At 57.6% G+C, this 57,164-nt stretch carries 53 protein-coding genes and 1 pseudogene (1 of these 54 running past the window's edge); 43 read left to right on the top strand and 11 right to left on the bottom strand.

Features of this window, described 5'->3' with window-relative positions:
* From AC13Q5_RS16825 to AC13Q5_RS16775, 11 genes are all read left to right on the top strand, one after another.
* Window positions 1-399, top strand: partial view of an ABC transporter ATP-binding protein gene (locus tag AC13Q5_RS16825; RefSeq protein WP_488502489.1) — the end only. It extends 1,125 nt beyond the left edge of the window; 399 of the gene's 1,524 nt are visible here — the last part of the coding sequence; its start codon lies off the left edge, out of view; its stop codon occupies window positions 397-399.
* Entirely contained in the window at window positions 396-1,496 is a 1,101-nt protein-coding gene (locus AC13Q5_RS16820) for an ABC transporter permease (protein WP_075853889.1), read from the top strand. The genes AC13Q5_RS16825 and AC13Q5_RS16820 overlap by 4 nt, the downstream gene beginning before the upstream one ends.
* Entirely contained in the window at window positions 1,493-2,404 is a 912-nt protein-coding gene (locus AC13Q5_RS16815) for an ABC transporter permease (RefSeq protein WP_075853888.1), read from the top strand. The genes AC13Q5_RS16820 and AC13Q5_RS16815 overlap by 4 nt, the downstream gene beginning before the upstream one ends.
* A 132-nt stretch (window positions 2,405-2,536) precedes the next feature.
* Window positions 2,537-4,183: an ABC transporter ATP-binding protein gene (locus AC13Q5_RS16810; RefSeq protein WP_457878833.1), complete on the top strand. Its 1,647-nt coding sequence runs from the start codon at window positions 2,537-2,539 to the stop codon at window positions 4,181-4,183.
* Between the two features lie 284 nt (window positions 4,184-4,467).
* Window positions 4,468-4,950: a MarR family winged helix-turn-helix transcriptional regulator gene (locus AC13Q5_RS16805; RefSeq protein ID WP_075853886.1), complete on the top strand. Its 483-nt coding sequence runs from the start codon at window positions 4,468-4,470 to the stop codon at window positions 4,948-4,950.
* Between the two features lie 25 nt (window positions 4,951-4,975).
* On the top strand, window positions 4,976-5,680 hold the full coding sequence (locus AC13Q5_RS16800) for an SDR family NAD(P)-dependent oxidoreductase (RefSeq protein ID WP_488502488.1): 705 nt from the start codon (window positions 4,976-4,978) through the stop codon (window positions 5,678-5,680).
* A gap of 2 nt (window positions 5,681-5,682) precedes the next feature.
* Window positions 5,683-7,014: an NAD(P)/FAD-dependent oxidoreductase gene (locus tag AC13Q5_RS16795; RefSeq protein ID WP_488502487.1), complete on the top strand. Its 1,332-nt coding sequence runs from the start codon at window positions 5,683-5,685 to the stop codon at window positions 7,012-7,014.
* Between the two features lie 87 nt (window positions 7,015-7,101).
* Window positions 7,102-8,775, top strand: a complete 1,674-nt coding sequence (locus AC13Q5_RS16790) for a peptide ABC transporter substrate-binding protein (protein WP_075853884.1) — start codon at window positions 7,102-7,104, stop codon at window positions 8,773-8,775.
* A 78-nt stretch (window positions 8,776-8,853) separates the two neighbouring features.
* Complete coding sequence (locus AC13Q5_RS16785) at window positions 8,854-9,804, top strand: ABC transporter permease (RefSeq protein WP_075853883.1); 951 nt, start codon at window positions 8,854-8,856, stop codon at window positions 9,802-9,804.
* Between the two features lie 10 nt (window positions 9,805-9,814).
* Complete coding sequence (locus AC13Q5_RS16780) at window positions 9,815-10,714, top strand: ABC transporter permease (protein ID WP_457878830.1); 900 nt, start codon at window positions 9,815-9,817, stop codon at window positions 10,712-10,714.
* A 9-nt stretch (window positions 10,715-10,723) separates the two neighbouring features.
* Window positions 10,724-12,046, top strand: coding sequence for an NAD(P)/FAD-dependent oxidoreductase (locus AC13Q5_RS16775; RefSeq protein ID WP_488502486.1), 1,323 nt, complete (start codon window positions 10,724-10,726; stop codon window positions 12,044-12,046).
* A 187-nt stretch (window positions 12,047-12,233) separates the two neighbouring features.
* Here the strand turns inward: AC13Q5_RS16775 and AC13Q5_RS16770 are convergent, their stop codons facing one another.
* The 3 genes from AC13Q5_RS16770 to AC13Q5_RS16760 all read right to left on the bottom strand — a co-directional run bounded on the left by AC13Q5_RS16770 (window position 12,234) and on the right by AC13Q5_RS16760 (window position 15,852).
* Window positions 12,234-13,361 (bottom strand): NAD(P)/FAD-dependent oxidoreductase, encoded by a 1,128-nt coding sequence (locus tag AC13Q5_RS16770; RefSeq protein WP_488502485.1) that lies wholly within the window; start codon window positions 13,359-13,361, stop codon window positions 12,234-12,236.
* 69 nt (window positions 13,362-13,430) lie between these two features.
* Window positions 13,431-14,957 carry an amino acid ABC transporter permease/ATP-binding protein gene (locus AC13Q5_RS16765; protein WP_488502484.1) on the bottom strand — a complete coding sequence of 509 codons (1,527 nt, stop codon included), beginning with the start codon at window positions 14,955-14,957 and terminating at the stop codon, window positions 13,431-13,433.
* Window positions 14,958-15,024: 67 nt separating this feature from the next.
* Complete coding sequence (locus AC13Q5_RS16760) at window positions 15,025-15,852, bottom strand: ABC transporter substrate-binding protein (RefSeq protein ID WP_457878826.1); 828 nt, start codon at window positions 15,850-15,852, stop codon at window positions 15,025-15,027.
* 186 nt (window positions 15,853-16,038) lie between these two features.
* Here AC13Q5_RS16760 and AC13Q5_RS16755 point away from each other — a divergent pair, with 186 nt between their 5' ends.
* Both AC13Q5_RS16755 and AC13Q5_RS16750 read left to right on the top strand, forming a co-directional pair.
* On the top strand, window positions 16,039-17,121 hold the full coding sequence (locus tag AC13Q5_RS16755) for a LacI family DNA-binding transcriptional regulator (protein ID WP_457878825.1): 1,083 nt from the start codon (window positions 16,039-16,041) through the stop codon (window positions 17,119-17,121).
* Window positions 17,122-17,436: 315 nt separating this feature from the next.
* The gene (locus tag AC13Q5_RS16750; protein WP_488502483.1) at window positions 17,437-19,188 is read left to right on the top strand and encodes a thiamine pyrophosphate-binding protein; all 1,752 of its coding nucleotides are present in this window, start codon (window positions 17,437-17,439) and stop codon (window positions 19,186-19,188) included.
* Here the strand turns inward: AC13Q5_RS16750 and AC13Q5_RS16745 are convergent.
* A complete protein-coding gene (locus AC13Q5_RS16745) occupies window positions 19,179-20,108 on the bottom strand; it encodes a LysR substrate-binding domain-containing protein (RefSeq protein WP_075853875.1) in 930 nt (309 codons plus the stop codon). The two genes, AC13Q5_RS16750 and AC13Q5_RS16745, sit on opposite strands and share 10 nt — an antisense overlap.
* Here AC13Q5_RS16745 and AC13Q5_RS16740 point away from each other — a divergent pair.
* Genes AC13Q5_RS16740 through AC13Q5_RS16715 form a run of 6 tightly spaced genes read left to right on the top strand, consistent with a single transcriptional unit; the run spans window position 20,107 to window position 24,994 of the window.
* Complete coding sequence (locus tag AC13Q5_RS16740; RefSeq protein ID WP_244557862.1) at window positions 20,107-20,685, top strand: Lrp/AsnC family transcriptional regulator; 579 nt, start codon at window positions 20,107-20,109, stop codon at window positions 20,683-20,685. The two genes, AC13Q5_RS16745 and AC13Q5_RS16740, sit on opposite strands and share 2 nt — an antisense overlap.
* Window positions 20,686-20,713: 28 nt before the next feature.
* Window positions 20,714-21,547, top strand: coding sequence for a transporter substrate-binding domain-containing protein (locus AC13Q5_RS16735; protein WP_075853874.1), 834 nt, complete (start codon window positions 20,714-20,716; stop codon window positions 21,545-21,547).
* Between the two features lie 11 nt (window positions 21,548-21,558).
* Window positions 21,559-22,272: an aspartate/glutamate racemase family protein gene (locus AC13Q5_RS16730; protein WP_488502482.1), complete on the top strand. Its 714-nt coding sequence runs from the start codon at window positions 21,559-21,561 to the stop codon at window positions 22,270-22,272.
* On the top strand, window positions 22,272-22,928 hold the full coding sequence (locus AC13Q5_RS16725) for an amino acid ABC transporter permease (protein WP_075853872.1): 657 nt from the start codon (window positions 22,272-22,274) through the stop codon (window positions 22,926-22,928). The genes AC13Q5_RS16730 and AC13Q5_RS16725 overlap by 1 nt, the downstream gene beginning before the upstream one ends.
* Complete coding sequence (locus tag AC13Q5_RS16720) at window positions 22,925-23,719, top strand: amino acid ABC transporter ATP-binding protein (RefSeq protein WP_075853871.1); 795 nt, start codon at window positions 22,925-22,927, stop codon at window positions 23,717-23,719. The genes AC13Q5_RS16725 and AC13Q5_RS16720 overlap by 4 nt, the downstream gene beginning before the upstream one ends.
* 18 nt (window positions 23,720-23,737) lie before the next feature.
* A complete protein-coding gene (locus AC13Q5_RS16715) occupies window positions 23,738-24,994 on the top strand; it encodes an NAD(P)/FAD-dependent oxidoreductase (protein ID WP_488502481.1) in 1,257 nt (418 codons plus the stop codon).
* 68 nt (window positions 24,995-25,062) lie between these two features.
* Here the strand turns inward: AC13Q5_RS16715 and AC13Q5_RS16710 are convergent, their stop codons facing one another.
* The 4 genes from AC13Q5_RS16710 to AC13Q5_RS16695 are packed head-to-tail and all read right to left on the bottom strand — an operon-like array spanning window position 25,063 to window position 28,510.
* Window positions 25,063-26,127 (bottom strand): 4-oxalomesaconate tautomerase, encoded by a 1,065-nt coding sequence (locus AC13Q5_RS16710; RefSeq protein ID WP_488502480.1) that lies wholly within the window; start codon window positions 26,125-26,127, stop codon window positions 25,063-25,065.
* Window positions 26,120-26,791, bottom strand: coding sequence for a 4-carboxy-4-hydroxy-2-oxoadipate aldolase/oxaloacetate decarboxylase (locus AC13Q5_RS16705; RefSeq protein WP_488502479.1), 672 nt, complete (start codon window positions 26,789-26,791; stop codon window positions 26,120-26,122). Before AC13Q5_RS16705 ends, AC13Q5_RS16710 begins: the two co-directional genes overlap by 8 nt.
* Window position 26,792: 1 nt before the next feature.
* Window positions 26,793-27,755: a VOC family protein gene (locus tag AC13Q5_RS16700; protein WP_488502478.1), complete on the bottom strand. Its 963-nt coding sequence runs from the start codon at window positions 27,753-27,755 to the stop codon at window positions 26,793-26,795.
* A gap of 20 nt (window positions 27,756-27,775) precedes the next feature.
* Entirely contained in the window at window positions 27,776-28,510 is a 735-nt protein-coding gene (locus AC13Q5_RS16695) for a PIG-L deacetylase family protein (protein WP_488502477.1), read from the bottom strand.
* A 287-nt stretch (window positions 28,511-28,797) separates the two neighbouring features.
* Between AC13Q5_RS16695 and AC13Q5_RS16690 the strand changes: the two genes are divergently transcribed.
* The 11 genes from AC13Q5_RS16690 to AC13Q5_RS16640 all read left to right on the top strand — a co-directional run bounded on the left by AC13Q5_RS16690 (window position 28,798) and on the right by AC13Q5_RS16640 (window position 39,849).
* Window positions 28,798-29,652 (top strand): branched-chain amino acid ABC transporter permease, encoded by an 855-nt coding sequence (locus AC13Q5_RS16690; protein ID WP_488502476.1) that lies wholly within the window; start codon window positions 28,798-28,800, stop codon window positions 29,650-29,652.
* Complete coding sequence (locus AC13Q5_RS16685; protein WP_457881654.1) at window positions 29,652-30,701, top strand: branched-chain amino acid ABC transporter permease; 1,050 nt, start codon at window positions 29,652-29,654, stop codon at window positions 30,699-30,701. The genes AC13Q5_RS16690 and AC13Q5_RS16685 overlap by 1 nt, the downstream gene beginning before the upstream one ends.
* The gene (locus tag AC13Q5_RS16680; RefSeq protein ID WP_457881607.1) at window positions 30,698-31,453 is read left to right on the top strand and encodes an ABC transporter ATP-binding protein; all 756 of its coding nucleotides are present in this window, start codon (window positions 30,698-30,700) and stop codon (window positions 31,451-31,453) included. Before AC13Q5_RS16685 ends, AC13Q5_RS16680 begins: the two co-directional genes overlap by 4 nt.
* Window positions 31,446-32,156, top strand: coding sequence for an ABC transporter ATP-binding protein (locus AC13Q5_RS16675; RefSeq protein ID WP_488502475.1), 711 nt, complete (start codon window positions 31,446-31,448; stop codon window positions 32,154-32,156). The genes AC13Q5_RS16680 and AC13Q5_RS16675 overlap by 8 nt, the downstream gene beginning before the upstream one ends.
* Window positions 32,157-32,270: 114 nt before the next feature.
* Complete coding sequence (locus tag AC13Q5_RS16670; RefSeq protein ID WP_488502474.1) at window positions 32,271-33,440, top strand: ABC transporter substrate-binding protein; 1,170 nt, start codon at window positions 32,271-32,273, stop codon at window positions 33,438-33,440.
* A gap of 73 nt (window positions 33,441-33,513) precedes the next feature.
* Window positions 33,514-34,398: an NAD(P)-dependent oxidoreductase gene (locus AC13Q5_RS16665; protein ID WP_488502473.1), complete on the top strand. Its 885-nt coding sequence runs from the start codon at window positions 33,514-33,516 to the stop codon at window positions 34,396-34,398.
* Window positions 34,395-35,594 (top strand): LysR family transcriptional regulator, encoded by a 1,200-nt coding sequence (locus tag AC13Q5_RS16660; RefSeq protein WP_075853860.1) that lies wholly within the window; start codon window positions 34,395-34,397, stop codon window positions 35,592-35,594. Before AC13Q5_RS16665 ends, AC13Q5_RS16660 begins: the two co-directional genes overlap by 4 nt.
* A 575-nt stretch (window positions 35,595-36,169) precedes the next feature.
* Complete coding sequence (locus AC13Q5_RS16655; RefSeq protein ID WP_488502472.1) at window positions 36,170-36,778, top strand: DUF2026 family protein; 609 nt, start codon at window positions 36,170-36,172, stop codon at window positions 36,776-36,778.
* 190 nt (window positions 36,779-36,968) lie between these two features.
* Window positions 36,969-37,538, top strand: coding sequence for an NUDIX hydrolase (locus AC13Q5_RS16650; protein ID WP_488502471.1), 570 nt, complete (start codon window positions 36,969-36,971; stop codon window positions 37,536-37,538).
* A gap of 11 nt (window positions 37,539-37,549) precedes the next feature.
* Entirely contained in the window at window positions 37,550-38,020 is a 471-nt protein-coding gene (locus AC13Q5_RS16645) for a hypothetical protein (RefSeq protein ID WP_488502470.1), read from the top strand.
* 350 nt (window positions 38,021-38,370) lie between these two features.
* Window positions 38,371-39,849 carry an alpha/beta hydrolase-fold protein gene (locus AC13Q5_RS16640; RefSeq protein ID WP_488502469.1) on the top strand — a complete coding sequence of 493 codons (1,479 nt, stop codon included), beginning with the start codon at window positions 38,371-38,373 and terminating at the stop codon, window positions 39,847-39,849.
* Window positions 39,850-39,924: 75 nt separating this feature from the next.
* Here the strand turns inward: AC13Q5_RS16640 and AC13Q5_RS16635 are convergent, their stop codons facing one another.
* Window positions 39,925-41,655, bottom strand: a complete 1,731-nt coding sequence (locus AC13Q5_RS16635) for a sensor domain-containing diguanylate cyclase (protein WP_488502468.1) — start codon at window positions 41,653-41,655, stop codon at window positions 39,925-39,927.
* Between the two features lie 423 nt (window positions 41,656-42,078).
* A complete protein-coding gene (locus tag AC13Q5_RS16630) occupies window positions 42,079-42,369 on the bottom strand; it encodes an ArsR/SmtB family transcription factor (protein ID WP_488502467.1) in 291 nt (96 codons plus the stop codon).
* A 469-nt stretch (window positions 42,370-42,838) separates the two neighbouring features.
* Here AC13Q5_RS16630 and AC13Q5_RS16625 point away from each other — a divergent pair, with 469 nt between their 5' ends.
* The 5 genes and pseudogenes from AC13Q5_RS16625 to AC13Q5_RS16605 all read left to right on the top strand — a co-directional run bounded on the left by AC13Q5_RS16625 (window position 42,839) and on the right by AC13Q5_RS16605 (window position 48,833).
* Window positions 42,839-44,458, top strand: a complete 1,620-nt coding sequence (locus tag AC13Q5_RS16625; RefSeq protein ID WP_488502466.1) for a cache domain-containing protein — start codon at window positions 42,839-42,841, stop codon at window positions 44,456-44,458.
* A 93-nt stretch (window positions 44,459-44,551) separates the two neighbouring features.
* Window positions 44,552-45,226, top strand: coding sequence for a response regulator (locus tag AC13Q5_RS16620; protein WP_488502465.1), 675 nt, complete (start codon window positions 44,552-44,554; stop codon window positions 45,224-45,226).
* A gap of 107 nt (window positions 45,227-45,333) precedes the next feature.
* Window positions 45,334-45,549 (top strand): hypothetical protein, encoded by a 216-nt coding sequence (locus AC13Q5_RS16615; protein ID WP_488502464.1) that lies wholly within the window; start codon window positions 45,334-45,336, stop codon window positions 45,547-45,549.
* A 934-nt stretch (window positions 45,550-46,483) separates the two neighbouring features.
* Window positions 46,484-46,552 (top strand): annotated as a pseudogene (locus AC13Q5_RS16610) (MHYT domain-containing protein); the annotation flags it as partial.
* A 484-nt stretch (window positions 46,553-47,036) separates the two neighbouring features.
* Window positions 47,037-48,833, top strand: coding sequence for a tannase/feruloyl esterase family alpha/beta hydrolase (locus AC13Q5_RS16605; protein WP_488502463.1), 1,797 nt, complete (start codon window positions 47,037-47,039; stop codon window positions 48,831-48,833).
* Between the two features lie 752 nt (window positions 48,834-49,585).
* On the opposite strand, the gene AC13Q5_RS16600 is transcribed toward AC13Q5_RS16605, so the two are convergent.
* Window positions 49,586-50,737, bottom strand: coding sequence for a flavin-containing monooxygenase (locus tag AC13Q5_RS16600; RefSeq protein ID WP_488502462.1), 1,152 nt, complete (start codon window positions 50,735-50,737; stop codon window positions 49,586-49,588).
* Between the two features lie 254 nt (window positions 50,738-50,991).
* Between AC13Q5_RS16600 and AC13Q5_RS16595 the strand changes: the two genes are divergently transcribed.
* From AC13Q5_RS16595 to AC13Q5_RS16560, 8 genes are all read left to right on the top strand, one after another.
* Window positions 50,992-51,858: a 3'-5' exonuclease gene (locus tag AC13Q5_RS16595; RefSeq protein ID WP_488502751.1), complete on the top strand. Its 867-nt coding sequence runs from the start codon at window positions 50,992-50,994 to the stop codon at window positions 51,856-51,858.
* Between the two features lie 978 nt (window positions 51,859-52,836).
* A complete protein-coding gene (locus AC13Q5_RS16590; RefSeq protein ID WP_145637071.1) occupies window positions 52,837-53,133 on the top strand; it encodes a hypothetical protein in 297 nt (98 codons plus the stop codon).
* Window positions 53,123-53,701 carry a type II toxin-antitoxin system VapC family toxin gene (locus tag AC13Q5_RS16585; RefSeq protein WP_488502461.1) on the top strand — a complete coding sequence of 193 codons (579 nt, stop codon included), beginning with the start codon at window positions 53,123-53,125 and terminating at the stop codon, window positions 53,699-53,701. Before AC13Q5_RS16590 ends, AC13Q5_RS16585 begins: the two co-directional genes overlap by 11 nt.
* Before the next feature lie 451 nt (window positions 53,702-54,152).
* Window positions 54,153-54,464: a hypothetical protein gene (locus tag AC13Q5_RS16580; RefSeq protein ID WP_488502460.1), complete on the top strand. Its 312-nt coding sequence runs from the start codon at window positions 54,153-54,155 to the stop codon at window positions 54,462-54,464.
* Between the two features lie 484 nt (window positions 54,465-54,948).
* Window positions 54,949-55,386 (top strand): hypothetical protein, encoded by a 438-nt coding sequence (locus tag AC13Q5_RS16575; protein ID WP_488502459.1) that lies wholly within the window; start codon window positions 54,949-54,951, stop codon window positions 55,384-55,386.
* A 131-nt stretch (window positions 55,387-55,517) separates the two neighbouring features.
* Window positions 55,518-55,784 carry a hypothetical protein gene (locus tag AC13Q5_RS16570; protein ID WP_488502458.1) on the top strand — a complete coding sequence of 89 codons (267 nt, stop codon included), beginning with the start codon at window positions 55,518-55,520 and terminating at the stop codon, window positions 55,782-55,784.
* Between the two features lie 12 nt (window positions 55,785-55,796).
* Window positions 55,797-56,255 (top strand): tetratricopeptide repeat protein, encoded by a 459-nt coding sequence (locus tag AC13Q5_RS16565; RefSeq protein ID WP_488502457.1) that lies wholly within the window; start codon window positions 55,797-55,799, stop codon window positions 56,253-56,255.
* A 92-nt stretch (window positions 56,256-56,347) separates the two neighbouring features.
* Entirely contained in the window at window positions 56,348-56,845 is a 498-nt protein-coding gene (locus AC13Q5_RS16560; protein WP_488502456.1) for a hypothetical protein, read from the top strand.
* Window positions 56,846-57,164: the final 319 nt, after the last annotated feature.

Here is a 57,164-nt window from a genome sequence, read left to right as displayed (position 1 = left end):
ACCGACTTCGCAAACGAGTGCATCCGGGACTATGACGTGCGCACGCGCGGTCCGGAGGCGGAAGCCGGGTCGCTTTCCGGCGGCAACCTGCAGAAGTTCATCGTCGGCCGCGAAATCATGCTCGCCCCGAAACTTCTGTTTCTTGCGCAACCAACCTGGGGCGTCGATGTCGGCGCGGCCTCTGCTATTCGCAAGCGGCTGATCGAGCTGCGCAATCAAGGCACGGCAATTCTCGTCATATCGGAAGAGCTTGAGGAATTGTTCGAGCTCAGCGACATCATCCAGGTCCTTTACCACGGCACGCTGAGCCCGCCGCTTGTCACCCGCGATACCCAACCCGAAGAGATCGGTCGATACATGATCGGCGCACAGCCCCAACGCGAGAAGGCATTCGCATGAGCAGTTCCTTCTCTGCCGCCCTGCCCACCTTCGCTCGCCGGGAACGGGCCTCGTTCACCGCGAAGTTGCTCGCACCGCCGATCGCTCTCATTGTCACCATCGTCCTCAATCTCGGCCTTTATATCGCCATGGGCCGGGACCCGGCCGCGGTGATCTATGCCATGCTGATCGAGCCGTTCTTCTCCTGGGCCTCATTCTCGGAAGTGTTACTGAAGACTGGCCCTCTGCTTCTGATCGCACAGGGTCTGGCAATCGGCTTTCGCGCGAAGGTCTTCAATATCGGCGCCGAAGGCCAATTCATTCTTGGCGCAGTCTTTGCCTCCGCCATACCCATCTGGATGCCACAGGCAACGGGCCAATGGATGTGGCCCACAATGCTGCTGCTCGGCACTCTCGGCGGCGCTCTATGGGCGTCTCTCACTGCCTTCTGGCGCGTCAGGCTCAACGCCAATGAAATTCTCGTCTCCCTGATGCTGAGCTTCGTTGCCGCGCAATTGCTCAACTATCTTCTCCTCGGCCCATGGAAAGATCCGAACGGCTTCAATTTCCCGCAGTCGGTCATGTTCCAATACGATGCCATGGTACCGATCCTGTTTGAGGGAACCCGCGTCAATGTCTCGCTGATCCTCGCTGCCGGTCTGTCGATCGCGGCGTGGATCTTCATGCAGAAGAGCTTCGCAGGATATAAATTGCAGGTTGGCGGGCTGGCTCCCCGGGCGGCGAGCTATGCCGGTTTCAAAGAGAGCTGGGCAATCTGGCTTTCGCTGATCATTGGCGGAGCGGCAGCCGGTCTTGCGGGTGCTGCCGAGGTTGCCGGCCCGCTTGGCCAGCTGCAGCGTTCGATCTCGACCGGGTATGGCTACGCGGCAATCATCGTTGCCTATCTTGGCGGTCTCAATCCCATCGGTATCGTCGTTTCCTCGATCATCATGGCGGCGCTCTATATCGGTGGCGATAACGCCATGGTCTCCGCCAATTTGCCGATCGCAGCCGTCCGCGTGTTCCAAGGCAGCCTGCTCCTCATCTATCTCATTGCCGTCGCCTTTGTGCGCTATCGCATCGTCTGGCGCCCCATACCCGCCCGGAGCGCATCATGAGCGCCGTCGAGTTCATTCTTGCCGGCATGCTGGCAGCCGCAACACCGTTTCTGCTGGCAGCCTTGGGCGAGCTTGTTGCCGAGCGAGCGGGCGTCTTGAACCTTGGCGTGGAAGGTTTGATGGCGGTTGGCGCCGTCATCGCGTTCATTGTCGTTTATCATGGTGGCGGCCATTTCCTTGCCTTCCTCGCGGCGGGTCTCGGAAGTGCGCTCCTCGCCATGATCTTTGCCGGTATCATTCTGGGCTTCAACGCAAACCAGGTTGCAGCCGGTCTTGCCCTCGGCATTCTCGGCCAAGGCCTCTCCGCCCTGTTCGGCAAGAGTTATGAGAGCCTGACTGTCACCACCTTGCCCAAGATCGCAATTCCCGGGCTTTCACAAATTCCAGTCGTCGGAGGTCTTTTCAGTCAGGATATCGCCGTCTGGATTTCGCTTGTCGCCACAATCGGCATATGGGCGCTGTTTGCCTACAGCAAAGTCGGTCTTATCCTTCGCGCCGTCGGTGAAAATCCGAAGGCCGCGCATGCCATCGGCTATCCGATTGTCCTAATCCGCTTCGCCGCAGTTACTTTTGGCGGCATGATGGCCGGCTTTGCCGGCGCGTATGCCTCGACGATCTATACACCCCTCTGGGCGGACGGCATGATCGCCGGGCGGGGCTGGATTGCCATCGCCCTCGTTGTCTTTGGAACCTGGCTGACATCGAGGATTTTCCTGGGCGCGTGCCTATTCGGCGCGGTGTCGCTGATGGGTCTTGCCGCGCAGGCGAGCGGGCTCGCAATTTCCTCGCAATTGCTTGCATGCCTGCCCTATCTCGTGACGATCATTGTCCTTGGCATCATCTCCGTAGATCGCCGGCTCTTGAAGCTCAATGGCGTCGCCTCACTCGGCGAACCGTTTGAGCGATAGCAAAAGTCCATCGATTAAGAATTTCCTTCGCTTGCCTTAATGGCGGCAATACCGGCATTCTTCTTGCTTCTGACAATTCATGAGCTCTCACTGAGAGGGCGTGTTCGCTGGTTCAGAGCAAGGAGGCCTTCCATGACCCCATCCGATACCCCAAATATAGCCCTGCCTAGCGATCCGGTACTGTCGGTACGCGGCCTGACAGTCAGCCTTCCCAAGAATATGGAACGCGTGCATGCGGTGCAGGATATCACCTTCGACCTGATGCAAGGCGAAATCCTTTGCATCATCGGTGAATCCGGCTCGGGGAAATCGGTGACTGCGAATGCGATCATGGGCCTGCTGCCATCAATCATAAAAGTAACGGCAGGCACGATCTGCTTCAAGGGCGCGGACCTCATAAGCGCCGACGATGCCACTCTCAGAAACCTCCGGGGACGGGCCGTTTCGATCATTTTCCAGGATCCGCTCTCGGCGCTCAATCCACTGATGACGATCGGCGATCAGATCATCGAGGTTCTCGATGCGCACAAGGTAGGCACGCCGGAAAGCCGGCGGCAGAAGGTAAAGGAGCTGCTCAGCGAAGTCGGCCTGCCCGATCCGGATCTTCTCCAGCATCAATATCCCTTCCGCCTATCGGGCGGGCAGCGGCAGCGCGTGATGATCGCCATGGCGCTGGCGCTCGATCCGGACGTACTGATCGCCGATGAACCAACCACGGCATTGGACGTGACGACGCAGGCCCAGATCCTCGAATTGATCCGCAAGATACAGGCGCGCAAGAAGATGAGCGTCATGTTCATCACCCATGATTTCGGGGTAGTTGCCGAGATTGCCGACAGAGTGATCGTTATGGAAAAGGGTCACCTCGTCGAACAGGGACCGGCAGCGCAGGTGCTGAATGCACCGGTTCATCCCTACACGCAGCGTCTCATCGCTGCCGTCCCCCGTATGACGACGGTCAGCCGCGAAACCATTGCCGAAGCGCCCGTGGTGCTAGAAGTCGATAAGCTCAACAAGACCTATCGATCGGGAAGCGGCTTCCTGTCGAAATCGCGGACGGTACAGGCGGTCAACGGCGTCAGCTTTTCGATCCGCAAGGGGCGCACCTTGGGGGTGGTCGGCGAATCCGGCTCCGGCAAATCCTCGCTCGGCCGCGTCCTGCTGAAGCTTTTGAGCTCGGACAGCGGTCGGATTCTTTTCGATGGCCGCGATATCGCCCCGCTGTCAGACGACGAGTTCCGGCCACTTCGTCCCTATATGCAGATGATCTTTCAAGACCCATTCGCCTCGCTGAACCCGCGGCATACGATCGGCCGCATTCTCACCGTCGGACCGATGGCGCACGGCCTGCCGATGCATGAAGCCAAGACGAAAGCACTGCGCCTTCTCAAGCGCGTCGGCCTCGACGAAGGCGCTTTCGACCGCTTTCCGCATGAGTTCTCCGGTGGCCAGCGCCAGCGCATCGGCATCGCCCGCGCCTTGATGTTCGATCCTGTCCTGCTAGTGGCTGACGAGGCAGTTTCCGCTCTCGACGTCTCGATCCAGGCGCAAATCCTCAAGCTTCTTGCGGAAATCCAGCAGGATACCAAGGTCGCCATGATCTTCATTACCCACGATCTTCGCGTCGCCAGTCAGATTTGCGACGAAGTCGCCGTCATGTACAAGGGCGAGATCGTCGAATGCGGTCCGCCTTCGCAGATCTTCCGCGCGCCGGCGCATGCCTATACTCAACGCCTGCTGGCCGCCATCCCCGGCAGCGACTGGGAAGCCGTCGGCTGAAGCGTCCGCCGAACGAGACACAGGCCGCGCCAGATGCGGCCGCTTCTGCCCAATTACCACCATTCGTGCACGTCCCTGCGGCGATTAATGCCTGAGAAACAGGCAGCCGTGCATGCTGATTAATTTTTATCTGATCGGGCGAAAAAATAGTTGCATTTATCCACTATCCGTCCTTTCATGAGCATTAAAGTTCCAGCGACGATCCGCCGCAGACGATCATGAACCTGCCACCGTACGAAGGGTGGCCGGAACGGTGTTTTGTTGCCTTTCAAGGGTTCCGAGCCATGCCGCCGACCAAGGCCCCGCCAACGTCCGTGAAGGATATCGATATCGACGTCCTGGAGGATACGCTGAGCTTTTATATCCGCAGCATCAATCTCGCCGTCTCGCGCGATCTGGATGAAAAGCTCGAAGGCCTGGACGTGGCGCGGGGAACGGGAAAAATCACCACCCTGTTCCTGGTCGACGACAATCCGGGAATCCGGCCTTCCACCATTGCCCAACTTATCCTGAAAGACCGCTCGGCGACCGGCAGGCTGATCGAGCAGATGGAGGCACATGATCTCCTTACGCGCGAGACGTCGGTGGACGACAGCCGCGCACAGGAACTCTACATCACGGAAAAAGGTCACGAACTGGCAAAACGCGTGCGTGCCATCGTCACCAAACAATCACGCGAATTCTTTTCCGACATCACCGACGAAGAACACAGGCTGCTGATCGACATATTGCGCAGGACCTACCGGCGCATCGTCGCGCAATCGTGAGCCGGCGAACCATGGGAGAGCGGGCATGAGTATCAGTGAGGAACGGGTCGCAATGATATCCGGTGCCAGCCGGGGGATCGGTGCCGCACTCGCCAAGGAACTTGCCGCCAAGGGATGGCGGCTCTCGCTCGGTATGCGCCGCCCTGAAATGCCTGACTGGGCGGACGCAACGCGCGTTGGCGTCTTTGCCTATGACGCCGCCGATACGGACGCATCGGATCGCTGGGCGGAAGAAACGCTTCGCACGTTCGGGCGCATCGACGCGGTCGTTGCCAATGCCGGCATCATGATCGCAAAGACCGTGATCGAGGCTGACGATGCCGACATGGACGAACTGCTTGACATCAACGTCAAGGCCCCGCGCCGGCTGGCGAAATCGGCCTGGAATGCGCTGTCGGTGAGCGGCCGTGGCCGGATCGTCATTATCGCCTCGCTCTCGGGCAAGCGGGTCAAGTCCGCCAAATCCGGGCTCTATGCCGTCTCCAAATTCGCGGCCGTCGCGCTTGCACATGCCCTTCGCCATACCGGATTCGACCTGGGTATTCGCGCAACCGCCATCTGCCCCGGTTTCGTCGCCACCGACATGGCCCGCAGCGTCACCACCAGGACCGATGACGACATGACCGACCCGCGCGATCTCGCCCGCATCATTTCCATGCTGATCGACCTGCCGAACGAGGCAAGCGTTGCCGAATTCGCCATCAATTGCCAGTTAGAGGAGTCTTTCTGACCATGCCCGGCCCCTATGTGGTCCCCGTTCAAGGGGATGCGGAACTGCCCAAGGAAGTCGACGTCGTCGTCATCGGCGGTGGCATCATCGGCACCTCGACGACGCTGGAACTGGCCGAACGTGGTCTGCGGGTCGCGCTTTGCGAGAAAGGGGGCATCGGCCAGGAGCAATCGAGCCGCAACTGGGGCTGGGTGCGCATTTCCAGGCGCGATCCGCGCGAAGTGCCTCTCATGGCGGAGGCCCTGCGCATCTGGAGCACGCTCGACAAGCGTACCGGCCGCGACACCGGTTACAAGCGCGCCGGCATCATTTTCACCTGCGCAGACGACAAGCAATATGCCGATCACGAGCGCTGGAACCGCAATCTGGAAGGCTACCAGCTGGAAAGCCGCATGATCAGCGGCGCCGAATTCAAGAACCTCTTTCCCGGTGCGCAGATGGACCTCAAGGGAGCGCTCTTTACCGCCGCCGATGGTCGCGCCGAGCCGCAGCGGGCCGCCCCAGCCATTGCCGAGGCCGCTCGCGACAAGGGAGCTTCCATTCTGACCGAATGCGCCGTGCGCGGCATCGAGACAGCCGGCGGCCGCATTTCCGGCGTCATCACCGAGCGAGGTCCCATCGCCTGCAAGGCCGTCGTGCTTGCCGGCGGCGCCTGGTCCAGCCTGTTTGCCGGCATGTTCGGGCTCGATCTGCCGCAGTTGAAGGTGATGAATTCCGTGTTGCGCACCAAGCCTCTGGAAGGTGGCCCGGAGCAAGCCATCTGGGCGAGCGGCTTTGCCCTGCGCAAGCGCCAGGATGGCGGCTACACGATCGCTTCGGGCCACGAAAACATCGTGGACATCGTGCCGAGCTCCTTCCGATACGCCGGCAAGTTCCTGCCGGCGTTGAAAAAGGAGTGGCGTTCGCTGAACTTCCGTGTCTCCGGCCGGTTCTTCGACGAAGCGCGCATTCCCAATCGCTGGGCGATGGACGAGGCAAGTCCCTTCGAATATTGCCGCGTCCTCGATCCGAAACCCTCCACCAAGCTTTCCAACGCGGCGCTCGCCAATCTCAAGAAAGCCTTTCCGGTTTTCGAGAAGGCCGAGATCGCCCAGCGCTGGGCGGGCTATATCGACGTGACGCCGGATGCCGTGCCGGTGATCGATGCGATCGACAGCATTCCCGGCTTCCATATCGCCACCGGCTTTTCCGGCCACGGCTTCGGCATAGGGCCGGCGGCCGGGCGGCTGATGGCCGACATCGTCACCGGCAAGCCGCCGGTGGTCGATCGCAAGAACTTCCGCTTTTCCCGCTTCCACGACGGTTCGAAGATCGAACTCATCAGTGGTTTCTGACCTGTCCGAACCAGGAAGACAGTAAAACGACGAAAGAGACGAAAGAGCAGAGCAGCCGAAATCCTACCAACAAAAAGGGGAACGATCATGTCCGATGCAAATGACACCATCCTCCTGAAACCAACCCGACGCCAGGCATTGACCATGATGGCGCTCGGTGCCTCCGGGCTGATCATGCCCAACATTCTCGGTCGCAGCGAAGCTTTCGCGGCACCACCCGCCAAGCCGACCGGCCAGCTTGTCATCGGCTTTTCGCAGGAGCCGACCGTCTTCAATCCGCACCTGATCCACATCGAAGTTGACGAAGGCATCCATTTCAGCGTCTTCGATCCGCTCTTTACCGTGACCCCGGATGGCAAGTTTGCCCCCGCACTTGCAACCGAAGTCCCGACGGTCGAGAACGGCGGCATCTCGGCCGATGGTCTTAACTGGAAGATCAAGCTGCGCGACGGCGTAAAGTGGCATGACGGCACGCCGTTCACCGCCGAGGACGTCAAGTTCACCCTCGAACTCATGGTTGACCCAAACTTCCGCAGCTGGCGCAAGACCGGCCATGAACTGGTGCGTGACCTCACGGTTGTCTCGCCGACGGAAATCACGTGGCGGATGGAAAAGCCGTTTGCGCCCTACCCGTCCATCCTCGCCATGACCTTCATCGTGCCGAAGCATATCCTCGGCGCGGAGAAGGACAAGAACACCGCCCCCTTCAACAACGCCCCCATCGGCACCGGCCCGTTCAAATGGGTCGAGCGTGTCCCCGGCGACCACATCACGCTTGCGGCCAATACCGACTATTTCGGGGAAGGGCCTTATCTTGAAACCGTTGTCTACAAATATATCCCCGACCTGACGGTTCTATATACCCAGTTCAAGACCGGCGATATCGACGTCGTTGGGCTGCAATGGATCACGCCGGATCACTATGACGAAGCCAAGGGGCTGGATGGCAAGGTCGTTGCCGTCGTTCCGGCCGCGACCGTCGAATCCGTCGGATTCAACATGGAGAGGCCACAGTTCAAGGACCCGGCGGTGCGCGAGGCGCTCTACTACGCGATCGACAAGCAGACGATCATCGATGCGCTCTATTACGGCCTGCCGACGCCGACCGAGAGCTACATTCCGCAGCAGTCCTTCTATTACAATCCCGACTTGCCGAAGCAGGAGTTCAGCACGGACAAGGCTAAGAAAATCCTCGACGACGCCGGTTGGAAGCCCGGTGCCGACGGCATTCGCGCGAAGGACGGGGTCAGGCTTTCCTTCACCAACTCGACCACCGCGGGCAATCATATCCGCGAGCAGGTGCAGCAGTTCATGCAGCAGACCTTCAAGGATATCGGCGTGGAGCTAACCATCTCCAACCTGCCGCCGGCGGTCATGTGGGGCGACTATTGGACAATGTCGAAGTTCGATTCCGTCGTCGTCGGCATCAACTTCCAGACCGGCTCCGATCCCGACACCTCGGATTATTTCCGCTCCACGGCGATCACCGCCAAGGGCGGAGCCGGCCAGAACTCTTGGCAATATGCCAATCCGGAGGTCGACAAGCTCCTGGCGGAAGGTGGCCAGATCTTCGTGCCGGAGGAGCGCAAGAAGGTCTACCAGAAAATCCAGGAGATCATGCGCCACGACCTGCCCTTCCTGCCGCTGTTCCAGTATGCGACCGTGCGCGGCCATAAGGTGGGGGTCGAAAACGTCACCCCCAACATCAACGTGCGCATCGACAGCTGGAATGTGGCTACCTGGTATTGGGCCAAGGCATAGGCTGCTTGTTCCAGCCCTTCGACCAAGGCGTCGAAGGGCTGGTCACTTCCCATTCCGCAACCATCGGAGACGAATGCCATGTTGCGCTATCTCCTGAGCCGCCTGTGGCAGAGCCTGGTGCTGCTGCTCCTCGTATCGATGATCGGCTTTGCTGTCCTGACCCTCGCTCCCGGCGGTCCGCTGTCGCAATATACGCTGACGCCAGGCATGACCAAGGAAGCACTCGACAGGATCGCGGCCCAGATGGGCCTCGACCGGCCGCTGCCAATCCAATATCTCGACTGGCTGAGACACCTGCTGATGGGCGACTGGGGTCGCTCCTATCGTGACAACCAGCCAGTGCTGTCGATCATTTTCAGCCATCTCTTCGCCACGCTGCTGCTGATGGGCACATCGATGGTGATCTCGATCGCGATCGGCACCTGGATCGGCATCAAGGGAGCCACCCGCCGCTATTCGATCTTTGATTACAGCGCCACCGTCGGCGCCATGGTGGCGCTGTCGATACCGACCTTCTGGTTCGGTCTCGTCGCCATCTATATCTTCTCGCTGAAGCTGAAATGGCTGCCGGCCGGCAACATGTACACGGTCGGCAATGGCTCGCTCGGTGACTATGCGATCCATCTGATCATGCCGAGCCTCGTGCTTGCGCTTGTCAACATCGCGGTCTGGAGCCGCTACATGCGCACCGCCACGCTCGAGGTCATCAACCAGGATTTCGTGCGCACCGCCAAGGCCAAGGGCCTCTCGCCCAGGCGCGTCCTGATGCGCCATGTCGTCGGCAATGCGCTATTGCCGATGATCACGCTTGCCGGCTTGCAATTGCCGACCATCCTCGGCGGCGCTCTGGTGGCGGAAACCGTCTTCACCTGGCCGGGCATGGGGCGGCTTTTCCTCGACAGCCTCGGCTACAGCGACTACCCCGTCGTCATGGGCCTGCTGATGTTCTCGGCAATCTTCGTGCTGATCGGCAATCTGCTTGCGGATCTGCTCGTCGCCTTCGTCGATCCGCGCGTCCGGCTTGGTTAGGAGAAACGCCATGTCTTCCTCCTCCCCCGCAACCCTTTCGCAATCAGTATTCTCACATTCGCGCTGGTGGCAAAATCGCACCTTGCGCCGTTTCGTCCGCCACAGGCTCGCACTCCTCGGCGTGGCCATGATCACGCTCATTGTCCTTGCCTGTCTGCTCGGGCCGTCACTGCTTCCCTATGACGAGCTCTATATCGACCTGCGCGCCCGTTTCGCGCCGCCCTTTACGGCCGGCTACCATATTTTCGGCACCGACCCGCTCGGACGCGACGTTGCCGTGCGCCTGTTCATGGCGGGCCGGATTTCGCTGCTCGTCGGCTTCTTCGCGATGGTGCTCAGCACCTTGATCGGCACGGTGATCGGCGTTGTCGCCGGCTATTATGGCGGGCGCATCGGGATATTGCTGATGCGCTTCGTCGATGCCTTTCTGTCCTTTCCCAGCATCTTCCTGCTGCTGACGCTGGCCGCCTTCATCAAGCCGAGCCCTTTCATGATCACCGTCATCATCGCGGTAACGAGCTGGATGGAGACCGCTCGCATCGTCGAGGCGGAGGTGCGATCGCTGCGCGAACGCGATTTCGTGCTCGCCGCGCGCATGCTCGGCCTCACCAACAGATGGATCATGTTTCGCGAATTGCTGCCGAACGCCATCGGCCCGATCATCGTCGCCGCCACGCTGACGGTGGCCCGCGCCATCCTGCTTGAAGCCTATGTCAGCTTCCTCGGCTACGGCATCCAGCCACCACTCCCGAGCTGGGGCAATATGCTGAACGGCGCCCAACAATATCTCGCCAGCGCACCATGGCTGGCCATCGTCCCGGGCGTCGCCATCACGCTCGCCGTCACCAGCTTCAACTTCATCGGCGACGGCCTGCGCGATGCGCTCGATGCCCGCAGCGATCTGCACTGAGGATGTGGGATGACGAAATTCTCGCCGTTCAAAACAACCCTGTGGTATGCCACTGCCGCCCCTGCACCCGCGACCGCGGAGCTGCAGGGCACGATCAAAGCCGATGTCTGCATCGTTGGCGGCGGCTATACGGGACTGACCACCGCTCTCGAGCTTGCGAAGAGCGGCACAAGCGTCGTGCTGCTCGAAAAAGAGGAAGTCGGCTTCGGCGGCTCTGGCCGCAATGCCGGGCACTGCACCCCAACCTTCACCCATTACAGTCTGCCGGAGCTGCGCTCCATGCTGGGCCAGCCCTGGGCGGAACGGTTGATCGCCCGGCAGACGCGTGCCAACGACCGGGTCTCCAGCATGATCCGGCAGTACCAGATCCAATGCGAATGGCAGCAGAACGGCTATGTCATGGGCGCGCTCTACCCCGGCCTGATGAAGACGATCGAGGAGAAGGTTCGCACCTACAACGCCGTCGGCGCCAAAACCCGGGCCATCGGCAGGGACGAGGTTGCCGCGATCACCGGCAGCCCGCGCTTCCACGGCGGCTGGCTGCATGAGGAGGCGGGGCATCTCAATCCCCTTGGCTATTCCCGGGGCCTTGCGCGCGCAGTCCTCCAGGAAGGCGGCGTCATTCACACCAACTCGCCGGTGATCGGATGCGAGCGCGAAGCGGGTGGCTGGGCGATCAGCACGCCGAAGGGGAAGGTCATCGCCGACAAGGTGATCTTCGCGACAGGCGCCTATACCGTCGGTGGCTGGCCGAAACTGGACCAGACCTTCAAGATCCAGAGAGTCTTCGTCGCCGCTACCCAGCCGCTTTCCGACGACGAGCGACTGTCGGTGCTGCCGCGCAACACCACCATCCATGATGGGCGTGGCGATATCTATGTCTACAAATACAATGCCGAAGGTCGGATCGTCGCCTCCATGTTCCCGATGGGACGGCGCGGCCGCGACATGGATTATACGCGACAGGTCATGAGCGACCGGCTCAAATGGCTGCATCCGCAGATCAAACAGGAGATCCGCTGGGAATATTTCTGGTTTGGCGAGCTGGACATGCAATACCGCACCATTCCCCGCCTCTACGACCTGGCACCGGGCGTCGTGGCGCTGACTGGCCTGTCCGGCCGCGGCGTGCCGACGGGCAGCATGCTCGGCGGCATCCTGTCGGAATGGGCCAGCGGCGTACCGGAAAAGGATCTGTCGCTGAAGCTGGAGCCGCTTTCGGCGGCCCCTTTCTATATGAATTACGGTCCGAAGCTTACGCTGCGCTATTATCGTATTTCGGATTGGATAAAGACGAAGCTGGCCCGCGCCCCCCTGCCGCCGCATGCCTGACCACCACCCACATCCTCGGTATTGGGAGAAGGCAGGGGGTCGATGCCCTGGCGAGATTGCAACATATTCGATCATGTCGATCTGCCGCCCGGCCTGAACGTCGGCAAGCTGCAACGGCTTAGCCGTGAAGATCGATTGTTCGCCTTCACGGACACCCTTGGACGTGTCGGTTGCCTTTCCGATCAAACTATCTGGCGAAGCGTTCCGGTCGGAAGGCGGCCAGAAGCGGATGACGCTTGCCAGTAGCGATCTCGTCGGCGAGCAGTTCGCCGGCGATCAGGCCAAGAGTGGCGCCACTATGGCTGAATGCAACGAAATAGCCCGGGATCGTCTGCAATTCGCCGAAAACCGGCTCGCCGTCGCCAGGGATGGGCTTGGGACCGACGCCATAGTCGCCGATTTCGAGCTTCGGATTTCCTTCCAGCACCTTCGAGGCTTCCTGCAGCAACCCTTCGAGTGTCGAAGGCTTGATTTCGTAGCTACCATCGGCCTTTACGATGACCTCTTCTTCCGACCAGGCTGAATCCAGCGCAAAGGCGCCCTCAGGGGTCGGGCGGATGGCAACGCGCGGCGTATTCAGCACGGCCTTCAGCGGATGCTTGATTGGTTTCGTCCGAACGAGAAGCGCGATCGGCGTATCGTCGCCGATGTGCGGGCCGGCTTCCGCAACGATTGCCGGCACCTCGCCACCTGCCGCCAGCAAGACAGCATCGGCCGCCCAACGGGTGCCACTCGCAGTCGTGACGCCACGGGCGCGGCCATCCTCTACCTTGACAGCCGCCCGGCCGGCATCGGTGACGATTTCGCCGCCCAAAGACCGGAACTCCTCGGCAAGGATGCCGATCAGGGATGGCAGATCGACCCAGCCTTCGCCCGGATTGAAGATAGCACCCTGCCGCGTCACAGAACGAGGGTCGACGCCCGGCGTCGCTTTCGCAATCTGACCCGGCGTCAGCAATTGCGCGTGATAGCCAAGATCACGCTCGTAATCGAAGACGGCGGCGATGTCGTTATCGGCTTCGTCGGCATCCCACGTCAGGCCACCGTCAAAACGCAGCCATGCCGCATCAGGATATCTGGCGGAAAGTGTGCGATAGCGGTCGATGCCGGCCAGACGCAACCGATGATAGGCATCGGAGCGGCGCCTCGCAGAATTGAGCCAGGCGAGCGAGCGGCCCGATGCGCCATTTGCCAGCGGGCCGTCGTTGATCAACGTTGTCTGAACGCCAAGCCGCGCCAGATGAACGGCACAGGAAACCCCGAAGATACCGCCGCCGACAACAACGACTTTCGCAGGACGAGTGGGAGCATGCATGTTGGAAAACCTTGTCAGTAGGGAACGTTGCGATCGAAGGGCCGTCTTAATTCTCGCCGGCCCTGTTTATCAAAGCACCTCGGCGAGGAAGCGTTTCAGCCGCTCGCTTTGTGGATTGTCGAAGATCTGTTGCGGTGGGCCGGCTTCAACGATGCGGCCTTCATCCATGAAGACGACCTGGTCGGCAACCTTGCGGGCAAACCCCATCTCGTGGGTAACGACCGCCATGGTCATGCCCTGGCGCCCGAGACTGGCCATCAGGTCGAGAACCCCCTTCACCAGCTCCGGATCGAGTGCGCTCGTGACCTCATCGAAGAGGACGACTTCCGGATCCATGGCAAGAGCGCGGGCGATGGCGACGCGCTGCTGCTGGCCGCCGGAAAGACCGGCGGGGCGGTGATCCTTGCGCCCGGCAAGCCCCACTTCCGCAAGGCGGGTCTCGGCAATCCGCCGCGCCTCGCCCTTCGGCATCCCCTTGATCTTCGTCAGCGACAGCATGACGTTTTCAAGCGCCGTGTGGTCCGGAAAAAGATTGAAATGCTGGAACACCATGCCGACGCGGCGACGCAGACTTTCCGGTTTCATGGACAGGATGCTTTCGCCATCGAGCTCGATGGCGCCGCGCTTCGGCTCCACCAGCCGGTTCAGACACCGCAGCAGCGTCGATTTGCCCGAGCCGGATGGCCCGATGACGCAGGTCACCGTGCCTCTCGCTATATCGAGATCGATGCCCTTCAGTACTTCGAGATCACCATAGGACATGCTGAGATCGCGGATACTGACGGTGCCACCCTTGAAGCGTGGCGCAGTATCCCGCGGCGTCTGCGCGCCTGAAGCCGCTTCCAATTCGCCGACCTCGGCAAGACCGCTCGTAGCGCCGGAACCGCGACCCTGACGCCCAAGACGCAGACGCGCGTCGATATAGTTGACGAGATGCGTCAGCGGCACGGTGATCACCAGATAGAAGACACCGGCCAACAGCAAAGGCGAGAGATTGCCTGTAACCACTGCTTGATCCTGGCCGACGCGGAAGATCTCACGCTCGGAGGCCAGCAGCCCCAGAAAATAGACAAGGCTCGAATCCTTGACGTTGCCGATGAACTGGTTGACGAGCGCCGGCAGGACGCGCCGTACCCCTTGCGGGATGACGATCAGCCGCATCCCCTGCCCGTAACTCATGCTAAGCGCGCGGCAGGCTTCCATCTGACCTCTCTCGACGCTTTGAATGCCCGATCGAAAGATCTCGCCGATATAGGCGCCTGCGATCAGGCTGAGCGCGATGATCCCGAGCGGAAAGGGCGACGGACCAAAGATCTCGCGGCCGATGCGGGCAAAGCCCTGGCCGATGATGAGAATCGTCACGATCGCCGGCAGGCCGCGAAAGATATCGGTATAGATGCGCGCCGGCAGACGCAGCCAACGTGACTGCGAGATGCCCATGACGGCCAATACCATGCCGATGACGACGCCGAGCACGGTGGAGGCTGCCGCCAGGATGAGTGTGTTCTTCAGTCCGACCGTAATCATGCTCGGCAGGACTTCGGCCATCGCATCCCAATCCAGGAAGCTGCGACGGAGGTTTTCAAGCCAATCCATTCAATTCCCCATGAAATTCACCAGGCAGCGAAATACCGCCGCCCGGCAACCGGACGGCGGCGCGGCCTTACTTCTTGGGAAGATATTGGTCAGGCATCGGCGAGCCGGGGAACCACTTCTCATAGAGCGTCTTCCAGGTGCCGTCCTGCATGGCTTCGTGCAGTGCCTTGTTGAGCGCCAGGCGGAAGGCGTCGTTGCCCTTGTGGATGACGAAGCCTGCAGGCGCGTCGAAGGACGGAATATTCACCGCGATCTTCAGCGCGGGATAGCGCTCGCCATATTGTTTGGCTGCCTCATAATCGAGGAAATGTGCGTCGATGGTGCCGTTGTTCAGCGCCGCCACGGCAGAATTGTTGTCCGGAAATTTGACGAGATCGGTGCCGGCGAAGTTCTTCGTGGCATAGATCTCCTGCAGGGTGCCCTGCACGACACCGAGGCGCTTGCCCTTGAGGCCGCTTGCATCCTTGATCGAAGCATCCGATGTCAGAACCGACAGGTAGCCGGCGAGATAGCCGTCGGAGAAATCGACCGTCTTCTTGCGTGCGTCGGTCGTTCCGATTGCGGCTACGGCGACGTCGAAGCGCTGGTTGGCGACCGACGGCAGCAGGGCCGAAAACTCCTGACCGGTGAACGTCACCTTGTCCTTGGGGAAACCCATGCGGGAAACAACATTCAGGAAGAGTTCGATATCGAAGCCGGTGAATTGACCATCGGCCGTCGTGAAGGTGTAGGGCTTGGAATCTCCCATCGTGCCGACGCTGATGACGCTCGGATCGATCAGATTGTAGGGATTGTCGGCCGCGACCGCCGGGCCGACGCTTGCCGCGACGAGATAGGCCAGCGCGCCGGCGCGCAACGGCGCGGCGATGGCCGAGAAAATGCTGAATAATTTCATGTTCGTTCTCCGCTCTGAAGGATGCTCTTATCGGCATTCGTGCATGCGCGTCCGATTTCCCCGACCACATATCGGCAAGAGATTATCTGGACAAGAGACCGGTATCATGCAAAAAGAGACCGGTCTCAATGCTATTTGTTAACTTCAGATTGACCGTCCGTCAACAACTCTTGTAATCGTCATCGAATGGAAGAGCCCCTCACCTCGAAACGCTCCGTTACAGTCGCCGATGTTGCCAGGGCAGCCAATGTCTCGAAGGCCACGGCTGCCCGCGTGCTCGGCGGCTATGGCGTCGTCAGCGACAAGGTTCGCGAGCAGGTGCTTGCCGCTGCTGCGGCACTCGAATACCGGCCGAACGAACTCGCCCGCAGCATGACAACGGGCAAATCCGGCATCATCGGCGTCGTGGTCGGCGATATCGAAAACGCCTTTTTCAGCCTTGCCGTCAGAGGGATCAGCGACGTCGCGCGCATGGCCGGTTTCAACGTCATCATCGCCAATTCGGGCGAGGAACTCGATGCGGAAAAGTCAGCGGTCGACCTGCTGATCGGAAAGCGCGTCGATGGACTGATCGTGACGCCGGCGCGCTGCGACCGGATGGAGCATCTTCAGGACATACGCCGCGTCGGCGTGCCTCTCGTTCTCTTTGACCGGAACATTCCAGCACTCGGCGTCGACGCTGTGACCGGCGATGACCTCGACGCCGCCATGATTGCAACCCGCCATCTTCTCGACACGGGGCACAGGCGGATTGCCTATATATCGGCCATGGATACCGAAAGCGAATTCCTCGATGACAGCCGCAGCATTTCCAATTCTGCGGTTCGAGAGCGCGTTGAGGGCGTGCTGAAGGAACAGGCTGATGCTGGCATTGCGAAAGCACGCTATTACGTGCGGCTCGGCGCAACCGATCAGCCAAAGACAGATGGTGTCGTCAAGAGCCTGCTGCAGGATGCGGCCCCTCCGACCGCCCTCATCGCGTCGGACAGTCTCGTCGGGCTTAGGATCTTCAAGACCTTGCAGACACTGGGATTGTCCATACCGCGCGATATATCGATGATCTCCTTCCTGGATGCGGACTGGACGACCGTCACGACACCGCCGATTACCGTCGTCGACCAGCCTGTCTACGAGATGGGCAAGAAGGCGGCCGAGCGTCTGATCTCGCGGCTGAACGGCAAGGATTTGCCTGTCGAGCGAACTGTCATCAAAACAGGGCTGATCAAGCGCGGATCGGTCGCCTCACCATCTCGCAGCAACGATCAATAACGCTTCGCATCGTAAGCCGCGGGGCGGATGTCCTCGATCACGCACAGGCTGAGCGGGACGCGGAAATAGAACCAAACAGGATGGGAACATAGGATTGCCGCAGCCGCAATCTCACTATTGCGGATGTTTTCATAGCACTTCCCTTGCCTAACAGCTTCATGATTGCAACGCGCTTGGCTCACTATGCCCCATGCAAACTCAGGGATCGGGCCGGCAGATCGACGGCTAGCGCCACTTCAAGCCGCCGATTTGCCGGTCCCCGGCAAACCTCCGCTCCATTATCCTGATCATCGCAGCGAGACACGGGAGAAACGAATGCGCGGTGCGGACATTCTGGTAGATATGCTCATTGGATACGGGGTTGATACGATCTTTGGTGTCCCCGGGGATACCAACGTGCCGCTCTATGAAGCGCTCCAGCACCGGGAAGGCGAAATACGGCATGTGATGGCCCGCGATGAGCGCTCTGCCGGCTTCATGGCGGACGCTTACGGGCGGTTTACCAACAAGCCTGGCGTGTTCGAATGCCCGTCGGGCGCAGGCGCGATGTATTCGTTGCCGCCGGTCGCGGAATCGAACGGATCGTCGGTGCCGGTAATCCTCCTGACCATCGACATTCCATTGCCGGGCGAAGGACGCGGCGTCCTGACGGAATTGGACTGCGCGAAACTGTTCGAACCAGTCACGAAGCTGTCCGTGCAGGTGAAGACACCGGAGAAACTGCCCGAAATCATCCGCCGCGCCTTTCGTGTCGCCTGCTCCGGCAAACCCGGCGCCGTGCATCTGCAGATTCCCGAGGACATGCTGCTGGCCGAGGTAGACCTGACGCGGATATCCCTGCATGTCGAGGAGGAATGCCGAACGTTCCCGGCCTATCCGACGCTGCCGCCGCGCGCGAAACTCGAAGAGCTGCTGGAGCTCCTTTCCAGGGCCGAGCGGCCGCTGATCGTGGCAGGGGGTGGGGTCAACCGCGGCCGCGCGGGCGACGAGATCACGCGGCTTGCCGAGAAATTCAACGTGCCGATGTGCACGACGATGACCGGCCAGGGCGCAATCGACGACGACCATCGTCTCGCAATCGGCGTCATCGGCGACAACGGATATCATCCCCATGCGAACTGGGCGCTTGAACATTCCGATTTCACGCTGTTCGTGGGCTCGCGCATTGGCTCGGTCGTCACCATCGGCTGGACCTTCCCGCGGATCACCCTCAACAGGCGGCTGGCCCAAATCGACATCTCGCCCGAGATCATGGCAAACAACTATGAGAATCTGCTGTCCATTCAGGGAGATGCCCTGCTGGTCCTCAAGGAGTTGCTGCAGTTGAGAGCGGCCATCGAGCCCTCCCGGCACGAAACCTGGGTCAGAGAACTCAACCGGCGCCGGCAAATCTTTTGGGAGCATGCGGAGGAGGCGCTTTCTGACGAACGCGTTCCACTGCGACCCGAGCGCGCCGTGCGCGCTTTCAATCAGGCCCTGCAATCTTCCGGCAGACCTGCACTTATCTACTCCGACGCCGGAACGCCGACCCCCTACATGACGCGCTTCCTCAAAATCAATGACCGCGAGACCCGCTTTGCCATACCACGTGCCTTTGGTGGCCTCGGTTCGGCGCTTCCCGCCACAGTCGGAGCCTGGCGAGCCGATCCGTCCAAGAGGCCGATCGGTCTTTTCGGTGACGGATCGTTCGGCATGACGGTCGGCGAACTGGAAACGCTGGTGCGCTTGCAAGTGCCGGCGATCCTTCTCCTCTTCAACAATGGGACGTTCGGCTGGATCAAGGGCCTCCACCGGCTCAAGGGCCACAATCAGTGCTTTGGCGTGGATTTTCTGGCACCCCGCGGTCAGGCAATCGCGGAGGCATATGGTCTCAAGGCGTGGACAGCCAAAACGGCTTCGGAACTCGATGGCGCGCTCGCAGCCGCCTTTGCCTACGGCGACGGGCCGTGCTTCATCGACGTGCATGTCGAATCCATCGCAGACCGGGTACCTCCGGTCTATTCCTGGCTGTTGAAACGGGGAGAAGACCCTCTCGAACTGCAGCCGGTAGAGAAGGCCTATTTTTGATCTAAAGGAAACGCCGGGGGCAAGAATTGCCGCCGGCGGGTGAATTCGGTGGCGAACCAATCGCGGAAGATTCGCACATTGGCCGAGTTCATCCGTGCCTGCGGGAAACAGAGATAAAAACCCTCGCCCGACGTCTGAAGCCTGTTTAGAGCGGGCTTCAGAATCCCCGCGGCCAGTTCGGTGCGCACATGGAGCTCGGGAACGACTGCCAGCCCCATGCCGCCGATGGCGCATTCGAGGATCATATCGAAGTTCGGCAAGCGCGGACCGTAGATACGGCTCTTGTAGTGCACGCCCGCCCCTCGCAGCCAATGCAGCCACAGGCTCGGGCGACTGGAATTCTGAATCAGCGGATATTCCAGCAGAGCCTCGTCGCTTGGCAAGCCTTGCAACGGCACCAGTTTCGGCGCGCCAACCACGATCAACTCCTCGTCAAAGAGCAACTGGCTGCGCGCGCCGCTCCAATTGCCTGTACCGCGCACAAACGCAAGATCCAGCTCGGATGCCGCGAAATCGAGGTCGTGGCGGCAGGGATACACCTCGAACCATGTTTGAGGATGCGCGGTTGCAAAGGCAGTCAGCATCGCCGCGCCCCAGCGCCGCATCAATGTCGGCGGAAAGCCGATCTTCAGCATGCTCTGCGCCTTTCGACCGCGGACGGCATCGATGGAGACATCTTCCAGCTTGTCGAGGAGGCGCGAAATCTCATCATAATAACGCGCGCCCTCCTCCGTCAGGATCAGTTTCGGGCCGGCTCGCTCGAACAGGGTAAGGCCAAGAAAATCCTCAAGGTTTTTTATCTGCCGGCTGATGCCGCTTTGCGTGATCCCCATGTCCTCGGCAGCCTTGGTAAAGCTCAGGTGACGCACGGATGCATCGAATGCATGCAGGGCGCTCAAGGATGGGAGAAAACGACGCATGACGAAGCTCCTGTTGATCAACATGAATAAAAGTCATGAAGAACCCATTTTTCAATGCTTTTCTTTGGGAAAGTTTGGCCCCAGTCTTCCCGCAAAAGAAAGTGGGAACGACATGGACTACGGCGACAGCATTGATCGCAATCTGCTCAGCATGCTGGAGGAAAACGCACGCATGACAGCCAGTGAATTGGCTCGACGTGTCGGCCTCGCGCGCTCAAGTGTCCAGGAGCGTATCGAGCGGCTGGAACGTCGCGGCGTCATCCTTGGCTATCGCGCGATCGTGGGTCGCCGCGAGATCGATCAAAGCGTTTCAGCCTATATCTTCATCACCACCGCCTTGCGCGCTACGCAAAGGCTGTTTGCACTATTGCGCGGCTATCCCGAGATCTCGACCGCCGATGCAATCAGCGGCCCGGCCAACATTCTCTGCCGTGTGAACGTCAATTTTTTGGAAGATCTGGAAGCACTCATCGAAGAGCTTGCCCGGATCGAAGAAATCGAAAGCGTGACCTATTCGGTCGTGCTTTCCAACAAAATCAATCGCGAAAACGCATTGATCGCCCGCAAGGCGCAATAGGGAACGAACAATCAACTGGGATACGACCATGAACAGACGCGACTTCGGAAAGGCAATGCTGCTCGCAGGCGCCGCCGCACTCCTTCCCCCTTCCGCACTTCTTGCAGCGACCGAAGGTCCAACACTCGAAGCGATCCGGGCACGCGGCGCGCTGCGGATCGGCGTGTTTGCAGGCACCGAGCCTTATTATCACAAGAACCTCGCAACCGGAGACTGGGAAGGTTTCTGCGTCGCGATGGGACACGATCTCGCGCAATATATCGGCGTCAAGCTGGAATTGGTCGAGACGACCTGGGGCAACTCCGTGATCGATCTGCAAAGCAATAAGATCGACATCATGTTCGGGCTCAGCAACAGTCCGGAGCGCGCCAAGGTCGTCGACTTCACCAAGGCGCTGATGGACAATACCTTCACGCTCGTCGCCCGAAAGGATCTGGGAGTGACGAAGTGGGAAGAGATGAACAAGCCGGAGATGCGGGTGGCCGTCGATCTCGGCTCGACGCAGGACAACTTCGCCCGCAAGAACCTGCCGAACTGCACACTGGTCGCGCTCAAATCTGCCGATGAGACCATTCTGGCGCTTCAGTCGGGCCGTGCGGATGCCATCATCCAGGTCGCGCTCCTTGCCGTCGTGACGACGAAACACCTTTCACCAAACGTCAAGCTCATCATTCCGGACCCTCACGGAAGCCAGCCGACCACGATCGGCGTGCGGCGCGATCCGAATGGCGAATTCCGCGACTATGTCGATGCCTGGCTCGCGGAACGCCGCGGGCAAGGCAAGGTCTCAAGCTGGATTGTCGATAGCCTCGCGCTCGTCGGCGTCGACAAGGCCGCACTGCCTGCAAACCTGACCTTCTGACAGGCTCGACCATGTCCGTCACTTCAGGTGCCTTGGGCATCATCATGCTGGATACGACGTTCAAACGCCCGCCTGGCGATGTCGGCCATGCTGGGTCATGGCGCTTTCCCGTCAAGTTCCGCCAGGTGCGTGGTGCTTCCGTTTCCCTCGTCGTCCGTGCGGGCGGCGAGGGTCTCGTCGACGATTTCATCGCCGCCGGACGGGAGCTGATCTCGGAGGGCTGCAGCGCGATTATCACGTCTTGCGGCTTCATGGCGCGACACCAGCGAAAACTGGCCGAGGCGCTGGGTGTTCCGGTCGCCGCCTCCAGCCTCATGCAGTTGCCCATGGTCGAAATGGCGCTCGGAGCAGGTCTGCGTCCCGGTGTGATAACCTATGATGCTGCCAGCCTCGGTCCGCAAGTGTTCGAAGCCTGCGGGGCCGATCCATCCGTGCCCGTGCGTGGCGTGCCCGCCGGCGGGGCATTTCACGCGCTCATCGAAGGCTCTGCCGCATATGATCATAAAGCCTTGGAGGCCGAAGTGATCGATGCTGCCCGAAAGCTTGTTGCTGAGCATCCGTTCGTTGGCGCCATCGTGCTGGAATGCACCAACATGCCACCCTTTGCGCGGGCGATTTCGGCTGCCCTCGATCTCCCCGTCTTCGACATCCTGACACTTGGCGAGTGGCTTTTCACCTCAACCTCTCCCCGGACCTTCCACCGGGCCGAACAAAGCGCGCTGTGATGCAATATCAATGGGACTTCTCCAGCCTTTGGCAGTACCGCGGCCTGTTTCTTCAAGGCTTGGGCTATACGGTCGGCTTCACCGTTCTGACCATCGTCTCCGGAATCGTCGTCGGCACGGTCTTTGCTCTTGCCCGACTTTCGGGTTTGAAAATCGTCACCGTTCCGATCATGACGATCGTGGAACTGTTCCGCTGTACGCCTGTCCTCGTGCAGCTGGTCTGGTGTTACTATGCCCTGCCCATGTTGGTCGGAATCCAGATCTCGCCAGCGATGGCCGCCTTCATCACGCTGACCATGTACGGCGCCGCGTTCTATGCCGAGATCATTCGGGGCGGCATCATCTCGATCGATGCCGGGCAATGGGATGCCGGCCGTGCGATCGGCATGCGTCGGGGCCAGTTGATGGCAAAGATCATCTTGCCGCAGGCGTTGCGCCGCATGGTGCCGCCGCTGGTCAACCAGTCTGTCCTGCAGCTCAAGAACACCTCGCTTCTCTCCGTGCTCGCCGTGCCCGACCTGCTCTACCAAGGTCAGCTCGTGACCTCGGCCACCTATCGGCCGCTCGAAACCTACACTTTGATTGCATTCGTCTATCTGGCGGTCCTGTTCCCCATGACACGCCTGGCGCACTGGCTGGAGGGTCGCAAGGCATGAACAGCAAATTGGAGAGAACGGGCGACAAGGAACCGATGATCGAGGTCGTAGGCCTGAAGAAATCCTTCGGTCCTCTCGACGTCTTGAAGGACATCAACCTTTCCGTCCCACGCGGTCATGTGGTGGCGATGATCGGGCCAAGCGGTTCGGGAAAATCGACCCTGTTGCGCAGCCTCAATTTGCTGTCATTGCCGGATGCCGGCTGCATCACCATCGGCGGAAGGCGGATGGATTTTTCCGCAGGCCGGGTCACCATGCGCGACCGGGATCTGGCGGCCTTCCGTGCCAATACAGGGATGGTGTTTCAGAACTTCAATCTGTTCCCGCATATGAGCGTCATCGACAATGTGATGGTCGGTCCGGTGAGCGTGTTGAAACAGGACAGGAATTCCGCGCGGAGCGTCGCGATGGAGCTTCTCGCCAAGGTCGGCCTGGTCGCGAAAGCCGATGCCCGTCCGGAGCAACTGTCGGGTGGACAGAAGCAGCGCGTGGCAATCGCCCGGGCGCTCGCCATGAAACCGGAAGTCATGCTGTTCGATGAGGCCACCTCTGCCCTCGATCCGGCACTGGTCGGTGAGGTTCTGGCCGTCATCCGTCAACTCGCCGAGCAAGGCATGACGATGATCCTCGTCACCCATGAGATGGCCTTTGCCCGCGATGTCGCCGATACGGTCATCTTTATGCAGGACGGCTTCGTCGTCGAGTCCGGCGATGCGCGCCAAGTCATCAACGAACCTCGCGAGCCAAGAACGCGGGAATTCCTCAGCCATTTCCATGGCGGACTTTCCTGAGAGCAGGACGAAACGGCAATGACAGGCAAGGTAATCGTGGTCGGCGCGGGCATTATCGGTGCCACCGCAGCATTGAGGTTGGCGGAAGCCGGCTGGGATGTCGCGCTTTGCGATGGCAACACGCCGGGTAGCGAAGCCGGCGCAAGCTATGGCAATGGCGGCTGGATCAGCCCGGCCTCGATCATACCGATGAGCATGCCCGGTCTGTGGCGGAAGGTTCCCGGCTTCCTTCTCGATCGGAACGGGCCGCTGACGATCGATTGGAGGTCACTACCGCAGCTGACACCCTGGCTCCTGCGGTTTTTGTGGGCCGGCGCCAGCAAGACCCGCGTGCGCCGGACGGCGAAATTGCTGAGCTTCCTGCTGCACGATGGCCCTGAGCGACATCTGGAACTCGCCCGAAAGACCGGGCAGGAGCAGCTCGTTCTTCAAAAAGGGCTGCTCTACGCCTATCCCGACCGGGCTTCCTTCGAGGCCGAAGCACTAAGCTGGGAGCTGCGCCGAGAAAACGGCGTTGCATATGTGGAGTGGGACGAAACCGAAATCCGACAGAGGCTCCCGGCTCTGGGCCCCCCCTATAGGTTCGCCATCCATGTGGTCAACGGCGCCCATTGCCGCGACACAGGACGCTATGTCGCCGGCATTGTGGAAGCTGCGCGACGCAAGGGCGTACAATTCCACCAGTCCGCCGTGACAGCCATCCTGGACGGTGTGACGCCTCAAGCGGTACTTGAGGGTGGCGAGACGCTATCTGCTGACCGCATCGTCGTGGCTGCAGGCATACACTCCAACCGCCTGCTTCGCCCGCTCGGCGTGCGCATTCCGATGCAGAGCGAACGGGGTTACCATGTGACTGTAACATCGGGGCAAACACCCTTCGAAATTCCCGTGATGCCGAGCACTGGCCGGATGGCCAACACGCCGACCAACATGGGTCTGCGCCTTTCGGGCCAGGTCGAGCTTGCAACCGTGAACAAACCCCCGAATTGGGAGCGCGCGCAGGTGCTGCAACGGCATGCTCTGGCGAGCTACCCCTATCTGTCCACCGACAAGACACCGAGCCTTCGTCTCTGGATGGGACATCGCCCATCTACACCCGACGGACTCCCGGTGATCGGCCCGCTATCGCGCCATTCCAGCCTGATCGCCGCGTTCGGCCACGGGCATGTCGGTATCGCGGCAGCTCCCAAAACCGCGGATCTGGTACTCGATGCGCTGGAACGTCGTATCAGTGACAACGCATGCCCCTTTCTACCCAACCGTTTTGGGCAATGACCGGTCGCGTGCCCGACGCAAATCCCGAATGAACGTTCCCGATAGGAGCCGAACCGGTGAGGTCGCAATCAGGGGATGGGAGCTGGGAAGACCCTGCCATCGAACAGCTTTCGGGCGGTTCGGATGGTGCCTGCCCCTTGGATCTTCCCATCGCCGTCGAGGTCGAGAAAGACTTCCATGTCTCCGCTCGGATGTTCGATCCTGTAGCGCCCGTCGCGCGGAGCAACCGAAAGCCCTTGCGCGGGAGAGCCTGCCAGTCGCGTAGTGGTCGCCACCGTTACCGCTGCGAGGACGCCGACAGAAGCGTGCACGCGATGGGGAATGAAACTGCGGGTACTGATCGCGCCTCCGTGCTTCGGTACCGAGATCAGCGTCATTTTCGGGACCGAAGCCGTAGTGACATCACCAAGATTCATCATCGGCCCGGCTTGCAGCCGAATGGACTCTATCCGTTGCTTGATCGCGTCGTTACCTTCGAGCTCTTCACGCGACTCCTCGCCCGTCAAACCGAAATCCGACGCTCGCATGATGACGCACGGCATGCCGTTATCGATCAGCGTCGCCTCGATACCGTCGATCATATCAACCGCGTTGCCGGTCGGCAGCAACGCTCCGCACATCGATCCTTCGGTGTTCGTAAACAGGATCGGAATTGCGGCATGACGTCCCGGTACGCCGGCGATGCTTGTCTCGCCGGCATAGCTCACCTTTCCGTCCGGTGTCGCGATCCTGGCGACCGCCACCTCGCCTGAATTGACCATGTGGATCCTCACGGACGTGACATCGCCCACAACGGATACCAGTCCGCGCTCGATAGCGGCAGGGCCGACGCCGGCCAGGATGTTTCCACACCCCTGGGCGTCGCTGACGAGCGCTTTGTCGACGAAAACCTGCAGGAACAGATAGTCGACGTCGGCGTCATCGCGGGTCGGGGGCGAGAGCACCGCAACCTTCGACGTCAACGGATCAGCCCCTCCTATTCCATCGATCTGCCGTGGATCGGGTGATCCCATGATCGCAAGGAGCAGCCGATCGCGCTCCTGTTGATCGCCGGGAAGGTCTCCAGCCAGGAAATAAGCTCCCTTCGATGTGCCACCGCGCATCCAAAGGCAGGGGACGCCGTCCTCATACATATTTGAGGCCCCTCTCCGCCAGCTTGGCTCGCATATCGTAGATGTCTAGGCCAAGCTCGCCTGCGGCAAGGCGCTTGCGCTTCATGTCCTCGTTTGCGATCCGCTTTTCGGCGGCCGCGGCAACCTGCTCGGCCTCCGCGCGCTTGACAACACAGACGCCGTCGTCGTCCGCCACGATGATATCCCCGGCGTCGACATGCGCGCCTGCGCAGACGATCGGGATATTGACCGAGCCAAGCGTCTCCTTCACCGTTCCCTGAGCGGAAACGGCCTTCGACCAGACAGGAAACTTCATTGCCGTGAGATCGCGGATGTCGCGGACACCTGCATCAATGATCAACCCGCAGCATCCGCGAGCGAGCGCCGAAGTTGCCAGCAGATCCCCGAAATAGCCGTTGTCGCAAGGCGAGGTCGGCGCAAGAACGAGCACGTCGCCTTCCCTGATCTGCTCGATCGCAACATGGATCATCCAGTTGTCGCCGGGAGGAGCCGAAATCGTCACCGCCGATCCCGCGATCTGGGCACCCGGATAGATCGGCCGCATGTGGCTTGCGAGCATTCCCCTGCGGCCCTGGGCCTCATGGACGGTGGCGACACCTGCCGAAGCAAGCCGATCGATGATCGACGCGTCCACACGTTCGATGTTCTGTACGACGACACCCATGTCAGTCTCCCTTCGTTCCCGCCGGTGGCGTGCCGTGGGTGTGAAATGTCTCGATGGTCTTCAATCCCCAGGCTTGTCCCTTCCTGCGCTCGGCCTCGGTCCAGACCACCGGTTCCCAATCCGGCGCAAGGATGAGGCGCGCGCCCGCATTGGCGAGCTCGACGCGGTTACCGGCCGGCTCCCAGACGTATAGAAAGAACGTTCCCTGGATGGCGTGCTTGTGGGGGCCGGTTTCGATGTGAACGCCGTTTTCCAGGAATATGTCGGCAGCACGCAGAATGTCTTCGCGGCTGTCCGTCGCGTAGGTGACATGGTGCAGGCGCGCGTCTCCGCGGCCATGCTCCTCCGTGCACGCAAGGTCGTAGCCCTTGTTGTTGATCGTGAACCAGCAGCCGCCGATCCGCCCGTTGTCGAGCTCGATCATTTCGGTGACGCGAGATCCCAGGCAGGTCTGCATGAACCGCCTGAACTCCGAAACATCCGAAGCCAAAAGGTTCAGGTGATCGAGCCGCCTCGGATGGCAGCCCAGCCCATGGTAGCGCGACGCGACGTTCTTCAGGGCTGGCCTTTCGGCGTCGGACGGGCGGAAGCGGACCGTATCATAGTATATCTCGAACACATGCCCGAAAGGATCTTCGAACCGGAAGGAACGACCATGGCCCGGATCGCCGTCGGTCCAGCCAAGCACCTTATAGCCGCTCGCCTCGATCGCCTTGACCCTCCGCTCGAGCGCCTCGGGAGACGATGCCCGATAGGCGATGTGCCCGACGCCGGTCGTGTGGTGGCGCGTGAGCTTCAGCGTGTGGAATTCATAGTCATCCCACGCCCTGAGATAGGCGGATTTTTCATCCTGGCCGGAAAGCGTCAGACCGTAGACCCGCAGAAAGAAGTCGAGACTTTCATCGAATTTGTTCGTGTACATCTCGACGTGCGCCAGATGCGCGATGTCGAAGCATGGTTCCATCTCCGTCCTCCCCGAGCCGATCAAAGCTCGTCGACCGTTCGCGGAAAGACCGACTGGAAGCCTTCCGCATACTTCGCAGCCCGTCCACCGGACTGGCCGCCAGAATTTCGCTGGAAGTGGTTGGCCCGATTCTGGGCAACCCGGGTATAAAACTCCCAGAGATGCTCCTGACCTTCCATGCACTCGATCGCCGCACGCTTCTTTTCCCAGACCGGGGTGATATCAAGGAAGACATCCGGCTTCCATCCCATCTGCTCCGTCTGATGCGGTTCGAAGAGATAAAGCTGCGGTGCGCCAAGAACCTTCTGGCCGGGATTATGGCCCCATGCCTGGGCGATCATCCGCGTCTCGAGGGCAACCTGCGTCGCGTACATATGATCGGTGTTGTAAGGATCATATTGCGAATGACTGAGCATGAAGGACGGCTGCACGTCTCTGACCACATCGACCAGACGATACTTGTCATCGTCTGTCAGCCGTAACGGATAGTCCCCCAGATCGAAGCTGATGAGATTGTGCACGCCAAGCGCGCTTGCGGCGTTCTCGGCCTCGGATCGGCGAGTGGCCTTCACCCGATCGAGCGTCATGCCCGGCTCTTTCCAGAGCTTTGCCGATTCACCGCGCTCACCGAAGGAAAGGCAGACAACCGTCACCTCGTAGCCTTTCTGCGCATGCAGCGCGATTGCGCCCCCGCACCGCCAGACGAAATCCGCCGCATGCGCGCTGATCACCAGCGCAGTCTTCTTTTCCGACATGTGATGTCTCCTTACTGATCGACCGGGATTTCATGCCTGAAGGGGCTGTTTGCCAATTTGGAATTGCGATCGAAGCAATAAGTTTTCGCTATAGGAGAATTGGCCGTGAGCTCGGAAGGCTCATTGCTATAGCTTTTTCTTATATCTTGAAGACCATTTTGAAATAGGAATTCCGCCCTCTTGCCGACACCTTAGGAATGGAAACGGGCCTGGACGATCTCATCCGGGCCATCAACAAGACGTGCGCTCTGCCATATCGATTAGGGCGGCTGACACGGGGAGGAGAGATGCTGACCCTTCTGTTCGATGGGCTTGCCTATGGAATGCTATTGTTCATCCTTTCGTGCGGGCTGGCAGTCACGCTTGGTCTGATGAACTTCATCAACCTGGCGCACGGTGCCTTTGCAATGGCGGGCGGCTACGTCACTGTCGTCCTGACCAATCGCTGGGGCGTGCCGTTCCTGCTGACGCTACCGATCGCCTTCATATTGACGGCCGTCATCGGGCTTGTCCTTGAGCGGACGCTCTATGTCAGGCTCTTCGACAAGACTCATCTCGACCAGGTCCTCTTTTCCATCGGAATCGTCTTCATCGCAGTCGCCGGTATGGATTATCTGATGGGCTCCCAGCAGCAGATCCTCGACCTTCCGGATTTCTTGAAGGGGCGCGTGACGATATTGGGCGTCGGTATCGGCGTCTATCGCGCATTCCTGATCGCCACTTGCGGCGTGCTAGCCGCGTGCCTGCAGCTCGTCCTGAGCCATACGCGTTTCGGAAGCCGGCTACGGGCGTCCGTCGATGACCGGCGGGTGGCCCGTGGCATCGGTATTCGCGTTAATACGATCTTCGCCGCAACTTTTGCCGTTGGATCAGGTCTGGCAGGGCTCGGCGGCGCGCTGGGTGCGGAAATCCTTGGCCTGGATCCGACCTTCCCTCTGAAATTCATGGTTTATTTCCTGATCGTCGTTTCGGTCGGCGGAACGTCCAGCATGACGGGACCGCTGGTCGCCTCGATCCTGCTCGGCGTGGCCGACGTTCTCGGCAAATATTATGTCCCATCGCTTGGCGGCTTCATCATCTACATCGTTCTCGTGGCCGTGCTCGTCGTCCGCCCGCAGGGACTCTTCACGAGGGCCGGATGATGTCGCATTCCGCCAATACTCAAGATCCGCTCACCAGTTCGGTCAAGGAAAGTCTTCGGCGGCAAACCCGCTGGCGCGCGCTTGAAATCGCGTTTTGGATCGCGGCGGTCGCGGCTTGGTTTCTTCTGCCGGGCAAGCATCTCATCCTCACCGAGATCGCCATCTTCGCCCTGTTTGCACTGTCGATCGACCTGATAATCGGATTTGCCGGGATCGTGACGCTGGGCCAGGCCGCGATGTACGGTGTCGGCGCCTACGCCAGCGGCTTGTTCTCGATCTACGTGACCGGAGAGCCTCTAACCGGCCTCCTGGTGGCAGCCTTTGCCGGGGCCGCCGTCGCGCTGTCGACCAGCTTCCTGCTTCTACGCGGTGCGGATCTTACGCGACTGATGGTGACGCTCGGTGTCGCGGCAGTCCTGCTCGAAATCGCCAATCAGGCCACCTGGCTGACGGGTGGCGCGGACGGTCTGCAGGGCATCACCATTCAGCCGCTCTTCGGCACGATCGATTTCGATCTCTATGGGCATGTTGGGTACGCATACAGCCTTTCGGTTCTCTTCGTCCTTTTCGTTCTTGCCCGTTACATCGTCGCGTCTCCCTTCGGTAATTCGCTGAAGGCCATCCGCGATAATCCGCTCCGAGCGTCGGCCGTCGGCATCCCGGTCAAGGGCCGCCTCGTCGCAATCTACACGCTGGCCGGAGCCTATGCCGCCGTAGCCGGAGCACTCTTCAGCCAAACGCAGCAGTTCGTTTCGCTTGATGCGCTTTCCTTCCAGAAATCCGCCGATGGTTTGATGGTCCTTGTCATCGGCGGTACGGGATACCTCTATGGCGGCCTGATCGGAGCTCTGGTCTACGAACTGATCCAGGACGCGCTCTCTTCAGTCACACCGCAATATTGGCAGTTCTGGCTCGGCATACTGCTCGTCGCCTTCGTCATGACCGGGCGGGATCGGCCAAGACAGATCGTCGAACGGCTCACCGCAAAAGTGCTCGCCATGCGCAAAACGCCAACACCGGCCAAGGCCGCGGAGGGAGGCAAGTCATGACCACTCCTGCCCTTGAGACCCGGGATCTCAATAAGACATTCGGCGCACTGAACGCTACGACGAACGTCAACTTCCGGCTTGAACCTGGCGCCCGCCATGCTCTGATCGGACCGAACGGTGCCGGCAAGACGACCTTCATCAATCTCCTGACCGGCGTTTTGCAACCGTCCCGCGGCGACGTCATTCTCCACGGGGAGAGCATCATTGGCCTGAAACGCGAGCGCCGCGTTCGGAAAGGCCTCGTACGCACGTTCCAGATCAATCAGCTCTTTGCCGGGCTGACGGTCATAGAAAGCCTCGCGCTCGTCATCAGCGAACGCAGCGGGCGCGGATGGAACTGGCTGCGGCCGACACATGCCGTTGCCGGCATCGAGCGGGAAATCGCAGCTCTGCTGAAAGACTTCGGCCTCGATGGCGTCGGAGACGAAAAATGTCTCGCCCTTCCCTATGGCAAGCAGCGCCTTCTCGAAATTGCGCTGGCAATCGCCTGCCGCCCGCGCGTCCTGTTGCTCGACGAACCGGCCGCCGGCGTTCCCGAGGCCGATCGAAAAGAAGTGATGCAACACATATCGAGGCTGTCATCGGACGTATCGATCCTTCTGATCGAACACGACATGGATCTGGTGTTCAATTTCGCCAATAGAATCTCCGTTCTCGTCGCCGGCGCATTGTTTGCGGAAGGTAGCGTCGATCAGATCGCGAGGGATCAGCGCGTCAAGGAAGTCTATCTTGGAGGGGCAGCACATGGCTGAGCTCCTGCGGATCGAATCCCTTTCTGCCGGATATGGCAAGGCGACCGTCCTTCACGGCGTCAGCCTATCGGTCGAACCTGGAACAGCCGTCGCACTTTTGGGGCGCAATGGCGTCGGCAAGACGACGACCCTCAACACGATCGTCGGCTTGACCCGATATCGATCAGGGTCGATTCGGCTGCAGGGTACGGCTATTCAAGGCATGCCGCCCGAACGGCGTGTCGAGGCCGGCATCGGTTGGGTTCCGCAGGAACGTGGAATTTTCCGGTCGCTGACGGTCGAGGAAAACATAACGGCGGTTGCCCGACCCGGCCGGTGGACGCTGTCAGCAGTCTACGATCTCTTCCCGCGGCTCAAGGAACGGCGATCGAATCTCGGAAACCAGCTTTCCGGTGGAGAGCAGCAGATGTTGTCGATTGGCCGTGCGCTCGTGCTTAATCCAATCCTCCTGCTTCTCGACGAACCGACGGAAGGACTGGCGCCGATCATCGTCGAGGAACTTCTCGCGGCCATCCGCAGAATTGTTCGCGGCGAGGGACTTGCGGCAATCATCGTCGAACAACACGCACAGCAACTGCTCGCGATTACCGACAAGGCAATCATCCTCGACCGGGGAAGCGTCGCCTATTCCGGCGACAGCAGCCGCCTGGCAGAGGATCGCCAGACACTGGGCAAGTTCCTTGGCGTGGGCACAACCGAATGAAGAAGCGCCACACCGACCGCAAGCCGAAATCAGAACGCAAGTGAGACGAAAAGACAGGATGGGCTGCGGGGAGAGATCTTTCCGCATGTCGAACAAAGAAAGAAGGAGGAGAGAATGAATACCAAGAAGATGATTACCGGCATCATGGCCGCTCTTGCGATCATGGCCGCGACGACCACCGCGCCCAGGGCGGAAGACACAGTCAAGGTCGGCGTCGTCATCCCAATGACCGGCGGCTTCCAGTCAAATGGCCGCCAGATCAACGCAGCGCTCAAGACCTATGTTGCGACCCATGGAGAGACCGCTGGCGGCAAGAAGGTCGAATTTATTGTCAAGGACGATGGCAGCTCCGCAGACAACGCCCTGCGCATCTCGCAGGAACTCGTCACGAGCGACAAGGTTTCGATCCTGACCGGGTTTGGCAACACGCCAACCGCCCTTTCGGTTGCGCAGATTTCCAAGCGCGCCAAGATCCCGCAGATCATCATGGTTGCAGCGACGTCCTCGATTATGAAGGCGTCGCCCTACATGCTGCGCACATCCTGGACCATTCCGCAGGTCGCAAGCGTCATCGGCAAATGGGCGCCCGAAAACGGCACGAAGAAGTTCGTCAGCATCGTCTCGGATTACGGTCCGGGCGCAGACGCAGAAGAATGGTTCTCCAAAACGCTCGAAGCCAATGGCGGTTCCGTGATCTCGAAGCTGAAGGTCCCGCTCGCAAACCCGGATTTCGCGCCGTTCCTTCAGCGCGCGGCCGACGAAAAGCCGGAAGGCCTGTTCGTCTTCGTCCCAACCGGCGCGGGCGCAGCATTCATGAAGCAGTTCGTCGAACGCGGACTGGACAAATCCGGCATCAAGGTCGTCGCGATGGCCGACGTCACCGACGACGATCTCCTCAACGATATGGGCGCGCCGGCCCTTGGCGTCATCACCGGCGGTCCCTACTCGACGAACCACGCATCGCCGGAAAACCAGGCCTTCGTCGACACCTTCAAGAAGAACAACAACGGCATGCGCCCGAACATGGTCGCCGCAGCGGCGTGGGACGCGCTCGATCTCATCTATAAGACGCTCGACAAGACGAAGGGTGACGCGACGGGCGATACCTTTGTGAAAGCTGCCGAGGGAATGCAGCTTCAAAGTCCGCGCGGCCCGATTTCGATCGACCCGCAGACGCGCGACATCGTGCAGAATATCTACATGCGCAAGGTCGAGAAGGTCGGCGACGAATTCTACAACACGGAATTCCAAACGATCGAAAACGTGAAAGATCCAGCACACTAGTTCTTGCCGGGGGCGGCGCATTGTTTCCGCCCCCTTCAAAAACCATGCCACAGTGAAGGGTGGAGAGTGTTTGATGACGATAGGTCTGATCGGTTTTGGCGAAGCGGCACAGGCTTTCGTCTCGGGATGGCGTTCGGAGATCCTGGGCGTGGAAGGGCACGGCGCCATTTCGACCTTCGACTTGAAAGTCGAAGACCCCGCTCTTCGAACGGGACTGCGTGAGACATGCGATAGCCTTGGTGTCCACTGCGCCGGCACTCCGGGCGAGGCGCTTGCAGCCAAAAGGATTGTGTTCAGTCTCGTGACGGCGGACAATGCTCTGCAAGCAGCCGAGCGTGCGGCAAGCTTTCTGGCCTCTGGCGTCCTGTATCTCGACTGCAACTCCTGCTCGCCGAAGACGAAGGCGATGGCTGCCGGAATCGTCGAAGCAGCTGGAGCCATCTATGTCGACGTTGCGGTCATGTCTCCCGTGCACCCTGCCCGCCACCGCACGCCGCTCCTGGTATCGGGCGCGGCAGCCGAGCAGGCGCAGGCCGCGCTGGCGGAATTGCATATGAATGCAAAGCTTGCCGGCGGCAATGTCGGAGAGGCTTCGTCTGTCAAGATGCTTCGCTCTGTCATGATCAAGGGTTTCGAGGCCTTGACGGCGGAATGCTTTCTGGCGGCTCGAAGGGCCGGCGTGGAAAAAGCGGTGCTTGCCTCTCTTCAATCCTCCGATCCGGGGATAGACTGGAACATGCGGGCCGCCTACAACCTTGAAAGAATGATGGTTCACGGAAAGCGGCGGGCTTCGGAGATGGTCGAAGTCGCTGCCACCCTGAGGGAATTGGGACTGCCAGACCGCATGGCCGTTGCGACCGCGGACTGGCAGCGCCAGATCGGTGAACTCGTCATTCGACCCGAGGCAAGTACCCTCGAAGCAAGAGCCGACATGATCTTGGAGTCCTACCCGGATTGAACGACGAGACACCTTCAACAGCGCAAATCCAGCACAATCTTCGGCATCTGCGGGTCTTCCTCGCCGTCATAGACACCAAATCCGTGACCAAGGCCGCCGCAACCAGCCATCTTTCGCAGCCGGCGGTGACGCAGGCGCTGACAAAAATCGAGCGTGAGCTGCGGACGACATTATTCACCAGGACGCCTCAAGGCCTTTTTGCAAATAGTCGGGGCGATCTTCTGGCGGAGCGGGTGAAACGGGCGTTCGGCTACCTTGACCCGGCATTGAACGAGCTCAGTCCACGCCTAAAGCTGGTTGCGACCACCTCGCAGCTTCGTGCGTTAATCGCCGTGCGCGAGTGCGAGAACTTCACCCTTGCAGCAAAGAAACTGGGTGTCGCGCAACCGACCGTCCACAGAGCCGTCACTCAGCTCGAGGAAGAAGCGGGGCGAGCGCTTTTCGAGCGGACTTCCTATGGCATCGTAGCCACGCGGATGGCCAATTCGGTCGCGCAGGCGGCACGTCTTGCATTGGCGGAGCTGGCCCAGGCCGAGGTGGACCTTGCCGAGGCAAATCAGGAGGAGGCCGGGACCGTCGTCATCGGCGCGATGCCTCTTTCGCGATCCTTCGTGCTCCCCAGAGCCATTGCCGAATTCAGAAAGCTTCGTCCGCGGACACCGGTCCATGTCCTGGAGGGACCCTATGCCGATCTGCTTGCCGGGCTTCGGCGCGGCGAAATCGACTTCCTCATCGGGGCACTGAGAGAACCGGCTCCGATCGGTGACATCGAGCAGCGGTTCCTATTCACCGACACGATCGTCGTCGTCGCCGGCACCGGGCATCCGCTTGTTGGACAAGCAAAGCCTACTCCTGAAGAACTCGCATCCTATCCCTGGGTCGTCGGGCAGAAGGGAACGCCGATCCGAAAGCATTTCGACGCGCTGTTCGAGGGTTTGGCAAAACGACCGGCTGCGATCGTCGAATCAAGCTCGCTGATCTTGATGCGAGAACTTCTAAGCAGGACCAATCATCTGGGATGCATCTCCTTTCTGCAGGCCCAGGCAGAGCTAACCCGCGGCCTTCTCAAGGCCTTGCCGCTCCATCTGGAGCATACGGCAAGACCCATCGGCTTAACGTTGCGAAGGACCTGGCTGCCGACCGCTCCGCAACGTTTGTTTCTGGATCTTGTCACGCAGACCGATACCGTCCCCTAAGGACATTTATTGACATAGAGCAAACACCAAGCGGCTCTTGATCTCGGGCTCAAGGTGCTCCAGCTGGCCGGTGATCCGGTTTCGACTTAACGCGCATGATTTTCCGAGCGGATATAAACCTGTAATGCTTTCTGGATTTTCCAATATTTAATTTATTATTTTGAATAGCTTAGTTATATTCCCGAATGAGGCTCATCAGATATTTTCATCCAGGATACCACCAAGACGCCACCCAAATTCGGCTATATCGAATGCAAATCGGGTGAAAACTCGACTAAATGAAAAGGCACGGAAACTACTGTGAACCTTCCGATATGGAAAATCGCCCCTGTCGGCATATTTATCGCACGGTTAGATCGATCACTGGTTGATTAAATCGCCCCCAACTACCTGCAAGCGTGTCATCCGCATATAATATGACGGCGCTGTTTGCTTGAAGCTACGAAACCCTGCTTCCAAAGCGCGACCGGCGTGAGCTTGGTCGAGTTTGTGGCATCGAACGGCCGCATATGGAGTTTACATAGCCGCCGCCCTGACTTACGGGATGGCGCAGCACGGGTTGAGGGTGAAGGATCATGTTGATCACGCAAAGCGACTACAATCGGATTTACCGGGTCATCAACAGCCTGCTAGTCAACGAAAACGCCAATCCGGCCACGGCTTCGATGTATTTTAGTACTTTCGGGGCATTCATCCTCGAACATCATTTCAAGCTCAAGGCAAAGCCGAAGAGCGGTCTGGCCGCTTACAATTTTGAAGGAAAGCACATCCTCTTCGCAGACCAGCGCGAGGATGGTTATGTTTCTGGTGCTGGTGAGAACTTTCACTGCTGGGTCGAGGCTGATGAGTGGGCAATCGATTTCATGGCCCCGGCGTTCTCCGAGAGTATGCCGGGTTTGGTGATACCACCGAAAATGTTTCAGCGCCCGCTCTCATCAATGCGCCCGTCCATCAATGATTTAAGCCAATCCGGTGATTTCTTCTATCGTTCCGAACCTGATGCAACGAGCCGCCGTTTCGCGGATTGGCGCAAGCATCCGATGATTGGAGACCTTGCCAGCGTCGCCGCGAGCTGGTTCCGGAAATCCCCCAAAAAGATGCAGGCGACGATCACCGTGCGGCACCCGGATGGGAAATCCAACATCGTTCCACTCATCGGTTACTCCCTCGTCGGTGCGTGGTAAGCTTCGCAGGAGCGCATCCGCACATGATGGAATATCCTTGCGACCCCCTTGAATTTTCTTGTGCACCGTGACGGCATGATCCCGCACCGCTTCGCTCACTTATTGCGACAACGATGGAGTTGACGCCAGGATTGGGCTCGCTACTTGGTCAGCAATTGCTGAATACTGAATAGATGACGGACTTCAGCTTATGAAAAACAGTATTGACGTTCTTGACGAGTTCGGATTGCGGACCGGTGAGGTTCTGTCTCGGTCTGAGATCCATCGGCTCGGAAAATTGCACAGGGTTGTGCACTTATACCTTTTTGATGCAAAAGGTCGTCTGCTTCTTCAGCGCCGATCACCAGCGGTCGACCACTTTCCCGGCGCACTGACAATTTCCGTGCTGGGTCATGTTGATGCGGGAGAGACCAGTATGGACACCGCAGAAAGAGAATTGGAAGAAGAGCTTGGCCTTTCACGTGACAGAGTGTCGACCCGCTTCTTATTCTCGTATCGACGCGACGCGGTATTGGGCGACGACTACATTGATCGACAGTTGAATGATGTCTATGCCGCCTGGGGAGATTTCACGCTCTCGGATGTGGCGATCGACAACATGGAAGTGGTTGACGTGAGCCTGGTCGAGTTTCCGGCATTTATCGCGATGGCATCGGACCTAAACAGCGCTCTTGCGGATGTCTATCGGGATGAAGCTAGGGATCTCGCATATTTCTTGTCAAAACAGTTTGGGGCGGCCAACCAATTGACGACGATTTAGGATATTCAGAGATGGTAACCGAACGCCGCCGCCAGTCCCCATGGCAATTGCTTTTGCTGCCTTTGCGGCTCATCATTGCCATCCTCGTCATCATCAGCGAAATCGCCCGACCGGTCTATCGACCGCTCGTGAACTGGTTCGCCTCGCTTCCGATCGTAAAACACTTCAGCGAATTTGTCGGAGCATTGCCACGAGGCATTATACTCGTTCTTTTCGTCGTGCCGCTCGCGATTGCTGAGCCCCTGAAGATTTACGCATTGGTCGTCATTGCCAAGGGCCATGTGATCTCGGGCCTCATCATAATCGCATTGGCGTATCTGATTAGCTTTCTTTTGGTTGAGCGCCTTTTCCACGCAGGTCGCGACAAGCTGCTAACCTACGCTTGGCTCCGATGGATTGTGGACCGCGTCCAGATCGTTCGAAGCTGGGTCGCAGAGATCAAGGAAGGCATCGTCATGACGATGCGTGGTTGGCTAAGATAGCATCCCGGACCCGAAAGTCCTTTATGCATGCGCCCACGTCGCTTTCGGCGTTGCTGATATTGATCACGCGACGGCATTCTGCGATGCGGCACCCGCGCCTCTTGGATGGGGCCGCGCATGGAATGTTTGGCTTGATACACCTCACCTGCGAGCCAACTAAGAATTCTCAAGCTTGGATTTTGCTTGCTACTAATTGCGGTGTTGATCACCCCTGTAATCGTCTTACTGAAGACACATCATTGAGCATGTTGAGAACAAGACTTGGTTTTTCGCCACGGTCATGCTGAAGCCGTCCGTAAAGTGAGTTACGCTGTCCGAATAATCCCAACACTCGATTGGAGAAGAAGCACATGGTCGACGTCTCGAGACGAAGCTTCGTGGTGGGCTTGCCAGCCTTGTTGGGCGCGATCTCTGCGGTCGGTTTAGGAGGCCAAGAAGTCCTCGCTGCAGATGACGGAAACGGATTTATGGCAGCGTCCTCCACCATGCCGGGTGGCCCTGGTAACCAGAAACGGAAAAGGCCTGGTCTTCAGAACATTTATGCCCTTTGTGAAGTCACTGGCGGCGGCGAGAAGGTTTACGGAATTGCCATTGAGTATGATGTCGACATCGACCCTGAGAGCCTAGCGCTCGATACATACACGACAAGCGTCTTCCCTGCCGCCAAAGGCTTCTTCCCCGGGATGCCCCAGGAGCCTAACAAGAACGCAACCACAGCGGCCGCCAAAAAGCGGCCCGTCGCAGCCATCTATACCAATCCCGAGCCTGCGCTTCGCTCCGACCGTAACAGCGTCGCGGGCGCTTATGTCATTACCGAATTCCAACACGATCCTGATCTCAGTCTTCCCACAACCGATAGTGACAAAGTAACTCTGACGCAGGACAAAAACGTCAGAACGGCAGGCGGCGCGACGTATAAGGCGAGCAAAACCGTGTGGACCAACGCTGCCCATCATGGAAATAATGTCATCATCCGCGGTATCGACGCCTGGGAGCAGAATCACTGGTGGTGGGATGATGCGCGTTCCACTTGGCTCGAATACAGCATCTACCTGCCGAAATCCTTCCTCAAAGAAGGCGGGGAGAACAAAGCCTATCCTCTCCTCCTTGCAATTACGCATTCGGGAACCAGCTATGACGGCACTTGTGCCCAAACATTGACCGAACAGTGTATTGCCAGCATCTGGGGTATGCCGGAAGAGCAGGACAGGCACGAATGCGTGATCATCACCCCGCGCTATGAACGCACCACGATGAACGACTATTGGGAACACACCAACGACGTTGAAAATACCTATCGGCTGGTTGCGTCACTGCTCGACAACACATGGAATTATGGCAACCCGAATTTGCCTGACCGGGCAGACAAGGTCCTGAAGATCGATCCCAAGAGGGTCTATTGCACCGGTTGGTCGATGGGAGCCATGACGTCTCTCTGGCTGATGGCAAAACATCCAGAGACCTTCGCCGGCGGTCTTATTATTGCCGGACAGCAGCGACCTAGCGATGTTGTTACGCTCGCCAAGCAGAACGTCCTGATCATCACGGGGTCAGACGACAACAAAGCCACACCGTGGAATGAAAAATGCGTTCCGGTTTGGGAGGGAGCAGGCGCCAAAGTGACCCGCCCTACAGAACGTCTCGACCCTGGCCTAATTTTTCCGGTCGACAACCAGCAAAAGCTGACCGATCAGGTCAATGGCTATCTCACCAAAGGCGGCAATATCACATTCCTGACCTTTGAGGGCGTCGATCACATGGGGTCTGCGCGAAAGTTCTTCTACATCAAAGCCGCACGGGATTGGTTGTTCAAGCAAGTGAAGGTCTGAGTCCGTGCGAAATGGATCCCGATTATCACAATTGCCGTCATCAGGAATTAGCAGAACCTAGGGAAGCCTGAGACCCTATGCGGAGGCGAAGCGAATGACATGCCGATTTCGCCCCGTAATTTTCGCTTCATAAAGTATCCCGTCGCTCATCTTGAGGAGTTGTTGCGGCGAAAAACCATCACTCGAATTGAAGACCATGCAGCCACAACTGATGCTCAAGAAGCCCGAGGGCGAATCCTCGTGAGGGATAGCCATTTCAGCCACAGACGTGATGAGGCGATCAAGGAGGGGCTTGGGGTTATTCATGGCTGTCAGGATGAACGCGAACTCCTCTCCGCCGTAACGGGCAACAAAATCAGATTGCCTGAGGGCGGACTGCAGCGCCGAGGCAACTTTACGGAGAGCCATATCTCCTTCGATATGGCCGTAGCGGTCGTTGTACGCTTTGAAATGATCGACGTCGACCATGCCGACGCAGAGCGCTTCCCCTCTTTCGCTGGCGTAGCGAGACAGACGCTCGAGTTCGCCGTCCAAATGCCGCCTGTTGGCGATTCCGGTCAACGGATCTTCAAGACTCTGACGAGCAAATGCCGTCCGTTCTTCCTGAAGTGCACGGTTTGCCTCGTGCAAGGCGAGTTCAGCCTGCCGAGTATCCGTTATATCGATCACAAAACCAACCGCACGGGTTGCGATACCCAATGTTTCTTGTAGGCATGCAGCAGACCGGATCCAGCGAATGTCGCCATTAGGATGCACAACCCTGAAGACCATGGCGTAATCACGATTTGCCGCAACGAGTTCGGTGGCAGTTTGTGCGACCTCTGTCACCCGATCCACATCGTCTGGGTGGACAAATGTCCGAAACTCGGCAATCGACCGGATAGGACAGGCGGGATCGCGGCCCATCATCCGATGCCAGGTTTCATCACAACGGAGTTCGTCACTCTGGATATCATAATCCCAGATACCGAGGCCACCGACACGGGCCGCCATCGCCAGCCGCTCCTGGCTCTCCTGGAGTGTTGCCAAAGCCTCGCGCTCTACCGTGACTTCGCGTGATACACATAAGATAGCCATCGGCTCTCCTTTATCATTCATCACTGGGGTCAGCATATTATCCCAATATCGCGGTTTCTCGCCCGCAACGATGCTCCGACCAGGAAAGCGCGCCAATACTCCGGTCTTGGCAGCGGCAAGAGCCCGGTTCCCGGCTTCCCATACGTCCTCAGGCAAGAGCGGAATCCATGGCATTCCAAAGGGTGAATCCTCGGCTACGCCCAAGGCCTGACATCCAGCCCTGTTCATATGGATCAAGATGCCATCGAGGCCGATCAACTTGATACAATCCACGCTAACATTGAGCATTCGGGTTTGGATCGACTCGCGTCGCTGGAGGTCGATTTCGCTCAGCTTGAGTTTGTGAATGTCCGTGCCCACGCACAACCAGCCATAATGGCCAGACAGAGCCTTGTTCATAGGCGTGATGCTAAGCAGAAACCATCGTACCATTCCAGTATTATCCTGAAGACGACATTCGAAATCAGTACGTGTCCCCGTCATGACTGCAAATTGGGCTTGCGACTGAACAGCGGAGAGATCCTCTAAACAGACTAAATCTAGCCAAGACTGAGGATCGGCGTTGAAATCCGATAGGCCTGCATATTCGCGCCAGGCGGCATTCAAACAACTAATGTTGCCCACGGCATCCAAAACACATGCGGGGGTTTGCAGGATTTCCAGAAGGGCCACATGGCCGAAACCTGTATCAGTTTCTTGTCTATCAGCGCTGCTTGTGTTCTCTCTCATGCCGCATCCCCTGTCAGAACCCATGCACAATGTCTCTTATGGCGCCTCCGCTGATGCCACGATCATGTGCGATCCAACGATAGCTACGGCCCTCGGGGATTGGCAGCATAGGCTCTGGCCGCAATCCACCTGACTTCGGGCGCTCACCGGTTTGGTGGCTAGACCTCCTGGCACGGACCTTGATGGTAGCAAGGCTGGATTGGACACGATCGCTAGCAAGCTTGGAAAGCGCTCACCCCCAATAGGGCTCGCGAGTGTCGCTGCTAGCATACGCCCACGCGACGAGGATAAAGCTAATTCCATGCCATTCGCTGCGATCACCGGGATATTTCACCTTTCCAAGTCGTGCCTAGGATCGAAACAACTGCAAACATGCTACACGTCTCATATGTTGTTGCGACGGCAATCCACCTTGCGCGTTAATCAAAGCTCCTGCGGTAAAGGCCAGATCTCGGAAAATACCTTCATCAATCGACGGATCTGCGGAATATCACACCGATAAAAGACGAATTGAGATTCGCGGCGTACACTGACAATGTCATGAACGCGCAACTGATAGAGATGTTGTGATAATGAAGACTGGCTGATCCCAAGCCGTGTCGCCAGATCATTAACAGATATCTCCTCATGGAGCAAAATTTCTATTATTTTCAATCGCTTAGGATTCGCGAAAGCTGACATGAACTGGGCAAGATCTTCGTAGTCTGATTCCATATAAGAGAGGCAGCCATCCATTTTCTGCTGATGCTCACGTCATTGTGGGAATGCGAAATAGCCTATATTTCTTCGCTCGAGGCTTGCAATCATTAAGGGAATTTATCTTCCATCGCACTCGAACTGAGCGAAGCACTCTTCAGATATTTTTCCATTTGCGACATGCAGCCGTCGCAATCTGCCCAGGTCCGCGTTTCAAGATGGTTTCTCCGCAGCAGTAGTTCTCGATAGCATCTCACCATAGAAGTGGCCATCAGGTCTAAACCTGATGCAAGTCATCATCAGTCGGTGATAATCTCGCCCATCGACAAGCATTTAAGCGATCGGAAATAAATTTCCTCTTGTCCTAAAGACAGTCAATTCATAGAATCTTTCTAATATATTGGTGCGGAGATGATTTCTGAAACCTGACGCTCATGCGATTATATGGCCAAAGATTTGCAGGCGTCTTCGTCGATGGGCGCCAACATTGATTTTGGCGTTGTGCATTATTACACTTCTTGGCGTTGAACTTTGGCGAAGCTATTATGCTGCTCGGCGGGATGCCGAAAGAACCGTCTCGAATTTGGTGCACGTCCTTTCTGAACAGACAGCTAGGACTATCCAATCAATCGATCTCAATGTGCAGGACATCGTCAAGGAGCTTACGGACAGCCCCTCGCTGCAGGACAACGACGCCGATTTCCGCGCCGAACTGCACAAGAGATTAAGTACCCTACCCTATCTGCGCGCAATCTTTGTCATAGGGTCCGACGGATACATCACCCACGACACCGATTTTCCCACAACACCTCACGTCAGTTTGGCCGACCGACCGTATTTCAAAGCACACATTCAAGATCAATCATCGGTATTGCATATTGGTCCACCTCTAAAAAGTCGTTCGGTCAATCGGTGGTTTATAAGCCTCACTCGAAGGATCGAGAGCAAGGACGGACATTTTGCGGGTGTCGTCGTGGCTGCTATGGAGCCTCTCTACTTCGAGGATTTCTATCGCAGGTTATGGGTTGGCGACGGCGCGATTACGCTTCTCATGAGTGATGGAACATTACTCGCTCGCTCGCCCAAAAATGACGAAATCATGGGGAAATCGTTTGCAAGCATAGAACCGTTCACAAGCCTTCTCTCCTCCAAAGATCGTGGTGTCTTCTGGTCAAAGAGCCCAGTCGATGCTGTGAAGCGCGTAGTTGGCTATCAAAAGTTGGACGGGCTACCGATCGTCATGCTTGCGACGCTCAACGAAAATGATGTCATGAGACCCTGGCGCTCGCACGCTGTGACCGGGCTAATCGGCGCGGTGATACTTTTGGTGTTGCTGGCTGCTTTGGAGGGGCTGGCATGGCAATATCGCCGGCGCGAAGAGTTGGCAAGGCAACGGCTGGAACGAACGCAGCGGCTGGAATCGATCGGCCGTTTTGCCGGTGGCGTTGCTCATGACTTCGGAAATCTTTTGATGGTTATTCGGTCCTCCATGCTTTTGCTCCGGCCGGAAATTCGTAATAAGGCTGAAGTTTTAGCCATCTTGAACGAGATCGATTTGTCGTTGGCCCACGGGCGAGAACTGGTCACTCAACTGCTCTCTTATGCCCGCAACAAAGAGATCCAAGCTCAGCCGGCGGACCTAAACTTACTCATCGCGGATATTACCCCGATCCTAAAGCAGGCAGCAGGCCCGAAAGTTACAATCATCACGATATTCTCGCCCACCAAGGCGATTTGCGTTATCGACAGTGCGCAATTTCGAGGCGCGATCGTGAATCTGGTCCTGAACGCCCGGGATGCGATGCCCTCAGGCGGTGTCGTTTCAATCAGCGTCCGATTGGTTCATGAGAAAAAAGGAAACAACGTCCTGCATTGGGCGGAGGTCTGCGTTAGCGACGAAGGAACCGGCATGAGCGAAAATGTGCGCAAGCAGGCATTTGATCCGTTTTTCACAACGAAAGAACCTGGTGTTGGCAATGGGCTCGGGCTTAGTCAGGTAGTGGATTTCATTGAAAGAAGTGCCGGCCAGGTCGAGCTGCTCCGCAATGAAGGCGGAGGAACAATCGTGAGGTTGCGCATCCCATTGAAGGAAACGGATGTTAACTAGGGAAACGAGCTCCTTCCTCTCCAGGAATCTTAAGATCCCGCAAGTCGACAAACACCCTCAATGAATTCCATAGGGATGGAGACGGTAACCTAAATGAAGTGGCAGCGAAGATCGGAAGACAGTGAGCGGAATAGGCCTAAGATAGTCGTTGCAGATGATCACCCAATCGTCCGAGCCGGGGTACGGGCAATCCTCAGCCAGCGCCCAGACTGGCAGATTTGTGCGGAGGCCGAGGACGGAGAGGCTGCCATTCAACTCTCTCTCGAATATGTGGCTGACATTATCATCCTCGACCATTCTCTTCCGCTGGTAAATGGACTTGAGGCGACCAGACGACTGTGCCGAAAGATGCCGAAGCTCGGCGTGCTGATATATACAATGCACGAAGATTACGGGCTTATACGGGACATTTTAGCAGCGGGTGCGCGCGGCTACATCCTCAAGACCGATGACGATTCCAATCTTCTGGCCGGCATCGAGTCGCTGATAAATGGAAAAACCTATATTTCACGACAGGTAGAAGAGATCATTGCCGATACAAGCATTGATGGTGAGAGCTTCGGGAACCTTCTCTCCCTTACGCCGCGAGAGAGAGAAGTTGTTCGACTCGTTGCCGAGGGGAAGTCCAATAAAACCATTGCCGAGCTTTGGAATGTAAGCATTAAAACCGTTGACTCACATAGAACGGCGTCGATGAGAAAGCTTAAATTGCGTACAGCGGTAGATCTCGTACGATATGCGATACGAAACAAACTCATCGATCTGTGAACACCTACATAGAGTTCCAAACTTAGACGGAAGCTTGTTCAAAATATACAAAATCAGAGGGAAATTTTCTCAACTTTTCTCTTGGAAGCCCTGGAAGGAACAGACGTTTGAAAGCGACCATAAACCCTCCTCCATCGGAAGAAACATCGCACGCAAAGTATCTGACCGCCTGTTCTCTAGCACTTGAACCGTCCATCGAGAGCCTGATTATTGCAGCGCTCGACGCCGGTTGGAAACGCGAATTTGTTCTTCTGGCGGTCATGATGATCATTATGGACTATGAGAAAGGCACGTTGTCGTTTTCCAGATTTTTGCACTCCTGAACCTTGAAGGTCTATGGTGTATCGCCTTTGCAAACGACTGGCCGCTTAGCCAACCGCCGATCTTCAACATCCCGATTCACCGCAAAATCCTGTCGAAACTTGTACGACTTGCAATTGCACACCTAAGTCGCCACCCGCCAGAAAAGCGCGACTTAAAATAAATTAACGCGTATAATCAATTACTTATATCTTTTGTCTGGGCTCGCGTACTTTAAACTCAAGTCACTTCATAGCCCGGATCGTTCGTGCCAGTTCCGGATGAAACGCTGCCTTATATTTTCCCGAGACATTGTGAGCCAAAGCAATGTGCGTGATTTGATAGAACATCGCATTAAAAGCCAGCTGCAGCCACGGCATCTCAGGTATGTGCCTAATGGCCTCGTCTTGACGCTCGTGCTAACCGAGAGAGTTGAACTAGGTAATCATATAGCATCAACCCTTGCAGCAGTTACCTCTACTCAAGACAGTCGACGAAATATGTAGTACATGATATATAATTTCATATCATCGCAGAAATAATTGCATTATGTTCTATCTATCCAATATATACGTTATCTCTCCGGTTCGGAAAATAGCGTCATGATCGTATTTTTATGATAATTTCTACTCAACACGATATTTACCTCGCGAATCTTATGTAGCTAGTTATCACGCTTGCATCAGTTACTGTAGTCAATTTAACGCATAATATGGTGCGTATTGATGGTCATGTTGCATAATCTGGATTTGGGTTACCGCGATGATGGCAGGCATCGGTATATGGGAAATCAACTCCATCATGATTATTGCCTTTCCTCCATCTTCGCCAACAAACATCCACATCTATCTGATGGCCTTCTCAGTCATTACAGCAATCCTAATCACGCTTCTTTGTTTATTTATCATACGATCAATATCTACAATTTCTCGCCGGTATGGCAGCATTATTGTCTGAGTTAGTATTGCGTTCATGCATTACATTGACATGGTAGCATTCGAGATCCCTGGCCACACAATTGGATAATAAGCCGGTTATTACCCCTGTTACTTGGAAGCATTGATTACCCGAGACGCCACCACTTTAATCCTAGACCGCGTTGATGAAGCAGGTGGGCACTGGACAACGTTACAGACATTTACTTCGTTGAAGAGAGCATTCAAACAACGATGATAGTGTGCTGTTCTCAGCCTCATTCAAGGCCTCGATTCACGGATCTTAGTTGAGGGTATCAAAACCTCGAAGAAATGCCTCGCCCTTGATTTCGGGCCGTTCACGGAAGGTCAGGGATATTTATTTGGCGAAGCACAGCGAATGAAAGAACCTTCGCGGTTGTAGAATGTTATGGCGAATTCTGGATCCATGAATAACCGATCGCAATAAATATCCATTGCCTTACCTCCCGAAGCCGACTTTGAATCAATCCAACAACCAATTGTCGGATTTCAAAGTCAACGTCAGGGCCGGTAGCACAAGGGTCGAATACATTTTCCGTAATCAGGGAGTATTCATGGTTCGCAATCTGGATAAACACCTTAAATTTTTCACGCACGCGCTTGCCGTGCTGGCCATCAGTCTCAATTCCGTGCCTCCGGCAAACGCCGGACCCCAGCAAATCCCGCCAATTTACGCGCAACTGGCAGTGGTCAAGCCTGTCATTAATTGCGCCGCAATAGCCAATGCCGATCTCTCTGGCGAGGTCGGCGCAGCCGTGACCGTGAAGGCTGGCGTGATCGACACGCCAAAGGGGCAGTTCTGTCAGATCAAAGGCACGATCACTCCTTCGATAGGCTTCGAGGTTGATCTACCTGTCGCCACATGGACGCAGCGTTATCTTCAGGCCGGGTGTGGGGGTCTTTGCGGCAGCATCAATGCTAGCATTGGCAATGCTGGCACGTGTCGCCCGGCACTCAGCGGCGAATTTGCCGTCGCTGCCACGGACATGGGCCATACGGGCAAGATGGGCAGTCCAGATGAGAGAGCTTTCGTCGCTGATCCGCAAAAGCGGATCGACTTCTCCTATCGGGCAAACCACGTCACTGCACTTGCCGCCAAGGCACTCATCCGTACCTACTATGGCGTTCCGCCAAGATACTCCTATTTCTCAGGAGGTTCTGACGGAGGACGCGAGGCTTTGATGGAGGCTCAGCGTTATCCCGACGATTTCGACGGCGTCTCAGCTGGCGCGCCAGCCATGCTGTTCCAGATTCAGAATTCCTTCTTTCACGCCTGGAGCGTTGCCGCCAATCTCCGTCCTGATGGTAGCCCCATTCTGCTCGCCGGCAAGCTGTCCGTGCTGCATGCGGCCGTCCTCGCCCATTGTGATCTTCTGGATGGTATCAAGGATGGCCTGCTTAGCGATCCGCGTGTCTGCCATGTCCAACAGAGCTGGGTGGCCTGCAAGGCGGGGACAACCGATACCTCGACTTGCCTGACCGCTGAAGAGTGGGCTGTTGCTGCGAAGCAGTATGAAGGCCCAACCGATAACGTCGGCCGTCATTTCCTGCCTGGAGGACTGGAGCCTGGCTCCGAGCTGATGTGGACATCCTTCATCCCCGCCAGAGCGGGCGACAAGATCATGTCGGCCGGGCTGTTTCAGTCCATGATTCCGGTCGTCAACCTCGACCCGACTGCTATCGAATCTCAACTCACGACCTTTCCCTTCACCGTCGAAGAGTTCGCGCGGCTGCGAGACTTGCACTCCTTGAACGACGCGACAAATCCGGATCTGCGCGCGTTCGCGGCTCGCGGCGGCAAACTCATCCTATGGCACGGCTGGGCCGATTTCTCGATCGCTCCCATGATTTCGGTCGCCTACTACCGTTCCGTTCAGGCCAGGATGGGTGCGATGGCGACAGATAAATTCCTGCGCCTCTTCATGCTCCCGGGAGTAGGCCATTGCGGCGGTGGTGACGGCTTCGCTCAAGTCGACACATTGAGGCCGCTCATGACCTGGGTCGAGGCGGGTCAAAAACCCAAAGCCTTGATCGCTGAGCAGATTGCGGAAAAACCGATGGACAACCCGCAGGGCGGCAGCGATGGCCGCGGCGGTGGTATGCACGAATTGGCTAACCGGCCACCGCTCGCTCTGACCAATCAGCCGGCGCTCGCTAGCCGCCCGATCTATCCCATTCCGATGATCGCCCACTACGGCGGTCATGACGATCCAAAACAGGCGTCGAGCTATGTGCCGGCGCGTAGTCCCGTCACGAAAGCCGTAGACTGGTATGGCGCGTCCATGCTCAGCCCCGGCTTCCAAAGAGGCTATCAGGTAAAGGACGGCAAGCTCGCCGTCCTCGCGCCTTGAGGACCCCAGACATGAACAGATGCTATCGCAGCGTTAACGTGTGTCCATGCTACCCGTCAGCGCTCCGCGGTTCAGTTCAATACAGCCAAGCCCTCGATATCTACGAAGGCACGCATACTGGCTTCTACCGCAGGTGCAGTCTTTAACGACGTCGACTTTCATCGCCAAGCTCTAGAAGCTCGCGAGGATGGCAAGCTATCGCGGAAATCTTAAAATCGGATATGTCATATATGCGAGTCGCAGATGGCAGGATTTATGAGAAAGCCGATCTCTGAACTTCTGATCCGGGGGACGGTATGCAAGTTACTGAGAGCCGAACGTTCGAGAGGCTAAGGATCGAGCCGCCGGGTTGGTGTTAGTGGATATGAACTTCTGGAACTGCCTTTTCGACAACTGCCCCTTATCCAAGCCAAGATTAAGAGGCCTAAGAACAGAAGTCAGCAATGACTTACCTCTTCAGCGGTCGCAGGCAGAGCAGCACCGAGGGTGACTGCAGCCGTGCAGACCATAATTATCTTTCGCATTTGCGCATCCTCCTTAATTTCCCTGATGACCAACTGCCAAAGTGGAATAATATTCCAGCCGGCTAGCGCGAGCGCCGAGCATTGGACAAAGGCTCGTTCATATCCTGATAGGCTTTGCCGTCATCTTCTGGAGGCTATCAAGGAGCCATCGTCAAGCATTTAAGCTGAGTTTTGGAGCGTCCTGACCGAGAGCGTTGAGCCGCGCCGACATATGTGTTTTGCACCAGCTCAACTCCGTCCAGGCGGAATGACTTTTGAGCGGGCCGTCGCCGCGATCGAGTTTGCGATTTGCAACGCCTCGATGCCAATCTGGCGAAGCAGGCCGGTGGTAGCGGGATTGAAGCCGCAGAAGTATAGATTGTCCTTTCCCGGTTGAAGCTCGTTCCTGTCCGGCTTCCCGGCATTCGAAAACCGGTCCGTCAAATCCGGCAGAAGCGTCTCAAGGGACGGCCTATAGCCTGTCGCGAGCACAATCCCATCAAATTCTGCCGATCGGTCATCAGCGAAAAGCACGTCCGCGCCGTCCGACTTTTCGATGCCGGGGAACATCTTGATCCGACCATCTCTGATCTTCGCGATGGTACCAATGTCGATCAAGGGAGTCCGGCCTTGTTCTATCATCGTGGCCAGAGGACCTTGCTGAGAGTGCTTGATCCCCAGTTGCTCGATATCGCGGTAGCGCCAATGCAGAAACGGCGCGTTAATTGCATCGACCATTCTGTACGGAAATCGTTGTTGAACGATGGCGATCGTCGCGCTTGGCACACCGAATATCTCCCTCGGTACGATATTGACCGGACCGCGGGCCGACATGGCAACATCAAGACCCGCTTCAGCACATTCCAGTGCAATCTCTCCCGCCGAATTTCCAAAGCCGACTACCAAGATTCGACGTGCGTCGAGGGCGGAAGCGTTACGGTATTCGGAAGAGTGAATAATGGTCCCTGGAAAGTTATTCTGACCGGCCCAATACGGTCTGAAGGGAGTCCTTGAGAGACCGGTTGCGATTACGACAGCTCTCGCTTCGAACACATCGCCGTCGGCGGTCTCGACAATCCAGTCTGTCTCTTTGGCTACGCACGCGACGGTCTTGTCGGTGAGAATTCGAAGGTCGTTTGCCCGCGTATAGCTTTCGAGGTAGTCGATGACCTGCAGTCGCGACGGATATCTCGGAAAAGCGGCGGGCATCGGCCTTCCCGGAAGCGCTGAGTGGCTTTTGTCGGTATGGAGGTGAAGACGATCGTAGTGCCTCCGCCACGAGGCGCCGAGCCTGTCCGTCGCTTCAAGGATAATGGAACGGCAGCCTCTTACACGGAGCGCCGCGGCGCAAGCCAATCCGGCCGGGCCTGCGCCGATGATGACTGTCTCCTCGTCAGCCATGTGCGATTCCTCAAGTAAGCTCCTGCCTTCAACGCTTGAGGCTACACCATCAGGAGGCCCCACGCATACCCACCGGCATACATGCCTCAACGCTTGGCTCAATCGTGAGCCTTCGCGCATGCCAGTAGGTCAAACATGGACTACCGCTGCATCCACTGCGATATCGGTGGGTGGCCGTCCGAAGGATCGGTCATGGGGTTTTCACGTGAGAGCCCCCTCGTTAAAGCTCCCGTATCCGATTGGTTGGATCTGTAATAACGTCCCAACTCGACATGTTCTCCGGAAATCCGCAGGCGCCAAGCCGATGGCAAAATTCGCGTGCGCGGCTCCAGGAGCCCGAGGCGGCGCAAAACGAAGCTGAGATGGTCCGTATCCTGGACGCAACCGGACGCTATCAGATCCTGCGAAAGCTCGAGCCGCGTAAGGTCGTCGCCACTGCAAGGCGGAGTTATCCGCTGCGAGATGTCATCCTCGACACAGAGCAGCAGCCGAGCGTACCGATCCCGCAAGACATCATCAGACTGACGGGCATCACGGATGTGATGGTCCGCGGAAAGCTGATCGACATGCCCGTAGTGCGGGCTCTGGTTGAGCCGGCGGACCTGATCATCGCGCACAATGCCGGTTTCGATCGTCCCTTCTGTGGGGCCTTGTCCCCGATCTTCGCTCGGAAGGCCTGGGCCTGCTCGAACTCCGGGATCGATTGGGGGATGCGCTGCTACGAGGGCACCAAGCTCGGGTACCCCATCAATCAGAGCGGATATTTTCATGTCGGGCACCGCGCTGTTGATGATTGCTTCGCGCTGCTAGAGGTGCTGGCTCGTTCCAGGGAAGATAGTCATCGATCGCCCTTTGCCGAACTGTATAACGCGAGCAGGCGGTCGCGGGTGCACATTTTCGCGGAAAATGCGCCTTTCGATCTCAAGGGCCTGCTGAAGGCAAGGGGCTATCGCTGGTCCGACGGCAGCGACGGCCGTCCGAAATCGTGGTGGATCGAAGTCGCCAAGGAAACGATGGAAGAGGAACTGCGGTTCCTGCGGAGCGATATCTACCGGTGGAAAGAAGCGGATCCGCCGGTGCAGCGGCTGGCGGCATTCGACCGGTTCAGGGGCCGAAGGTAGTTTCAATACCGATTTACCCCTGCCCATAGCTCAGGTGATATCGAGAGTGAGGTTGCGGCCGCGGAGTCGAACCGCCTATATCGGCTTTCCTTGACCGACGAGCGCACCGGCGCTCTTAGCCGCATTTCCTTTCCACATTCGCTCGTGGGATCTGAAATCTACTACCAGCGCGACAGTTTTCCAGTTGCCAAATAGGACTAAAGTGTGTGCACCTTCCGCACTAACCATTCCTCCTTACGCGTTCAATCTCGACCGGAACATTCGATCTCGTATGCACTTGATCAGTAGAGAGGTAGCCGGGAGAGCGCAAATCGAAGCTCTTTAAGGCCACCAGGAATTCCTGAGCTTTGCCAGACGCATACTGAACATACCGGTCGCGTACCCCAGGGGTCGCAGCAACCATCGCGTCTCACCTTCCGCCGAACCGAAGCGAGATATCATAGCCGAACCGCGTACGCTGCCATACAATCACTTAAAGCTTTTGAACCAATTCGAACCCACGTTCCACCAAGCCATTTTAGCTAAGTGTCGGCTAATCATTTGGTATCATAGAAGAATTTAGTCGCGCATAGTCACAAAGCCTCCAGAGATCGGCAATCATGCCCCACTCATTAGAATCTTTTATTCGCGTTCGAACTTTGAGTGTAAATCGGCGTGCTCATGCCGACCACTTATCCTGCAACCGTTAAGCCCGCGGCAACGTGGCATCGCCTGTCCGGCGGTTTGGCGCTGACAATGCTGCGGAGCGTTCTTACCCCTAGCTCCCCAAGTTGACGCCCTGCGGCGGTGCGCCATGAGCTTCAGCCCGTGGCGAGATGGCGAATGCAAAGCTCCATCTGCATGCAAGCAATCCATTCCCCTAATCTTTCGGTTGGGCGGCGATCGATAGTTATCGGAGAACCTCAACTCACCGGGCTCCATTGAATCTTGCATTACCGTTCAACGCAATCTACATTATGTTCAACACAGGAGATTGTAATGGGTGCTCAAATACGAACTGCAGCTGAAAGCGAAGCAAAAGTGGCGTTGGCCCGCAATAAACTCGTACTCGAACAAGCAAAGGCTGTCGGCCTTCTCGGCACGGCGAAGAATACCCGTTTGTCGGGACGTGTACCGTCCGAATTGATCGAGGCGGCCAAGAAGCGCGCGCATGTCACTTCCGACACTGAACTTCTGGAACTGGCGCTTTCCCGGCTTGCCCTGGAGGATGACTTCGGCGCGCGTCTGGTGGGGCGCAAGGGCAGCATCTCGGCGGATCTCGATCTTGAGGTTTGATCTCTCCGAAACGCTGCGATTATTAAAACCACAGAAGCATGCCGGGACGCTCGAGCGCAGGCTCGACGAAGAACTGTCATGGGTCGCCGACGAACCGGCAATCGGCGGACCATTGTTCCTCGACACCAGTGTCTATCTGGATGTGCTACAGGGGCGCTCGCCGGTTGAGGTTGATGCACTGCTGCGGTATCGCCTATGCCACCATTCCGCAGTCTGCCTGTCGGAGCTGACCCATGCTTTCGGCCGGTTAGACCCCAAGCATGCCACCACCAAAGCGGTTCTCGAAACGATCGCCGAGACTGTAGACGACATCCCTGAGCACCGTCTTCATGCTCCGGATACAGCCATGTGGGGACAGGCGGGTGTGCTGGCGGGGCTGCTGTTTCGGTTGAGCAACCTTCCTAAAGGGAAAGGGCATGAGAGGCGTTTCGTCAATGACGCCCTTGTTTTTCTACAAGCGCGGCAGCTAGGCGCGAGCGTGCTAACCGGTAATGTGCGGGACTTTGATTTCCTTTCGCAAATCATGCCGACCGGACGGGTCATTCTGTACCGAGTTATGAGCTTGTGAGCGGTGATCCAAGTACAGGGCACTAAGTGGCCGAGTGTCATAATTTTCCTTATGTGTTTTTAGCCGGCTAACTATTTTCAGCCTGGCTCAGAGTGAAAAATATAGACGCTTGAGAAAGCTCCGAGCCGGGCAGACGTGCTCTTCGCGCAACGCTGCGCAATTATGCGAACGGCTCCCACTTATTGGATAAGGATTTCCGTGAGCCGGTGTGGAAAGACGCGAAACTCCGGCACATTCCGCTCGACTTTTGCGTGCAACCATACAAGATGCCATCACTGGAACGGCAGGAGATGAGGGCTTCGTGACAACAATGACACGTCCAGCAAAGTGCAAGTACAGGGACATAAGAATTTGGCCAGCTGTATTTACGGGCATCGGAGTGTTATTCTCTGGATGAGCGGCGGCTGCAGATTCGGTCACCGCCAGGTCCGGTGAAAGAACTCTCATCGGCATGGCTATGGCCATCGATAAAAGCTGCACATCAGCAACAGCCACCTTTATTTACCCGGAGACCCCGGGCTATCCCGCCCACGGCCAAGTTAGCTACAAATTGGCTAACGGCCATTTCAAAAAAGATACCTCCTATGTCTGCGCTGGCAAAACGACGAGAGGCGTTGCCGTAATTTACCGATCTGATCCGGGCTTCATCGGCACCGACAAGGTCACCGTTCGAACCTTCGATCACTCAGAGCACGTTATAAACATCACGGTCGTAAAACAATCATCACCGCTGCCGCGCTCTTCGAAACTCAGAGGTCTATAGGGTTCCGGGCCTTTCTTTCGGTCATGCGACTGAAGTTCATTATGCGCATGATTATCCTATTTGAGGCAAGCCTATAGAGCGCCACCGCGAACGGAGAGATTGCAATGAGGAAATCACCCTTCGAACATGCCAAGGGCACCTTGAGCTGAGACCATCGTCGGACCGTCAGATGAATTTCCCGAAAACTTCGACGAAGCTGATAGTCTACAGGACATTGCTGGTCGCGCTTTGCGTGGTGGCGCTTATGATCTGGATGGGAACAATTGAGATTTTGGCAATAGTTCTTTTGGCATGCCTGCCTGGAATGCTTAACGAGCAGCTCCAGGCTCAGTTCGGCGACAAGTTCTTTATTCCCTACCGATTTATCGCTCCTTACCGACTGCTTCTTTTCATTTGGAATGGCTTTCGATCACAATGAGGCTAGGGCCGCATAATAGCGTATTGCTCGGTCCGCTAAAAGCACCTGAGAACAGAGGACATTTGGATGAGAACCGTTTTGGCAATAGGTGCTGCAATCGCTTTAACTTGTCCGACGCTGGGCCATGCCACCGGCGCGGCACACCATCATTCGTCCCATCGCATCTGTTATGTCAAAATCGGAGAAGGGCCGAGCCACAAGTGCAACCAGCTACTTTACATGAAGAACTTTCCAATTGGCGGTGAATCGATCATTGCAAAAACAGACCTTGGCGATTTCAGCTTGAGCGGGAGAAAAATTGATTCAGATACGCTCGCGATCACCGGGGTCTACGTACAGCGCCTGCTGAAAGGCAAAGGAAAATGCATATTGACGATGTCCGCTGTCGGAAGGCTGTCCAAGGCTGACTGCGCGGTTCAAACTGAACTGGGATTGGCAATCCTGAAATCTACCGGCGATGACCCCAGCGATGCCTCCTTGGTGCTTGGCCCTATACATCACTGAGAAGCTTTGCTGGCCGAACTTGGTCATGCAACGGTACACACGGAGCTCATGCTCACTTCAGGAATATTGTAGGCCGACAAAGACGGTATATTATCAACGCGAGACCTTCGGGAAAATTCGAGGAAGAGGGCATGCGCTGGTCAAGGATTGCCGTGGCTTTGATAGCCGTGCTTTGCTTAGCGACAGGGACTTTTGTTGACGATGGGAAAGATGCCTATTTGCGTGGGGACTACAAGAAGGCCCTGGACGATTGGCAGGTTCTGGCTTCCCAAAACAATGCGCAGGCCGAATTTGGTGTCGGTCTTCTCTATGAGCACGGCTATGGCGTGACCCAAAGCTATGAGGCGGCTGCCGCTTGGTATCAGAAAGCGGCAGAGCAAGGGGAATTCAGGGCATAGGACAATCTCGGCTTGCTATATCTACCAGGCCACGGCGTTCTGCAAAATGATGCTACGGCGGCGATGTGGTTTTCCAAATCTGCCGAGGTAGGTATTTCGGATGCTGAGCTCAATCTGGGTTGCATGTATCTGTGGGGGCGAGGCGTGAACCAGGACGACGCACAGGCTGTCATTTGGTTTCGGAAGGCGGCACAGCAGGGGTATGCTAGAGCTCAAAATAACCTTGGCGCAATGTATGAGTATGGTCGCGGCACGGCTCAAGATTATGCACAGGCCATCTTCTGGTTCCGCAAGGCTGCCGCGCAAGGCGACGCTGCCTCCGAAAACAGTATAGGTTACATGTTGGAAATTGGCCTTGGTATACCACGAGACATGGACGAGGCCGTTGCCTGGTACCGAAAGGCGGCTGGGCATGGAGATCCTTCTGCAAAGCTCAATTTGCAGAGACTGTTTCCTGTCAAGAGGGCGTAATTTCACGACGGTTTCATTCTCAGCAAAAATGCTTTTGCGGTTGCATTCCAGCAATTTCTGATTGACTATAGCCCCCGAGAGGGTTCGTTTTCATGATAACGAAAAAGGTCGGTCTAGCTACGGCTCTTGCGGCGATCATCTATATTGGCTTAACGACTTTTTCCCTTGCGGCGGATGACCTCTGCGCACCCGTGAAAGCGATGGTAGGCAAATACAATACCGAGCCGAAAATTCGGGTAGTCGGAGCCGATCATCTCGGAACGATATATTTCACTGATTTATTCGTGGACACCAAGCAATGGTGGCATAGCGGCTCTCAACCGTGGCATATCAAGCCTCGCCAATATGCACCCACGAATAATATCGAGAACTGTAAACATCTTGGCAACGAAACGATAAATGGCGTTGAGACTGAAGTTTGGACTTACGATCGATTATCCTACCAGCAGACCGATCATATCCGGATGTGGATATCGCTAGATACGCGACTGCCCGTAAAATCCGCCTTCAAGCAAGTCCTGCCAAACAAAGATGTTATCGAATGGTATGGCACCTACAGCTATGGCCCTGATATCAAGGATCCGGTCTAATTCGAACAGCATGTGACCTACCACGATTTTTCGCAATTCGATTTGGACAGCTACGCCAGAGCCGTTGAACAATGGCAAGCCGCCAAGGATGTCACCCTCAATGGCTTCGCCAACCATCGTGAGTTGGGTAACCGGAGTTGCCGCTGTCGTCGCTCACTGAAAATTCCGCACCCTCACCTTCAACCGATCAATAAGCCGATCCGGCTCATAAATCTCGCGCGCCTTCATGACAGCCCGCTCGCGTGAGTCCGGGCTGCCGGGCGTCCCATGCGCGAATTCATCCCCGCGTCCGGTCGGCAGCCTGAAGGTCTCATCGTGG

The sequence above is a fragment of the Martinezella sp. CNPSo 3964 genome (assembly GCF_057784375.1).
Note: the sequence above shows the minus strand (reverse complement) of the source record. Positions and strands in the feature narration are given on the sequence as shown.

What these genes read in the sequence shown, in the direction of transcription:
- AC13Q5_RS16820 (WP_075853889.1), top strand. Translation starts at nt 396, where the DNA reads ATGAGCAGTTCCTTCTCTGCCGCCCTGCCCACCTTCGCTCGCCGGGAA.
- AC13Q5_RS16815 (WP_075853888.1), top strand. Translation starts at nt 1,493, where the DNA reads ATGAGCGCCGTCGAGTTCATTCTTGCCGGCATGCTGGCAGCCGCAACA.
- AC13Q5_RS16810 (WP_457878833.1), top strand. Translation starts at nt 2,537, where the DNA reads ATGACCCCATCCGATACCCCAAATATAGCCCTGCCTAGCGATCCGGTA.
- AC13Q5_RS16805 (WP_075853886.1), top strand. Translation starts at nt 4,468, where the DNA reads ATGCCGCCGACCAAGGCCCCGCCAACGTCCGTGAAGGATATCGATATC.
- AC13Q5_RS16800 (WP_488502488.1), top strand. Translation starts at nt 4,976, where the DNA reads ATGAGTATCAGTGAGGAACGGGTCGCAATGATATCCGGTGCCAGCCGG.
- AC13Q5_RS16795 (WP_488502487.1), top strand. Translation starts at nt 5,683, where the DNA reads ATGCCCGGCCCCTATGTGGTCCCCGTTCAAGGGGATGCGGAACTGCCC.
- AC13Q5_RS16790 (WP_075853884.1), top strand. Translation starts at nt 7,102, where the DNA reads ATGTCCGATGCAAATGACACCATCCTCCTGAAACCAACCCGACGCCAG.
- AC13Q5_RS16785 (WP_075853883.1), top strand. Translation starts at nt 8,854, where the DNA reads ATGTTGCGCTATCTCCTGAGCCGCCTGTGGCAGAGCCTGGTGCTGCTG.
- AC13Q5_RS16780 (WP_457878830.1), top strand. Translation starts at nt 9,815, where the DNA reads ATGTCTTCCTCCTCCCCCGCAACCCTTTCGCAATCAGTATTCTCACAT.
- AC13Q5_RS16775 (WP_488502486.1), top strand. Translation starts at nt 10,724, where the DNA reads ATGACGAAATTCTCGCCGTTCAAAACAACCCTGTGGTATGCCACTGCC.
- AC13Q5_RS16770 (WP_488502485.1), bottom strand. Translation starts at nt 13,361, where the DNA reads ATGCATGCTCCCACTCGTCCTGCGAAAGTCGTTGTTGTCGGCGGCGGT.
- AC13Q5_RS16765 (WP_488502484.1), bottom strand. Translation starts at nt 14,957, where the DNA reads ATGGATTGGCTTGAAAACCTCCGTCGCAGCTTCCTGGATTGGGATGCG.
- AC13Q5_RS16760 (WP_457878826.1), bottom strand. Translation starts at nt 15,852, where the DNA reads ATGAAATTATTCAGCATTTTCTCGGCCATCGCCGCGCCGTTGCGCGCC.
- AC13Q5_RS16755 (WP_457878825.1), top strand. Translation starts at nt 16,039, where the DNA reads ATGGAAGAGCCCCTCACCTCGAAACGCTCCGTTACAGTCGCCGATGTT.
- AC13Q5_RS16750 (WP_488502483.1), top strand. Translation starts at nt 17,437, where the DNA reads ATGCGCGGTGCGGACATTCTGGTAGATATGCTCATTGGATACGGGGTT.
- AC13Q5_RS16740 (WP_244557862.1), top strand. Translation starts at nt 20,107, where the DNA reads ATGACGAAGCTCCTGTTGATCAACATGAATAAAAGTCATGAAGAACCC.
- AC13Q5_RS16745 (WP_075853875.1), bottom strand. Translation starts at nt 20,108, where the DNA reads ATGCGTCGTTTTCTCCCATCCTTGAGCGCCCTGCATGCATTCGATGCA.
- AC13Q5_RS16735 (WP_075853874.1), top strand. Translation starts at nt 20,714, where the DNA reads ATGAACAGACGCGACTTCGGAAAGGCAATGCTGCTCGCAGGCGCCGCC.
- AC13Q5_RS16730 (WP_488502482.1), top strand. Translation starts at nt 21,559, where the DNA reads ATGTCCGTCACTTCAGGTGCCTTGGGCATCATCATGCTGGATACGACG.
- AC13Q5_RS16725 (WP_075853872.1), top strand. Translation starts at nt 22,272, where the DNA reads ATGCAATATCAATGGGACTTCTCCAGCCTTTGGCAGTACCGCGGCCTG.
- AC13Q5_RS16720 (WP_075853871.1), top strand. Translation starts at nt 22,925, where the DNA reads ATGAACAGCAAATTGGAGAGAACGGGCGACAAGGAACCGATGATCGAG.
- AC13Q5_RS16715 (WP_488502481.1), top strand. Translation starts at nt 23,738, where the DNA reads ATGACAGGCAAGGTAATCGTGGTCGGCGCGGGCATTATCGGTGCCACC.
- AC13Q5_RS16710 (WP_488502480.1), bottom strand. Translation starts at nt 26,127, where the DNA reads ATGTATGAGGACGGCGTCCCCTGCCTTTGGATGCGCGGTGGCACATCG.
- AC13Q5_RS16705 (WP_488502479.1), bottom strand. Translation starts at nt 26,791, where the DNA reads ATGGGTGTCGTCGTACAGAACATCGAACGTGTGGACGCGTCGATCATC.
- AC13Q5_RS16700 (WP_488502478.1), bottom strand. Translation starts at nt 27,755, where the DNA reads ATGGAACCATGCTTCGACATCGCGCATCTGGCGCACGTCGAGATGTAC.
- AC13Q5_RS16695 (WP_488502477.1), bottom strand. Translation starts at nt 28,510, where the DNA reads ATGTCGGAAAAGAAGACTGCGCTGGTGATCAGCGCGCATGCGGCGGAT.
- AC13Q5_RS16690 (WP_488502476.1), top strand. Translation starts at nt 28,798, where the DNA reads ATGCTGACCCTTCTGTTCGATGGGCTTGCCTATGGAATGCTATTGTTC.
- AC13Q5_RS16685 (WP_457881654.1), top strand. Translation starts at nt 29,652, where the DNA reads ATGTCGCATTCCGCCAATACTCAAGATCCGCTCACCAGTTCGGTCAAG.
- AC13Q5_RS16680 (WP_457881607.1), top strand. Translation starts at nt 30,698, where the DNA reads ATGACCACTCCTGCCCTTGAGACCCGGGATCTCAATAAGACATTCGGC.
- AC13Q5_RS16675 (WP_488502475.1), top strand. Translation starts at nt 31,446, where the DNA reads ATGGCTGAGCTCCTGCGGATCGAATCCCTTTCTGCCGGATATGGCAAG.
- AC13Q5_RS16670 (WP_488502474.1), top strand. Translation starts at nt 32,271, where the DNA reads ATGAATACCAAGAAGATGATTACCGGCATCATGGCCGCTCTTGCGATC.
- AC13Q5_RS16665 (WP_488502473.1), top strand. Translation starts at nt 33,514, where the DNA reads ATGACGATAGGTCTGATCGGTTTTGGCGAAGCGGCACAGGCTTTCGTC.
- AC13Q5_RS16655 (WP_488502472.1), top strand. Translation starts at nt 36,170, where the DNA reads ATGTTGATCACGCAAAGCGACTACAATCGGATTTACCGGGTCATCAAC.
- AC13Q5_RS16650 (WP_488502471.1), top strand. Translation starts at nt 36,969, where the DNA reads ATGAAAAACAGTATTGACGTTCTTGACGAGTTCGGATTGCGGACCGGT.
- AC13Q5_RS16645 (WP_488502470.1), top strand. Translation starts at nt 37,550, where the DNA reads ATGGTAACCGAACGCCGCCGCCAGTCCCCATGGCAATTGCTTTTGCTG.
- AC13Q5_RS16640 (WP_488502469.1), top strand. Translation starts at nt 38,371, where the DNA reads ATGGTCGACGTCTCGAGACGAAGCTTCGTGGTGGGCTTGCCAGCCTTG.
- AC13Q5_RS16635 (WP_488502468.1), bottom strand. Translation starts at nt 41,655, where the DNA reads ATGAGAGAGAACACAAGCAGCGCTGATAGACAAGAAACTGATACAGGT.
- AC13Q5_RS16630 (WP_488502467.1), bottom strand. Translation starts at nt 42,369, where the DNA reads ATGGAATCAGACTACGAAGATCTTGCCCAGTTCATGTCAGCTTTCGCG.
- AC13Q5_RS16620 (WP_488502465.1), top strand. Translation starts at nt 44,552, where the DNA reads ATGAAGTGGCAGCGAAGATCGGAAGACAGTGAGCGGAATAGGCCTAAG.
- AC13Q5_RS16605 (WP_488502463.1), top strand. Translation starts at nt 47,037, where the DNA reads ATGGTTCGCAATCTGGATAAACACCTTAAATTTTTCACGCACGCGCTT.
- AC13Q5_RS16600 (WP_488502462.1), bottom strand. Translation starts at nt 50,737, where the DNA reads ATGGCTGACGAGGAGACAGTCATCATCGGCGCAGGCCCGGCCGGATTG.
- AC13Q5_RS16590 (WP_145637071.1), top strand. Translation starts at nt 52,837, where the DNA reads ATGGGTGCTCAAATACGAACTGCAGCTGAAAGCGAAGCAAAAGTGGCG.
- AC13Q5_RS16580 (WP_488502460.1), top strand. Translation starts at nt 54,153, where the DNA reads ATGGCTATGGCCATCGATAAAAGCTGCACATCAGCAACAGCCACCTTT.
- AC13Q5_RS16575 (WP_488502459.1), top strand. Translation starts at nt 54,949, where the DNA reads ATGAGAACCGTTTTGGCAATAGGTGCTGCAATCGCTTTAACTTGTCCG.
- AC13Q5_RS16570 (WP_488502458.1), top strand. Translation starts at nt 55,518, where the DNA reads ATGCGCTGGTCAAGGATTGCCGTGGCTTTGATAGCCGTGCTTTGCTTA.
- AC13Q5_RS16560 (WP_488502456.1), top strand. Translation starts at nt 56,348, where the DNA reads ATGATAACGAAAAAGGTCGGTCTAGCTACGGCTCTTGCGGCGATCATC.